Source organism: Verrucomicrobiaceae bacterium, assembly GCA_016713035.1.
GTDB lineage: Bacteria > Verrucomicrobiota > Verrucomicrobiia > Verrucomicrobiales > Verrucomicrobiaceae > Prosthecobacter.
In genome coordinates, this window is the sequence record JADJPW010000001.1 from 519,040 (window position 1) to 575,244 (window position 56,205).

At 59.6% G+C, this 56,205-nt stretch carries 52 protein-coding genes, 1 other RNA gene and 1 pseudogene (2 of these 54 cut by a window edge); 19 read left to right on the top strand and 35 right to left on the bottom strand.

Annotation, left to right across the window (positions count from 1 at the left end):
- Positions 1 to 958 carry the 5' portion of a glycogen synthase gene (glgA, locus tag IPK32_02120; protein ID MBK8090811.1) on the bottom strand. 245 nt of this gene lie to the left of the window's left edge, so 958 of the gene's 1,203 nt are visible here — the first part of the coding sequence; the start codon lies at positions 956 to 958; its stop codon lies beyond the left edge, outside the window.
- Positions 959 to 1,075: 117 nt separating this feature from the next.
- Here glgA and IPK32_02125 point away from each other — a divergent pair, with 117 nt between their 5' ends.
- Positions 1,076 to 2,497, top strand: coding sequence for a DUF1501 domain-containing protein (locus tag IPK32_02125; protein ID MBK8090812.1), 1,422 nt, complete (start codon positions 1,076 to 1,078; stop codon positions 2,495 to 2,497).
- A 10-nt stretch (positions 2,498 to 2,507) separates the two neighbouring features.
- Here the strand turns inward: IPK32_02125 and IPK32_02130 are convergent, their stop codons facing one another.
- Positions 2,508 to 3,122 (bottom strand): TIGR00730 family Rossman fold protein, encoded by a 615-nt coding sequence (locus tag IPK32_02130; protein MBK8090813.1) that lies wholly within the window; start codon positions 3,120 to 3,122, stop codon positions 2,508 to 2,510.
- Positions 3,123 to 3,228: 106 nt separating this feature from the next.
- On the opposite strand from IPK32_02130, the gene IPK32_02135 reads away from it, so the two are divergent.
- From IPK32_02135 to IPK32_02155, 5 genes are all read left to right on the top strand, one after another.
- On the top strand, positions 3,229 to 4,155 hold the full coding sequence (locus IPK32_02135; protein MBK8090814.1) for an amidohydrolase: 927 nt from the start codon (positions 3,229 to 3,231) through the stop codon (positions 4,153 to 4,155).
- 85 nt (positions 4,156 to 4,240) lie between these two features.
- The gene (locus tag IPK32_02140) at positions 4,241 to 4,717 is read left to right on the top strand and encodes a GNAT family N-acetyltransferase (GenBank protein MBK8090815.1); all 477 of its coding nucleotides are present in this window, start codon (positions 4,241 to 4,243) and stop codon (positions 4,715 to 4,717) included.
- A gap of 23 nt (positions 4,718 to 4,740) precedes the next feature.
- A complete protein-coding gene (locus IPK32_02145; protein ID MBK8090816.1) occupies positions 4,741 to 5,079 on the top strand; it encodes a hypothetical protein in 339 nt (112 codons plus the stop codon).
- Positions 5,076 to 6,743 carry a PrsW family intramembrane metalloprotease gene (locus IPK32_02150; GenBank protein MBK8090817.1) on the top strand — a complete coding sequence of 556 codons (1,668 nt, stop codon included), beginning with the start codon at positions 5,076 to 5,078 and terminating at the stop codon, positions 6,741 to 6,743. The genes IPK32_02145 and IPK32_02150 overlap by 4 nt, the downstream gene beginning before the upstream one ends.
- Positions 6,744 to 6,851: 108 nt before the next feature.
- Complete coding sequence (locus IPK32_02155) at positions 6,852 to 7,856, top strand: sugar phosphate isomerase/epimerase (protein ID MBK8090818.1); 1,005 nt, start codon at positions 6,852 to 6,854, stop codon at positions 7,854 to 7,856.
- 348 nt (positions 7,857 to 8,204) lie between these two features.
- Here the strand turns inward: IPK32_02155 and IPK32_02160 are convergent, their stop codons facing one another.
- From IPK32_02160 to lnt, 4 genes are read right to left on the bottom strand one after another with little or no spacing between them, the layout of a single operon-like run.
- The gene (locus IPK32_02160; protein MBK8090819.1) at positions 8,205 to 9,389 is read right to left on the bottom strand and encodes a DUF4038 domain-containing protein; all 1,185 of its coding nucleotides are present in this window, start codon (positions 9,387 to 9,389) and stop codon (positions 8,205 to 8,207) included.
- Positions 9,390 to 9,392: 3 nt separating this feature from the next.
- Complete coding sequence (locus IPK32_02165) at positions 9,393 to 10,955, bottom strand: 2-hydroxyglutaryl-CoA dehydratase (GenBank protein ID MBK8090820.1); 1,563 nt, start codon at positions 10,953 to 10,955, stop codon at positions 9,393 to 9,395.
- Positions 10,919 to 14,608, bottom strand: a complete 3,690-nt coding sequence (locus IPK32_02170; GenBank protein ID MBK8090821.1) for a CoA activase — start codon at positions 14,606 to 14,608, stop codon at positions 10,919 to 10,921. The genes IPK32_02165 and IPK32_02170 overlap by 37 nt, the downstream gene beginning before the upstream one ends.
- Positions 14,609 to 14,617: 9 nt before the next feature.
- Positions 14,618 to 16,135 carry an apolipoprotein N-acyltransferase gene (gene lnt, locus IPK32_02175; protein ID MBK8090822.1) on the bottom strand — a complete coding sequence of 506 codons (1,518 nt, stop codon included), beginning with the start codon at positions 16,133 to 16,135 and terminating at the stop codon, positions 14,618 to 14,620.
- A gap of 412 nt (positions 16,136 to 16,547) precedes the next feature.
- On the opposite strand from lnt, the gene IPK32_02180 reads away from it, so the two are divergent.
- Positions 16,548 to 16,793, top strand: coding sequence for a hypothetical protein (locus tag IPK32_02180; protein ID MBK8090823.1), 246 nt, complete (start codon positions 16,548 to 16,550; stop codon positions 16,791 to 16,793).
- A 152-nt stretch (positions 16,794 to 16,945) separates the two neighbouring features.
- Here IPK32_02180 and IPK32_02185 read toward each other — a convergent pair whose 3' ends face one another.
- The 4 genes from IPK32_02185 to IPK32_02200 form a co-directional block, all read right to left on the bottom strand.
- Entirely contained in the window at positions 16,946 to 17,731 is a 786-nt protein-coding gene (locus IPK32_02185; protein MBK8090824.1) for a prolipoprotein diacylglyceryl transferase, read from the bottom strand.
- Between the two features lie 15 nt (positions 17,732 to 17,746).
- Complete coding sequence (locus IPK32_02190; GenBank protein ID MBK8090825.1) at positions 17,747 to 18,637, bottom strand: hypothetical protein; 891 nt, start codon at positions 18,635 to 18,637, stop codon at positions 17,747 to 17,749.
- A 105-nt stretch (positions 18,638 to 18,742) separates the two neighbouring features.
- Positions 18,743 to 19,654: an HTTM domain-containing protein gene (locus tag IPK32_02195; GenBank protein ID MBK8090826.1), complete on the bottom strand. Its 912-nt coding sequence runs from the start codon at positions 19,652 to 19,654 to the stop codon at positions 18,743 to 18,745.
- Positions 19,651 to 20,307: a hypothetical protein gene (locus tag IPK32_02200; GenBank protein ID MBK8090827.1), complete on the bottom strand. Its 657-nt coding sequence runs from the start codon at positions 20,305 to 20,307 to the stop codon at positions 19,651 to 19,653. Before IPK32_02200 ends, IPK32_02195 begins: the two co-directional genes overlap by 4 nt.
- Before the next feature lie 103 nt (positions 20,308 to 20,410).
- Between IPK32_02200 and IPK32_02205 the strand changes: the two genes are divergently transcribed.
- On the top strand, positions 20,411 to 20,851 hold the full coding sequence (locus tag IPK32_02205; GenBank protein ID MBK8090828.1) for a RidA family protein: 441 nt from the start codon (positions 20,411 to 20,413) through the stop codon (positions 20,849 to 20,851).
- Between the two features lie 11 nt (positions 20,852 to 20,862).
- On the opposite strand, the gene IPK32_02210 is transcribed toward IPK32_02205, so the two are convergent.
- Positions 20,863 to 21,789, bottom strand: coding sequence for a transposase (locus IPK32_02210; protein MBK8090829.1), 927 nt, complete (start codon positions 21,787 to 21,789; stop codon positions 20,863 to 20,865).
- A gap of 37 nt (positions 21,790 to 21,826) precedes the next feature.
- Here IPK32_02210 and IPK32_02215 point away from each other — a divergent pair, with 37 nt between their 5' ends.
- The gene (locus IPK32_02215; GenBank protein MBK8090830.1) at positions 21,827 to 22,015 is read left to right on the top strand and encodes a hypothetical protein; all 189 of its coding nucleotides are present in this window, start codon (positions 21,827 to 21,829) and stop codon (positions 22,013 to 22,015) included.
- On the opposite strand, the gene IPK32_02220 is transcribed toward IPK32_02215, so the two are convergent.
- The 5 genes from IPK32_02220 to IPK32_02240 form a co-directional block, all read right to left on the bottom strand.
- Positions 22,005 to 22,325, bottom strand: a complete 321-nt coding sequence (locus IPK32_02220; GenBank protein MBK8090831.1) for a hypothetical protein — start codon at positions 22,323 to 22,325, stop codon at positions 22,005 to 22,007. The genes IPK32_02215 and IPK32_02220 overlap by 11 nt on opposite strands.
- A 104-nt stretch (positions 22,326 to 22,429) precedes the next feature.
- Positions 22,430 to 22,744, bottom strand: coding sequence for a transposase (locus IPK32_02225; protein MBK8090832.1), 315 nt, complete (start codon positions 22,742 to 22,744; stop codon positions 22,430 to 22,432).
- Positions 22,726 to 23,463, bottom strand: coding sequence for an IS630 family transposase (locus IPK32_02230; protein MBK8090833.1), 738 nt, complete (start codon positions 23,461 to 23,463; stop codon positions 22,726 to 22,728). Before IPK32_02230 ends, IPK32_02225 begins: the two co-directional genes overlap by 19 nt.
- Before the next feature lie 186 nt (positions 23,464 to 23,649).
- Complete coding sequence (locus IPK32_02235; protein ID MBK8090834.1) at positions 23,650 to 25,821, bottom strand: PPC domain-containing protein; 2,172 nt, start codon at positions 25,819 to 25,821, stop codon at positions 23,650 to 23,652.
- A 56-nt stretch (positions 25,822 to 25,877) separates the two neighbouring features.
- Positions 25,878 to 28,472 (bottom strand): c-type cytochrome, encoded by a 2,595-nt coding sequence (locus tag IPK32_02240; protein MBK8090835.1) that lies wholly within the window; start codon positions 28,470 to 28,472, stop codon positions 25,878 to 25,880.
- Between the two features lie 48 nt (positions 28,473 to 28,520).
- Between IPK32_02240 and asnS the strand changes: the two genes are divergently transcribed.
- Positions 28,521 to 29,882, top strand: a complete 1,362-nt coding sequence (gene asnS, locus IPK32_02245; protein MBK8090836.1) for an asparagine--tRNA ligase — start codon at positions 28,521 to 28,523, stop codon at positions 29,880 to 29,882.
- A 184-nt stretch (positions 29,883 to 30,066) separates the two neighbouring features.
- Here asnS and ltrA read toward each other — a convergent pair whose 3' ends face one another.
- From ltrA to IPK32_02265, 4 genes are all read right to left on the bottom strand, one after another.
- Entirely contained in the window at positions 30,067 to 31,419 is a 1,353-nt protein-coding gene (ltrA, locus tag IPK32_02250; GenBank protein ID MBK8090837.1) for a group II intron reverse transcriptase/maturase, read from the bottom strand.
- 830 nt (positions 31,420 to 32,249) lie between these two features.
- Positions 32,250 to 32,828, bottom strand: coding sequence for a hypothetical protein (locus tag IPK32_02255; GenBank protein ID MBK8090838.1), 579 nt, complete (start codon positions 32,826 to 32,828; stop codon positions 32,250 to 32,252).
- On the bottom strand, positions 32,825 to 33,055 hold the full coding sequence (locus IPK32_02260) for a hypothetical protein (protein MBK8090839.1): 231 nt from the start codon (positions 33,053 to 33,055) through the stop codon (positions 32,825 to 32,827). The genes IPK32_02255 and IPK32_02260 overlap by 4 nt, the downstream gene beginning before the upstream one ends.
- A 202-nt stretch (positions 33,056 to 33,257) precedes the next feature.
- On the bottom strand, positions 33,258 to 33,617 hold the full coding sequence (locus tag IPK32_02265) for a winged helix-turn-helix transcriptional regulator (protein ID MBK8090840.1): 360 nt from the start codon (positions 33,615 to 33,617) through the stop codon (positions 33,258 to 33,260).
- A gap of 1,083 nt (positions 33,618 to 34,700) precedes the next feature.
- Between IPK32_02265 and IPK32_02270 the strand changes: the two genes are divergently transcribed.
- The 4 genes from IPK32_02270 to IPK32_02285 all read left to right on the top strand — a co-directional run bounded on the left by IPK32_02270 (position 34,701) and on the right by IPK32_02285 (position 36,001).
- Complete coding sequence (locus IPK32_02270) at positions 34,701 to 34,928, top strand: SPOR domain-containing protein (protein ID MBK8090841.1); 228 nt, start codon at positions 34,701 to 34,703, stop codon at positions 34,926 to 34,928.
- A gap of 22 nt (positions 34,929 to 34,950) precedes the next feature.
- Positions 34,951 to 35,181, top strand: coding sequence for a hypothetical protein (locus IPK32_02275; GenBank protein ID MBK8090842.1), 231 nt, complete (start codon positions 34,951 to 34,953; stop codon positions 35,179 to 35,181).
- A gap of 35 nt (positions 35,182 to 35,216) precedes the next feature.
- Positions 35,217 to 35,591, top strand: a complete 375-nt coding sequence (locus IPK32_02280; protein MBK8090843.1) for a PIN domain-containing protein — start codon at positions 35,217 to 35,219, stop codon at positions 35,589 to 35,591.
- Between the two features lie 65 nt (positions 35,592 to 35,656).
- Entirely contained in the window at positions 35,657 to 36,001 is a 345-nt protein-coding gene (locus IPK32_02285; GenBank protein MBK8090844.1) for a hypothetical protein, read from the top strand.
- A gap of 18 nt (positions 36,002 to 36,019) precedes the next feature.
- Here the strand turns inward: IPK32_02285 and clpB are convergent, their stop codons facing one another.
- The 3 genes from clpB to IPK32_02300 all read right to left on the bottom strand — a co-directional run bounded on the left by clpB (position 36,020) and on the right by IPK32_02300 (position 40,941).
- On the bottom strand, positions 36,020 to 38,602 hold the full coding sequence (clpB, locus tag IPK32_02290; GenBank protein ID MBK8090845.1) for an ATP-dependent chaperone ClpB: 2,583 nt from the start codon (positions 38,600 to 38,602) through the stop codon (positions 36,020 to 36,022).
- A 163-nt stretch (positions 38,603 to 38,765) separates the two neighbouring features.
- A complete protein-coding gene (locus IPK32_02295) occupies positions 38,766 to 39,722 on the bottom strand; it encodes a general secretion pathway protein GspK (protein ID MBK8090846.1) in 957 nt (318 codons plus the stop codon).
- A gap of 73 nt (positions 39,723 to 39,795) precedes the next feature.
- Positions 39,796 to 40,941, bottom strand: coding sequence for a M20 family metallopeptidase (locus IPK32_02300; protein MBK8090847.1), 1,146 nt, complete (start codon positions 40,939 to 40,941; stop codon positions 39,796 to 39,798).
- Between the two features lie 264 nt (positions 40,942 to 41,205).
- Here IPK32_02300 and IPK32_02305 point away from each other — a divergent pair, with 264 nt between their 5' ends.
- Positions 41,206 to 42,906 carry an iron ABC transporter permease gene (locus IPK32_02305; GenBank protein ID MBK8090848.1) on the top strand — a complete coding sequence of 567 codons (1,701 nt, stop codon included), beginning with the start codon at positions 41,206 to 41,208 and terminating at the stop codon, positions 42,904 to 42,906.
- 196 nt (positions 42,907 to 43,102) lie between these two features.
- On the opposite strand, the gene IPK32_02310 is transcribed toward IPK32_02305, so the two are convergent.
- Both IPK32_02310 and IPK32_02315 read right to left on the bottom strand, forming a co-directional pair.
- Positions 43,103 to 43,810, bottom strand: coding sequence for a hypothetical protein (locus tag IPK32_02310; GenBank protein MBK8090849.1), 708 nt, complete (start codon positions 43,808 to 43,810; stop codon positions 43,103 to 43,105).
- Between the two features lie 50 nt (positions 43,811 to 43,860).
- On the bottom strand, positions 43,861 to 44,322 hold the full coding sequence (locus IPK32_02315; protein MBK8090850.1) for an acyl-CoA thioesterase: 462 nt from the start codon (positions 44,320 to 44,322) through the stop codon (positions 43,861 to 43,863).
- Between the two features lie 136 nt (positions 44,323 to 44,458).
- Between IPK32_02315 and IPK32_02320 the strand changes: the two are divergent.
- A pseudogene (locus tag IPK32_02320) lies at positions 44,459 to 46,442 on the top strand (amidophosphoribosyltransferase).
- A 45-nt stretch (positions 46,443 to 46,487) separates the two neighbouring features.
- Here IPK32_02320 and IPK32_02325 read toward each other — a convergent pair.
- The 6 genes from IPK32_02325 to IPK32_02350 all read right to left on the bottom strand — a co-directional run bounded on the left by IPK32_02325 (position 46,488) and on the right by IPK32_02350 (position 50,685).
- Positions 46,488 to 47,195 carry a choice-of-anchor E domain-containing protein gene (locus tag IPK32_02325; protein ID MBK8090851.1) on the bottom strand — a complete coding sequence of 236 codons (708 nt, stop codon included), beginning with the start codon at positions 47,193 to 47,195 and terminating at the stop codon, positions 46,488 to 46,490.
- Positions 47,196 to 47,438: 243 nt separating this feature from the next.
- On the bottom strand, positions 47,439 to 48,002 hold the full coding sequence (locus IPK32_02330; protein MBK8090852.1) for a hypothetical protein: 564 nt from the start codon (positions 48,000 to 48,002) through the stop codon (positions 47,439 to 47,441).
- 14 nt (positions 48,003 to 48,016) lie between these two features.
- Positions 48,017 to 48,211, bottom strand: coding sequence for a hypothetical protein (locus IPK32_02335; GenBank protein MBK8090853.1), 195 nt, complete (start codon positions 48,209 to 48,211; stop codon positions 48,017 to 48,019).
- Positions 48,212 to 48,319: 108 nt separating this feature from the next.
- On the bottom strand, positions 48,320 to 49,765 hold the full coding sequence (locus IPK32_02340; GenBank protein ID MBK8090854.1) for a Gfo/Idh/MocA family oxidoreductase: 1,446 nt from the start codon (positions 49,763 to 49,765) through the stop codon (positions 48,320 to 48,322).
- 58 nt (positions 49,766 to 49,823) lie between these two features.
- Complete coding sequence (locus tag IPK32_02345; GenBank protein MBK8090855.1) at positions 49,824 to 50,324, bottom strand: DoxX family protein; 501 nt, start codon at positions 50,322 to 50,324, stop codon at positions 49,824 to 49,826.
- A gap of 133 nt (positions 50,325 to 50,457) precedes the next feature.
- Positions 50,458 to 50,685 (bottom strand): zinc ribbon domain-containing protein, encoded by a 228-nt coding sequence (locus IPK32_02350; GenBank protein MBK8090856.1) that lies wholly within the window; start codon positions 50,683 to 50,685, stop codon positions 50,458 to 50,460.
- A 189-nt stretch (positions 50,686 to 50,874) separates the two neighbouring features.
- Between IPK32_02350 and IPK32_02355 the strand changes: the two genes are divergently transcribed.
- Positions 50,875 to 51,861, top strand: coding sequence for a hypothetical protein (locus IPK32_02355; GenBank protein MBK8090857.1), 987 nt, complete (start codon positions 50,875 to 50,877; stop codon positions 51,859 to 51,861).
- An 8-nt stretch (positions 51,862 to 51,869) separates the two neighbouring features.
- On the opposite strand, the gene IPK32_02360 is transcribed toward IPK32_02355, so the two are convergent.
- On the bottom strand, positions 51,870 to 52,478 hold the full coding sequence (locus tag IPK32_02360) for a right-handed parallel beta-helix repeat-containing protein (protein MBK8090858.1): 609 nt from the start codon (positions 52,476 to 52,478) through the stop codon (positions 51,870 to 51,872).
- A 117-nt stretch (positions 52,479 to 52,595) separates the two neighbouring features.
- Between IPK32_02360 and IPK32_02365 the strand changes: the two genes are divergently transcribed.
- Positions 52,596 to 53,906 carry a sulfatase-like hydrolase/transferase gene (locus IPK32_02365; protein ID MBK8090859.1) on the top strand — a complete coding sequence of 437 codons (1,311 nt, stop codon included), beginning with the start codon at positions 52,596 to 52,598 and terminating at the stop codon, positions 53,904 to 53,906.
- 162 nt (positions 53,907 to 54,068) lie between these two features.
- On the opposite strand, the gene IPK32_02370 is transcribed toward IPK32_02365, so the two are convergent.
- From IPK32_02370 to rnpB, 3 genes are all read right to left on the bottom strand, one after another.
- Positions 54,069 to 54,800 (bottom strand): 4-hydroxy-tetrahydrodipicolinate reductase, encoded by a 732-nt coding sequence (locus IPK32_02370; GenBank protein MBK8090860.1) that lies wholly within the window; start codon positions 54,798 to 54,800, stop codon positions 54,069 to 54,071.
- Positions 54,801 to 54,831: 31 nt separating this feature from the next.
- Positions 54,832 to 55,125 (bottom strand): DUF971 domain-containing protein, encoded by a 294-nt coding sequence (locus IPK32_02375; protein ID MBK8090861.1) that lies wholly within the window; start codon positions 55,123 to 55,125, stop codon positions 54,832 to 54,834.
- A gap of 129 nt (positions 55,126 to 55,254) precedes the next feature.
- An RNA gene (gene rnpB, locus IPK32_02380) (RNase P RNA component class A) lies at positions 55,255 to 55,681 on the bottom strand.
- 136 nt (positions 55,682 to 55,817) lie between these two features.
- Here rnpB and IPK32_02385 point away from each other — a divergent pair.
- On the top strand, positions 55,818 to 56,205 hold the 5' end (the start) of the coding sequence (locus IPK32_02385; protein ID MBK8090862.1) for a class I SAM-dependent methyltransferase. 482 nt of this gene lie beyond the right edge of the window; only the first 388 of its 870 coding nucleotides appear in the window; it begins with the start codon at positions 55,818 to 55,820; the stop codon falls past the right edge of the window.

Genomic DNA, 56,205 nt, shown 5'->3' on the forward strand with positions numbered 1-56,205 from the left:
CTTTGATGCCACCGACGGCACTGGCCACTACCGCTGTCTCGCAGGCCATCGCTTCGAGATTGATGATGCCAAAGGGCTCGTAAATCGACGGACAGCAGAAAACATCGGCATGCGAGTACATGGCGATTTTTTCCGGCACGGGCAGCATGGCCTGAATCCACACGATGCCGGGCCTTTTGGCACTCACAGCGGCCACGGCGGCTTCCATCTCGGCTTTGATCTCAGGTGTGTCGGGAGCTCCAGCGCAGAGAACGACTTGGAACTCGGGATCGAGATGCTCGATGGCCCGTACGAGGTGGATGATGCCTTTTTGCCGTGTGATTCGGCCCACAAAGAGCACGTAGGGCTTCGCAGGATCGACGCCATGCTTTTGCAGCACATCAGGGGCCTCCACGCGATGGTATTCGTCGAGGTCGATGCCGTTGTGGATGACGTGGATCTTTTGAGGATCGAGCTCAAAGAGCCGGAGCAGATCGACCTTGGTCTCCTCACTCACGGCGATGACGGCATCGGCCATTTTGAGCGCCGTGGCCTCCAGCCAGACGGTAAAGTCATAGCCACCACCGAGCTGCTCGCGCTTCCAGGGCCGCAGTGGCTCCAGAGAATGCACGGTGAGCACCATGGGCACGCCGTAGTTCAGTTTGGCCAAAATGCCGCCGAAGTGCGCATACCAGGTGTGCAGATGCACCAGCGAGGCGTCGATGTTCTTGGTGTTAAAATCGAGGCAGCGCTGCAAAGCGCCAAAAACCGACTTCAAGTGCGCGGGTGACGTCCAATCCGCCGCATCGAGCTGCGTGCCCATCACGCGTAGATTGGGCTGCGTGTCGTCCTGGTCGCCAAAACAGCGCACCTCCACCTCCATGAGCTTCGCCAGCTCTTTGGAGAGGTATTCCACATGCACGCCAGCTCCGCCGTAGATGTAGGGCGGGTATTCATTGGTCAAAAAGAGAGCTTTCATCGAGATGAGCACGCAGCCTGTGGCGAGCACAGGCGCTTTGCCAATGAGGAATCACTTCGTGACCGCAATTCCGCAGAATGAGAGAGACAATGCGCCATTGACGTAAAGTCGCCGCACATGTTTTCCGCCACATCATCCCATCCCTGCACCGGCCCGCTTTCTCGCAGGAGTTTTCTCAGCATCGGCTCTCTGGCTCTCACCGGATGGTCGCTGGCGGATACGCTACGGGCGGAAACGATCGCGAAGGCAGCGGGGCGGAAGCTCAAGGACAAGTCGGTGATCTTTGTGTGGCTGCCGGGTGGGATGTCGCAGCTAGAGAGCTACGACATGAAGCCGAATGCTCCGGTGGAGTATCGCGGCGTGCTGAATCCGATCCGCACAAACGTGACCGGGACACATATCTGTGAGCTCTTCCCACGGCAGGCAAAGATGGCGGACAAGTTCAACATCATCCGCAGCGTGCATCACGAATTCGCAGACCACGGCGGCGGGCACAAGCGCTTCATGACTGGGCGGAATCCGGCTCTGCCAGTGGGTTTTGTGAATGATGCGCCGGCTGTGAGCTCGATCATTCAGCGGAAGCTCCAGCGTGCAGGCGAGGCCATGCCGGTGTGCGTGGCGGGCGTGGATCGTGGGCGCAGCGGGATTGATACGTTTTCGCTGGGATCGGCTTACTTGGGGCCTTCGGCGTCGCCATTCATGGTGGTGGGTGACCCGAGTGCGAAGGACTTCAAGGTGGAAAACATCGGCCTCACGCCAGACATGGAGAGCCGCCTCGATGACCGCGTGCACTTGCTGAAGGGCATGGACAATCTGCGCCGCGAGATGGATCGCGGGGGCCTGATGGAGGCGATGGATAGCTTCAGCCAGCGAGCTGTCGGCATGCTCACGACACCGAAGGTGCGTGAGGCTTTTGATTTGAGCAAAGAAAGCGCCCAAACCCGCGAGCGCTATGGCTACAGCACCTACGGCCAGCGCGGTCTGATGGCGCGGCGACTGGTGGAGGCTGGATGCCGCTTTGTGACGATGGTGTGGGAGAATCCCTTCTCCACGCCGATCCCGAAGAACTGCACCTACAACTGGGATAGCCATGCGGTGAACTGCGACATGTATGCGGATGCTCGCTGGCGCATGCCGGTGTATGATCAGGCTGCATCTGCGCTGATCGAGGACATTCATCAGCGTGGGCTGGATAAGGATGTGCTGGTGATCATCACGGGTGAATTCGGCCGCACGCCGAGGATCAATACGCAGATCGGCACGCAGACGGGCGTGAGCCAGCCGGGGCGTGATCACTGGCCACAGGCGATGTCCTTCATCGTGAGTGGCGGTGGCATGCAGACGGGCCAAGTCATCGGTGCGACGAATCCGCGTGGCGAATTCCCCATCGAGCGGCCTCTGGGCCCGAATGATCTGTGGGCCACGGTTTATCAGCATCTCGGCATCGACCCGAATGACACTTTTGATGACTTCCAGGGCCGTCCGATGCCGATTTTGCCGTTTGGGGAGCCGATTCGTGAGTTGATGCCGCTGGCGTGAGTTTTCGTGCTCAGCGGGCCTTCAGAGCCTCATTTTCGGCGAGGAGCTTTTCGATCCATTTTCCGAGTTTCGGCGGTGTGAAGGCGTACAGAGCCGCTAGGAGCTGTGGGGCTTCTTTTTCGACCAACAGGCAGGCGGCGTGCTCGGGCTTGAGAAAGCCAGCACGGCTCATGTGAGCGATGAAGTCGATCAGGCCATCAAAAAAGCCATCCACATTGAGCAGCCCCACGGGCTTGGAGTGAAATTCGAGCTGGAGCCAGGTCAGCGTCTCAAACAGCTCATCCATGGTGCCAAAGCCACCTGGCAGTGCGATGAAAGCATCACTCAGATCGACCATGAGTGCCTTCCGCTCATGCATGCTGGAGACGACACGCAGCTCCGTGATGCCGCTGTGACCGAGTTCTTTTTCCATGAGGGACCGCGGGATGACGCCGATGACCTCTCCACCGCAGGAGAGGGCTCCATCCGCCACGGCACCCATGAGCCCCACATTCCCACCACCATACACGAGCCCGATGCCCTGCCGGGCGAGGTAGGCCCCTAGATCATGCGCTACTTCGCGGTGATGCTTGTCGAGACCGGGAGTGGAGCCGCAGTAGATGCAGATTCGGCGAAGAGTGGACATGGTGAGAGCGTAGCGGAAAGAAGCTAGAAGATAGCGGGGAGAGGATAGTTGGGTGAGTTTTTTTGACTAACTTCTCGATCCAGCCTCTTATTTCTTTTCACACCCTATGAATGCGACACGCCGCTCCTTCCTCACCACGACTTCCGCCGCTGCCCTGAGCAGTTGCCAGCTTCTGAAATCGAATGCGGCGGCGAAGGGGGACCACATCGATGCGCATGTGCATGTGTGGACGCCGGATGTGGAGAAGTATCCGCTGGCACGCGGATACGCTGTCAGCGACATGCGTCCGGCCAGCTTCACGCCGGAGCAGCTTTTCGCCCATTGCCGGCCGGAGGGCGTGCGGCGTGTGGTGCTGATCCAGATGAGCTACTACCAGTATGACAATAGCTACATGCTCGATGTGATGCGTCAGCACCAGGGCGTCTTCAGCGGCGTGGCCATCGTGAATGAAAACGCCCCTGATGTGGCCACGACGATGACCCAGGCCGTGCAGCAAGGCGTGCGCGGCTTCCGCATCTATGCGGGTGCTCAGAAGAGCCTGAGTGCATGGATCGGTAGCGCGGGGATGGGCCAGCTCTGGAAAACCGCTGGCGAGCTAGGTGCCAGCGTCTGCCCGCTGATCAATCCGGACACGCTGCCCCTCATCGACAAGATGTGCGAGTGGTATCCAGACACCAGCGTGGTGATCGACCACTTCGCCCGCATCGGCATGGGCGGTAAAATGCGTGAGGAAGACATCTCCCATCTACTGCGCCTCGCACGTCATCGCCGCACGCATGTGAAGGCCAGTGCCTTTTACGCCCTAGGGGCCAAAAAAGCACCCTACCTCGACATGGGGCCACTGATCCGCCGTGTGCGGGATGCCTTCGGCCCGCAGCGGGTGATGTGGGCCAGTGATTGCCCTTTTCAGGTCGATCCGGGGCACAATTATCACGATAGCATCGCCCTGATCCGTGACCGGCTAGATTTCCTGAGCGAAAGCGACAAAACCTGGATGCTACGCGGCACAGCAGAGAAGGTCTTTTTCTCATGAGGAGCTCTGCCAACAGCGGATTCATCGCTCCCCTATCGGAATCTACTTTTGCCTTTGGCACTGAACCCGCTACTCTCCGCCTCGCATGACCTCACCTGCCACTGAGCCGCGCATCGAGCCGGCCACTATCGAAGACCTGCCACAGCTCGTGGAGCTGCTGGCAGCGCTATTTGACGAAGAAGAGGACTTTAAGCCCGATCCCGTCAAGCAGGAGCACGGCGTGCGCATGATCCTCCAGCAGCCGAACCGCGGTCGCATCTTTGTCCTGCGCACCGATCACATGGTCATCGGCATGGTGAATCTACTTTTCACCATCAGCACGGCTGAGGGTGGCCTCGTCATCCTGATGGAAGACGTGATCGTGCATCCACAGCACCGCAGGCATGGCTACGGCAGCCTCTTGCTGGAGCATGTGATCGAGTTCGCCCGTGAGAAGCGCTTCCGCCGCATCACGCTGCTCACAGACCGCATCGACGATTGCTCGCAGACCTTCTTCAGTCGCCATGGCTTCCAGCACTCGAAGATGATCCCCATGCGCCTCGTCTTTGATGACCTGGACTGATCCTGTAAATAACGACGCACGGCATGTACACCCACCTGGCATGGATGACCCACCTCGGACGCTCTTTAGAGTCTGGCGGGCATGCCACCGCGATGCAGCCAGCGGCAGAGGGATTTGTGATGTTCACGCTGGCGACGCTGTTTTTTACGTTGGGCTGTTTTGTGACCTGGATGTGGTTCATCTGGCGACGTGGCAGGAATCCGCCGCCTCACATCCGACTCATCATGGAATTAGCAGATGATGAGGAGCGTGAAAAACTAACCGCCGCACGCTCAGGAGCACCGGCAGAGGAAAAACAACCCTGGGAGCGTGATGCAGACTGGTGGCGCAAGACTGGCGACGGAGGACCTCCCAACCCATGAGTGAGCGCAAGCCGCCCCTACACGGCTGGCGCACACGGGTATTTCACCTCACTCGTGATCGCCGCTGGCTACTACGCACCGCTGCGGGCATCGCGGTGAGCGGACTCGCCATCGCGAGCTTCATCGTCCTCTTCACCGGAAGGGATGCCATACGCCCCACCCACTCTGCCAGCCCATCCCCCCCTGAAAAACGCCTCAAAGAAGATGCCACGAAGCTACGCACCGCAGCGGAGGCCTCCCCACGGGATTTTTGTGCTTGGCTGTGCCGACTGGGTGAGTACCTCCGGCATGAGGCTGACGAGGAAGCCATGCCAGAGTCCACCACGCTTGCTCTGCATGCCGATTACATCAAAAACGGCAAACTGGCCGGTTATGAGCTGCATCCATTCATCGAGAAGCATGGCCGGGAGGGTCTTGATAAAGCTGCGGCGGATTACCTCGACGTCACGCTCCTGCAAAATGGCCCGCAGGCTGAAAAAGCGCTCAAAAGCCTCGAATCCGCCGCGCATGCGCAGCCACCCGCGCCTTTCGCCAATGAGCTAATCGGCAGCCTCATGCTCCAGCGGGATGAAGATGGCATGGCGACCGAATTTTTCATCGCAGAGGGGGCCGCATTCCCAGATGCGCAGCGAGCACGGCGGCGGGCGGTGCAGACCGCGATCCACACTGAAAATGCAGACCACATGCGCCTCATCCTGGCCCAGCCCGGTGCCTGGATCGAGACCTGCACGCCCGATGAGCAGTATCAGGCCGGAGCCATCACAGGGGATGTATGGCTCCAGTGGCGCGGATTATTCTGGGATCACTTCACCGACATCCCATGGCTACTCGTGGCCTTCACCATCCTCTCCGGCACGATCTGGTGGTTCATCCTCGTGCAGCATGATGAAAAATCCCCGTGGCGCTGGCTCTGGCCCGTGCTGCCGCTGCTCGCGGGTGTGGCCAGTGTATGGCCCGTGCTCACCGTCTCCGAATGGCAAAAACACACCCTCGGCATGGATCGGGATAGCACCGTCTTTGTCGAGCAGGCACGCTACTTCCTCCTCGGTGTCGGCATGCGAGAGGAGCTATGCAAACTGGCACTTTTCTCCCTCTTTCTGCCATGGCTCCTGCGCACACGCAGCCCCGCACGGGCGCTGCTCTGTGCTGCATTCGTGGGACTGGGTTTCGCCGCTGAGGAGAATGTACAGTATTTCCATCGCTACGGCATCCAGGCCGCCTTTACCCGCCTACTCACGGCGAATTTCATGCACCTCAGCCTCACAGGCATGGCCGGGCACGCACTCTATGCACTCGTGCGCTCTGGATTCCGCGGAGTGGAGCACTTTCTCGGCATCATGGCATTTGTCATCCTCGCACACGGTGCCTACGACCTACTCGCCGTGACCGATGTCATCGACCTCGGCGGCTGGCTCTCCATCGTGCTCTTCCTCGTGATCGCAGACCGCTTCATCGACGAGCTAGCCCGCGAGTCCGTGCAAAAGCGCAGCAACATCTCGCTCCGCGCCGCCTTCACCCTGGGCTGCGCCGTGCTGGTAGCCGCCGTCTTCATCACCGCCGCCATCCAGGGCCGCAGCATGACAGCCGTCGCCCATGCCGGGCAGAGCTGCCTCGCCGTCTTTCCACTCATTTTTCTCTACTGGCGCCGCTTTGAGCATGCCTGAGCACGCCCCCTGGCCACCTACGGAAAAAAATTCATCATTCGGCATTCGACATTCGGCCTTCCTCCGCCTTTTTCTGCTCTCTCCCAACTACCAACCGCCCCACACACCATGCCACGTCCTGTCACCCTCTTTACCGGCCAATGGGCCGACCTGTCTCTCGATACCATGCTCCAGAAAGCCAAGGCCTTCGGTTACGACGGCGTGGAGCTCGCCTGCTGGGGGGACCACTTTGAAGTCGAAAAAGCCGATCAGGCCTACTGCGACGCGAAACGCGCCAAACTCAAAGCCGCTGGCCTCCAATGCCATGCCATCTCCACCCATCTCGTCGGTCAGGCCGTCTGTGACAACATCGACCCACGCCACGCCCAGATCCTCCCGCCCGCCATCTACGGCGATGGCAATCCCGAAGGCGTCCGCCAGCGTGCCGCCGAGTGCCTCATCCAGACCGCCCATGCCGCAAAGCGCTTCGGCGTCAGCGTCGTCAATGGATTCACCGGCAGCAGCATCTGGCACCTCGTTTACTCCTTCCCGCCGAATCTCCCTGGCCAGATCGACGCCGGATACAAAGACTTCGCCAAGCGCTTCAAGCCCATCTTAGACGAATATCAAAAACTCGGCATCCGCTACGCACTCGAAGTGCATCCCACCGAGATCGCCTTCGACATCGCCAGTGCCCAGCGTGCGCTGGAGGCCGTCGATTTCCACCCCGCCTTCGGCTTCAACTACGATCCCAGCCACTTCGGCTACCAGGGCGTCGATTACGTCAAATTCATCTACCAGTTCAAAGACCGCATCTTCCACGTCCACATGAAAGACGTCGCCTGGGGCATCGGTGATGGCACCGCAGGCGTCTTCGGCGGCCACGTCGATTTCCACAAGCCCAGCCGTTATTGGGACTTCAAGTCCGTGGGCCGCGGCAACATCAACTTTGAGCGCATCATCCGCGCCCTCAACGACATCGACTACGGTGGCCCTCTCAGCGTCGAGTGGGAAGACGGCGCGATGGACCGCGAGTTCGGCGCAGCGGAATCTGCCGCCTTCGTGAAGAAAATCGACTTCCCGCCCTCCAAGATCATCTTTGACGCCCAGTTCGCCGAAAACAGCAAAGCCTGATTTCAGAGCCAACCTCCCCGCAGGAGCCCCATTCCCTTCCCTGCCCTCCAAAGCCCGGTGCCCATCCAGCACCGGGCTTTTTTTGCGCCCTACTCACACCGAAGAGAACCATACCTCTACAACATCTCCGAAGAAATCGACCACCTCGCCGAAGTACTCACCTCAGTGCTGAAGTTCTTTGCGTGAGTCAGGATTTAACTCCGCGAATCAGCAAAACCCAGTCACCCTCGTGATCTTTGGGCCGTGAATACACCTCGGCCTTCGCCTGCCTGCCAAAGTGCTCACCGTCAGCGGGATTAAAAATGCCGATGTGCATGCCACCGCCCTCGCCGATCACTTTTCGCTGATCTACACGGATGCTGGACACTCCAGCAGGCACATAAACAACGGCCCAGCCACGTTGCTCCGCCACAGCAGCCATTGGCTGTTTCGAAGGGTCTTTCCGGCCTCCCCGAGCACGAAGTCATCATCCCGCCGCAGTTTCGTCCAGTCGAACTGCTCAAAGAACTTCTTCATCACGCCCATCTGCGCTGCGCCGGGCAGATCGAGCGCTTGTTGCCAGGGCGTGCGTGCGTCCGTCTGCTGCGTGCGTTTTTCCAGGTCGTGAAACTGCCACACACTATGCGTGCCATACACATGCCCGCAGGCACCGCTCAGCAGGCTTCGCCACGCGGCGAGGCGCACATCGTCGTCATCAAACCACTCCGTGGGCTTCTTGTCCTTCATCAGGCCGCGCACGGGATGGTCCTCGTAGCACGGCTCGCCATCCAGCGTCGGCTTGAGCGGCTTCAGAGCTAGGTTCTTGGCGTTCATCTCATAATTCGCCGCCGCGCGATGGTGATGCCCGCTCTGGAACAGATGAAAATCCAGCCACGGCTCATCCGGCCAGTAATCAGATGAGTTTGCGCCGCCCTTCGGGTGGTAGGTGATGAGATGCCGGCCGCCATCACCTTTCTTCAGCCCCGCCGCCATGGCACGGATGATCGCGCGATGCGCATCATTCTCCACCGGACGGTCGCCACCGAGCACCCAGATGACTGGTTTGTCCGCGTAGCGCCGCGCCAGCCATTCGCAGTAAGTCGCCGCATTCTCTGGGGTGAAGATTTCAGGCCCTTTGCCCCATTTTTTGTTCCACTTGTCACCCCAGGTCGGCAGCAGAGCCGTGTAGAGGCCTAGCGAGGCCGCCTTATCGATCACCCAATCGACATGCGCGAAGTAAGCCTCTCGTGGTTTCGCCGGATCGTTGTTTTCGAGCGGCATTTCACCGTAAGCGTTCGGCTTGTGAAACTCATACTCCGCCAGAGCCACGGCAAAGACCGTATTGAAGCCCTGCGCGGCCCGCTTCTTCAAGTACAGCTCTGTCTCCTCCCGCGTCAGACGGTGAATCAGCTCCCAAGCCGTGTCCCCGAGCAAAAAGAACGGCTTTCCCTCCGCCGTGACGAGATGGCGATGGTCTTCCGCCACCTTCAAATCCGGCAAATCGGCATGGAGCGTCAGTGTGAGAATGGAAAAGATGTAGAGCAGAAGTTTCATAACCTAGGTTTGCGCCACCAATCGTGCCGCCGTTCCGGTGAAGTCATGGCTGTGCGGATAAGCGAGCGCGCGATTGTGTTTTTCCGCATTGCCACGTGAGGTGGTCTTGGCAGCTTCGAGTTCGGCTTGGGCGACCTGCTTGGCTTTGAAGAGGTCCATCTGGATGCGGCTCTTGACGTTTGCAGCTCCGTCGCCGGTGGTTTCGATGGCGGAGAAGATGGCCTCGGGATACTTCGCGGTGATCAAAGACTGCACGCCGTCGCTCACGCCGCTGGAGGGCATGCAGCCAAAGGGTTTCACGCTGACGACCATGTGCGCCTTCTTCTTGGTCACGCTCTGAATGAGCTTGCCGATCTCCATGTGGCCTTCGCCGCCGCGCAGATGCACGTCGTAGTGCTGGTGGGAGATGGTGGCGATCTCATCCATGTCAGGCAGCTTGTAGTGACGCAGGCCGAGCAGCCGTGCGAAGACGCCGAAGACGCCGCGCAAGGCTTTGTCCGCAAACCAGAGGGTAATGAGCTTGCGACGCGGATTCTGGCCTTCGAGGCCGCCTTTGGCGTCGTCGGCTTGCGGGAGGGACATGCGCTGTTTCGTGTCCCACTTGCCCTGCCAGAGCATGTAGAGCAGCCAGGCGGTCACGAGCTGCACATCCACCTCCGCGCCTTCGGATTCGAGGAACTGCTGCAGCTTGTAGTTGCCATCGCCCTCGGTCGTCATGGCCCAAAACTCGCCGATGATGCTGACTTTCGGTTTGGCCTGCATGCGGTTCACTGGGATGTCCTTCAAAAGCCTGCGGCAGCGCCAAAGCGCCAGCAAAGTGCTCTTTCGTTGCCGCAGCGAGTCAGCGAGCGTCTTTTTGCACTGCTCCAGCACGCGATTCGTGCTGCCTGGCTCGGTTTCATATGGACGGATGCGGTAACCGATCGCGTTGAGCGCATCACCGGCCATGATCGCCTTCAACATGGCGATGAAGAACGCGGGATTCATTTCGAGTCCGTCGTTCTCGCCCGTAGCTTGTTTTAGGCCGCCTTTTTGTTGGAAGAGCAGCACGCGGAAGCCGTCGAAGCCCGCATCGCGCAACGCCTTGCGATACTCCGTGGCGTAAGTGCCGAAGCGGCATGGTCCGCAGGCACCGGCGGTGAAGAACACGTGCGTCTTCACGATCTCGGCCACGCTCATGCCTTTTTCGTCGCGCAGGTGAATGAGGTGCTTCACGAGATTGCCGACGGTGAAGTAAGTCGGATTGCACTGGCCGCGATTGCCGAATTCCTTGCCCACACGCAGCGCGTCATTGTCCGGCACATCGAGTGGAATGACGCGGTAGCCCACGCCGAGCAAGGCGGCGCTGACGAGCATGTCCTGCGCCTGCGTGAGGCCGCCGCAGAGGATGGTGGTGGAGGAGCGTTCGGCTTTGACGAAGTTTTGCGGATTCTCATCGCGCCAATGACGCTTCGGCGGCTCGTTGAGGCCGAGGCGCTCGCGTTCCTTCGCCTCGAACTCGCGGAGTTCCTTCTCGATGTCGGCGTGCGTTAATGAGCGCAGGTGGGGCAACTGTGCGGTGTGCATGGGGAGCAGGAGGTGGTTTGAGGTTTGACGGGAGCTTCGACGATAAAGCGGTGACCGTTGACGAGGGCGAGCGCGGTTTCATGGCCACCGTGCGGCTGCGTGTCGGCCATGGCTTCAAAGGTGAAGTCGCGGTCCGGTAGCTCAACGGTGATGTCGGCTTCGAGGTAGGCTTGATAAGCCTCGTTCATGAGCTGCTGGTCAGCTTCGAGAGCGAGTTGCTCACGTTGGATCGCCAAAAGCTCGCGGCGTTTTTCAGCGACGCGGGTTTCGAGTTCGCTGCGGTTTGCAGCGGCAGCGCGGAGCTTCTCTTCGTGGAGCTTCAGCGTGTGGGCGTAGGTTTTGACGCGGATGAGGATGCTGCCGCCGGGTTTGTTCACGTCGATGTCGTGCAGATTCATCGCGGGCGTGGCGGTGGCGCTGAGGATGTGATCGATGAGGCCGTAAGTCGGCGCATCGTGACCGCATTTGAAACTGGAGAGGTCCAGAACCACGAGGTTCGGATGCCGTGCGGCGAGTTTCGCGGCCCAGACCTTCTGCACGCTGTTCGCGGAGTAGTTTTCCGGCCACACATCGGAGGTGGAGAGCGGTGAATTGACCATGCCACGGCGCAAATCATCCGCGAAGAAGCGCTCCAGCCATTCCGGCTCCTTCGGGATGGAGCGGATGGAAAGCACGGGGTAACCCAGCGCCTGAAACTCATCCAGCACGCCATGATTGAGGCCTGGGTCGTTGTGATACGGACGACCGAGCATGAGCAAACCTGGACGATTTTCGTCTTCGAGCTGGGCGAGCACTTCGGAGCCTTTGCGCTGCATTTCGGCATCAAATCGCTTCAAAGCTTCAAAACCCTGATTCACGGCAAATTCGCATTCGTCGTGTGTGACGCGGAGTTTTTCGCCCCAGGACTCGAAAAGCTGTTTCACGAGGTAATTTGGCTCGGTGAGCGTCACAGCGGTATCGACATACTCGACGCCCGCTCTCGCAAAAAAGTCCACTTCCTTCGTGAAGGCTGCGCGGATGACTTTCGGTGCTCCGGCGACGATGGGACAAGAAGTCGAGTCCATCACGCCGGAAACAAAGGTCGGGAGATGCGTGCTGCAGGGGAAGAAGAGGTAGTTCAGCTGCTTCTCGCGGCTTTTGTGATGCAGCAGGTGATGGATGTGCGCCTGCGTGACCTTGGAAGGAAAGCAGGGGTCGATGGAGCCGTATTTGCCGCCTTCCGCCCACATTTCCGGCGTGGTGGCATCGGAGAAAACGATGTTCGCGGAAGGAATGCCGAGCGTTTCGAAAAACACACGCCACAGCGGCGCGGTGGAATACAGATTCAGCACTCGCGGAATGCCGATGCGGATGGTTTGGCGATATGCCAAGTCTTCCGCGCTGCTGCGTTGCATGCGGCGGGTGACGCTGACGGTTTTCGGTGTGCCGAGCCAGTTGCGGCGTATTTCGTTTCGCGTGAGCGGTGAACCGGCTTCAGGAAGCGGCGCAGGTTTGTAAAAGCTCTGGAAGGCGAGCTTCGATTCGTAATCGACGAGGTTCGGATACTTCGCTTTGAGCTGTTTGCGGCGCTGGGCGAGTTCCTTGAGTTTTTCCTTCGATTCGACGGTGCCGTTTTCGCATGAGAAGCCGGAGATGTAGCGGCTGGTGCGGCCGCTGGCGGCTTTGGTGTCGATGAAAGTGCGTTTGCAGTGATTCGGGCAGAAGTGGCAGACCGTGTCGGCATCGTTCCGCGAGGTGAAGGCGAGGTCGATGGCCGCATCGAGGCCGATGAAGGTGCTTTTGCCACGCTGAAGCACGACGCGGCGTGCTTCGAGCGCCGCGCCGAATGCGCCAGCCTCGCCGGGATGCGGATGCACGTGGATGATGGCCTCTGGCACGCGTTCCTTGATGTAATCGTGCTGCGCTTTGACGGCGGCGAGGTTGTACTGCGTGCCACCTTGCAAAACGAAGGTGCGGCCGAGCGCGGCCATGCGCGGCACCTGGGCGACGTATTGCCAGACATTCTTCGGCAGCACGAGGGCGAGGCCTGCGAGCAGTTCCTCGCGTGAGAAACCTTCTTTTTGGAAGGTGACGCGGTCGGTATCGAGGAACACGGCGCAGCCGTAGCTGAACTTCGGGCTCAACTTCGCGCCGAAGGCGACGTCGGCGTAGTCTTTGACCGATACGCCGAACTGAGCGGCCATGGCTTGAAGCAGCATGCCATTGCCGGCGCTGCATTGATTCGAAAGGCGGAAGCTGGAGATCTGGCCGTGGGTGACGAAGAGCACCTTGATGTCCTGCCCACCGATGTCGCAGATGACGTCCACCTTGTCGAAGAAGCGTGTGGAGGCCATGCCATGCGCCACGGTCTCGACGATGTTCGCATCGGCGGCGAGAGACTCCTCCAAAACATCCGCCGCGTAACCGGTCGCGCCGAAACCGAGCACGTCGAGCGTGCAGCTTTGCTGAGCGATGTCGTTTTTGAGCAGCGTGAGCAGTTCCTTCGTGTCGACGATGGGATTGCCTTTGGAAAGCATGTACTGCTTGCAGAGGATGTCGCCGTTTTCGTCGATGAGGACCGCTTTCGAGGACGTGGATCCGCCGTCGAGGCCGATGTAGCCACGCACGATGCTGCCGGGAGCAAACGTGGCCGCTTGGAAGGGCGGGATGCGATACTTTTCCGCGAAGGCGGCGAGTTCATCGGCATCGCGCACGAGCGGTGGGCCTGCGGAGGCTCCGAGGCGTGCGGCGCGGCCATGCAGGATGAAGGTTTCGAGGTCAGCGAGCCCGCGATACACGCCGATGTGCGCGGGCTCGTGCATGCCGTAGATCGCCGCGCCAAAGGCGGCGTAGAGATCGGAGTTCGGCGGGACGAAGATGAGCTTCGTGATGTCGTCCTCGGGAAACGTGTGGCCGCGCTCGTTCCACGTCTCGACGATGCGCTGACGCCAGCAGTGTTGGAGGAATTTGAGGTAGGTGTTTGGTCCGCCGAGCAGAACGACGCTGTGCAGGAGTGTGTTGCCACGCGTGAGCACGGAGAGGTTTTGCATCACGATGGCATTGGCGAGCGAGCAGAGTATCTCACGCGAGGGAATGCCGGATTTGACGAGGTTGACGATGTCGGTTTCGGCGAAGACACCGCACTTCGCGGCGACGGGATGCAGCTTCGTGTCGTCCCAGGCCATGCTGCCGATGTCACGCGGATCGAGGCCGAGTTTGACAAGGCATTTGTCGATGGTGGCGCCGGTGCCGGAGGCGCATTTGTCGTTCATCGAGGCGATGGCGCGTTTAGAGCCGTTATCGCCGCTGGCTTTGTAGATGATGATTTTCGCATCCTGGCCGCCGAGTTCGATGACGCTGCCTGCTTCCGGGTGGAGGCGATCCACGGCCATCGTGACCGCATTGACCTCCTGCACAAATTTCGCACCGAGCGGTTGGGTGAGCGGCTCTGCGCCGGAACCGGTCATGAAGATGCGTGCGATGCCTGGAAACGCTGCGGAGGCGGCTTTGAGCTGCTCCATGACCTTCTCAGCCTGCTTCGTCTCATGCCGCTGGTAATCAGACCAAAGAATGCGGTGCGTCTGCGGATCGACGAGCACGGTTTTGACCGTCGTTGAGCCGACATCCACTCCAAGGACGAGGTTTGAAGAGGTGAGAGCAGGCGCGTTCTGCATGAGGCGGCATCAGGGAACAGGATCAGGGAAGGTCAAATGCCGCTTTCTCGCGCGGAACAAACCAGCGAACGTGAACACGACGCAGAGCCAGCCGAACCAGTCGCCGTAGCGCATGTAGAGTGTGGTGGAGCCATCGGCGATGAGGGGGATGGTGCCGATGAGAGTTTCACGAGTGTGTTGGCCGGTTTGGGCGAGGACGCGGCCGGTGGGATCGACGAGGGCGCTGATGCCGGTGGTGGTGGAGCGGATGAGGGCGCGGCGTGTCTCGATGGCGCGGAAGGTGGCGAGGGCGTGGTGGGTGCGTGGCTCATGCGTGTCGCCGAACCAAGCGTCGTTGGTGACGTTGACGAGGGCGTGGGCGGGACCGGCGTGCTGCCAGATTTCGCGAATGCGGGCGGGCTGGATGTCTTCGTAGCAAATGGTGGGGAGGAAGGTGGCTTCGACGGCGTGGAGGTGACCGAGAGATTTCCCGGCGACTAGGTTTCCGGTGCGCGGCAGCCATTGGCGGAGCGAGGGGAACTGTTTTTCAAAGGGGATCATCTCGCCAAAGGCGAGCAGGCTGCGCTTGTCGTAACGGGAGGTGATTTCGCCTGTGGGCGTGATGGCGAGAAGGGAATTGAAGGGCTGGCTGTCGTAGGTGCGGGTGACGGCACCGGCGAGCAGTGGCATGGGCTGGCGCAGTGCCCCTGGCAGGGTGGTGACATCCCTGCGAAGCGGCAGTTTGATGGTGGTTTCCGGCCAGATGACGAGTTCTGGAGGTGGCGCGGCTTTGGTGAGCGCCCAGGTCAAGGCATGATGCTCGCGAAAGGATTCGAAGGCTTTGCCTTGTGTCTGCCGGCTGAGATTGGCCTGGATAAGGGCGACGGTAAGCTGACGTGCGGAGGCGGATCGGCGGTCGATTTGATGGATGCGCAGCATGCCGTAGCCGAGAACGAGCACGAAGGCTGCTAGTGGGATGATCCAGCGGCGGTGGAGGCAGGCACGGCGCTGATAGCGGCTCTCGACGAGCTCATAAACGGCTCCATTGACCAGCGCGATGAGGGCGGTGAGGCCGAGCAGGCCGGTGATCTCCACGATTTGGGTGATGGCGGTGAAGCGATACTGCGAGGCGCCGATGTTGTAGGGGAAGATGTTCGGAAAAAGCAGCTCGATGGCCGGATTGACGAAGGCGAGGCTCCAAACAGGCGCGATGCCGCGTGAGCGGAAAACCTGCGTCAAAGCCATCATGAGGCCGAAAGATAGCCCGAGGCAGGCACAGACGAAAAAGGCCCCGCTCCAGGCGGCGAGGGCCGAAAAACCGCCAAAGATCGAAAACGTATGTCCCAGCCAGTAATAGCCACCGAAGTAGGCGACGGCACCATAGACCATGGCGATCGAAAAGGCCCTGCGCGGCGGCAGATCATGCACCGCGAGCAAAACGGGCACTTTGGCGAACCACGTGAGAGGGAAGAGGCCAAAACCGGTGTAGCCCAAAGGGTCAAGTAAGCCGGAGAGCAGGCTGAGGGCGAGACGCGTGCGGAAGCTCATGCCTGCGGTGAGGGGGATGAATACCGAATAACGAACAAGGAATCTCGAAATCCGAAGTTCAGCAGAGTCGCGAAGCGTCCCGCCTTCGTCATTCGGAAATCCTTGTTCGGTGTTCGATATTCATTCTGAGACTGGCGAGCTTGCTGACACGCTAACAGCGTGAACAAGGCACCCATGCAGACGAGGGCCTCCCGACCTGGAAAACAAACGCTCAGATACAAGGCGGGCAGATGACAGGCGGCGGGGGAAGAGGAGGCGGGGGAAGAGGAGGAGGAGGTGCCGGAGCTGGCGCGGGTGCCGGTGCTGGCGCGGGTGCCGGTGCTGGAGCGGGTGCCGGTGCTGGAGCGGGTGCCGGTGCTGGAGCGGGTGCAGGTGGCGGCGGAGCTGCGCCACCGGGGTCATTGCCAGAGATTTGTTGATTCTGGACCTGAATGAGCTGGTTGATCTGGTCCTTGGTGAGGCCGAGGTCTTCCCTTTGCTCCTCCGTGAGGTTCCTGAGCGTCTCCGTCTTTTCTTCGTCCGTCTGACCTTTCGTGAGCCCCTCGACTTTTTCTGTCTGGGTTGGTGTAAGTATCGGATCACCTTCACCTTCACCTTCACCTCCGCCTCCACCTCTACCTACGTCTCCAATTTTGCCCCGATCCACGGAGGGGATTAACTCACAGCTTGTGAAGGCCGTATTGAAGGAAAAGTACAACACGAATACTAAAGCGAAGAGGACCACTTTGACGAGGTAAGGCGAGCTTTTGGAAGGTTGGGGAACCATAGTTGGGGTGTTTAGCAGTTTCGATGATGGGCTGTCAATCTCTTTTAGGACGCAGCGTTGAGAGCGGATGAGCTACGATTTCGACGAACAAAAAACCGGCAGGCGATCAGCACAAAAACGATGCAGCCATATTGCGCGGGTGTGAGGCCACCGTAGCGCACGTCACAACTCGGCAGGTCGGTGGCGCGGAGAAAGTCGAGGAAGAAACGCGGCACGGCATAGGCGATGAGCATGATGTGGAGCAGGGTGCCGGGAGGGGAGCTGGCGATGCGCTCCTTCCGCCCCAGCCAGTGGACGAGCGGGAGCCACAAGAAGCACAGCAGCCACTCGTACAGCCCCAGGTCATGGCGGGGCGTGTCGGGGAACTTCACCGCCAGCCAGAACTGCGAGGGACAACCCGGATGGTCATGCGCAGTGGTGCAGCCGAGGCGGCCAAAGAACCAGACGTGGAAGAATGTGAAGACGCACACGTCCGCATAAGGCAGGAAGGGCACACGCAACCAGCGAACAAAGATAGCCCCAGCGAGCGCAGAGGTGAACATGCCGCCATAGGACGACATGCCCTGCCAGATCTGAATGAGGCTCCAAGGATCCGCACGGAACACCTCTGGGTGGTACACAAACAAAAAGACCCAGTGGGAACCGAGCAGCCCAAAAAAGGCGCACACGGCGACGAGACTGGAGACGATTTGCGAGTCCAGCCCGACCCGCCGAGCCTGCCAGCGGGCGACGAAATACCCAGTGATGATGCCCACCCATACCAATAGCCCAAATACTCCGAAGGAATGCCCGCCGACCTGGAGGGGCGGCAGGTCGAGGTAGGGCACCATGCGAATTGCGGGGGATCAGAAGTTGTAGTTCAGGCCGAGGGTCGGCGTGAAGTTCCAGGTCTTGTAGTCGTAGATGCCGCCGAAGCGGCCGGTGGTGGTCTCAAAGCCAGCGAGATTGCTGTCATTGCGCATGTAGGTGACGCCGAGGGTGAGCTGGAGCTGCTTGGTAAAGGTGTGCACGAGCTGCAAACTGGCGGTGGTGCGCCAGTCCTGGCGGTCTTGCGGGAACTGGCCCGGTGCGAAGTGCTGGAAGGAGGCGTAGCTCTGCATCACGGAGAGATCGATGCGGTCTTTGCCCGTCACTGGCACGCTGTAGCGCACGGAGAGGCCGGGGGTGATCTGGTCAAAGTCACTCGGCTGCGCCTTGATCCAGTTCAGCGTGGCGGAGACGGTGAGGTTGCCTTTCCCCACGTTTTTCCGCCAGAACGGCACCACGGCGCTCAGCGTGTGGAAATTCAGCCCGCTGCTGTCGTAGGAGCTGTCGTAGAACCAATTGCCGCTGTAGGACAGGTAGTAGGGCACTTTGCCAAAAGCCAGTCCGGCAAGCATGACGCGGGTGCCGAGCATGTTGCGGCTGAGGGTGTCCTGGTTGGCGTAGTCGCTGCGGTTCGCCACGAAGGCCCAGTCGAGATACAAGCTGCTGCCGAGGGTGGTGCGCCAGCCTGCGGAGAGATTGGTGTCCAGCAGCCAGTCTTTCTGCTCACGAAAGTCGGAAAAAGCGTTCGTCGTGTGCGTGTAGGCGGTGGAAAGATTCACATAGTAGGGATCCGGGTCCACCAAGGACGAGAAGGGATTCGAAGAGGAGGCGGTGCTGCGTGTGATACGCTGGGTTTCCACTTCACCCACCTGAGCGCTGGCCTGCTGACCACAGGCATCGGTGACACAAAGCGTCGAGGCGAGAACCATGCTGAAAAAGCCATTCAGCAAGCGAGAAGTAGAGCGTCGGGGGGAAGACATCTGTTAAATATTTGACATTTGTTAAATAAATCAATTTAAATTAAAAAAAGGGGGCTATCGGCTCCTGGAACGCTGCCACGCTCCGGCTGCATGAGCTGCCCAGGTTTGATAAAAGTCGGCTGGCAAAAACAAGGCCGCGCCAGCCACCATGGACAACGTGAAAAGAGTCACGCCCGGAATGGTGAAGGCGATCCCCACATGCAGGGCGACGAGGCAGAGCGTCATTGGCACACGAGTCGCACGAAACCACACTAGGAACGGTGCCAACCCCTCGACGATCACGGTCCCCCAAGTGATGCCACGACGAATCCAACCATCCAAAGCCAGCGTGATCCAGGGCATGCGGCCTTTTTCCCACCACATGTCACTCGCTACGGCCCAGTGCATGGCGTCTCCCGTCCACCAAGCGGGCTCCTGCGCAAATTTGTAAGGCAGGCTGACGGCATAGATGAGCAGGAAATTGACCTGCATCAGTCGCCAGGCCCAAACCAGCGGCAGCGTGGGCAAGGCTTTTGAAGCGTGGCGGCGTGCATCCAAGCTGAGCCGCATGCCCCAGGGAGAAAACATACCGTAAAACAGCAGCATGCGCAGCACCAGATCCTCGCCGTTCACCACCCATGGGCAGCGGTTGATCAACGAGGTCATCAGCAGGAACAGCGAAATCGTCATGAGCCGCGTCCGCCACCCGAGCATCAGCCCCACGCTACACGCGACGCACACATGCCTCCAAAACCCCACCGGCACGACGCCCTCGGTCCAGTACAATAGCGAGTACCAATCCTGGTGCCTACCCGCGTAAAGCTGCTCGTCGTGGAGCTGCAGCATGCCGTCCGCAGCGTAAAAGCGGTCCCAGTTTGGCGTCAGGGCGAGAAACATGGCCAGCAGCAACGCTCCCACACCGATGCGGCACACCGCCATCGGCAGTGGGTCCTGACGGGCAAACCAAAAAGAGTTCCAAGCTTTCATCGGGGAGCCTCCTCCTTGGTAGGGAGTGTGTAGCGACCGAAGTCAATCGTGTGCCAGTCGTCCGACACGAGCTTTTGCCGCCTCACGGCCTCATCCGGCGGTAGGATCATCTGGTAGCGCAGATTCCAGCGAATCTTGGTCAGGGGCATACCCTCGTGCTCTGGATACAAACGGGCCAAGTAGCGCATGCAGGCCTGCCGGGCGAATTCGTCGCGGTAGATGTTCAGATCGAGCTTCCGCTGTCTGAAATCAAAAATGTAGGTTTGGGCCCACGTGCGCTTGCTTTGCCCCGGCAGAGGCAAAAGCACCCATTTCTCGGCCTTGCCACTGCCATACACGCCCCGGATGTCATAGTGCCAGTTGAACTCACTCTGCTTGCCAAACATCTGCCAGACATTGTTCAGACCCGCGAGGTGCGCATACTGCTGCCAGCGCCAATGGACCAAACTCAGCCGGTATTTCGCCATCGGTGCCCAGTCCGCCGTCCATTCCGCATGCTTCCGCGCCGCCCACGCGGGTGGCAGGCTCACATACAGCACCGTGGAGATGTTTAGCACGATGAACAGGCTCAAAACCACGCGCCACCCGCGACCCGGCAGCTTTTCAGCATCGGGGCCCGCCTGCTCGTCTGGGGTGACTTCGGTGTGACTCATGCCGGATGAGTGCTTTACCCGGTGCGTTTGGCAAGTCATGAGAAGTCCCGGCTGGAAAAGTCCGCACGGCCCGTTATCAACACCTCCTCTTCCTCATCTCCCCATGACACCTCAGCAAAAAGCAGAATCCCTCGGCCTCACCTTCGCGAAGCAAGCCCCCGGCTACCTGAACCTCTGCATCCGCAGTGGCAACCAGCTCCTCACCTCCGGCCACGTCAGCGACCTCAAAGGCAAGCTCGGAGCCGACTTGAAGACCGAAGACGGCTACAAGGCTGCCAAGAACTGCGCTGAAAAAGTCCTCCGCTCCGTCTGGGACACTCACGGCACGCTCGATGGCCTCAAAGTCATCAAAGTGCTCGGATGCGTGAACTCCACGCTCGATTACAGCGACCAGCACCTCGTCATCAACGGCTGCTCCGACCTCCTGCACGAAATCTTCGGCAAAGAAGGCGACGGCTACCACGCCCGCAGCGCCCTCGGCTTCGCCCAACTCCCCACCGGCGCCGCCGTCGAGGTCGAAGCCATCTTTGAGATCAAAAGCTAGACCCAATGCCGCTAAGCAAAAGGGTCGATGATGAGATCGTCGCTGGCTTGGAGAGAAGATGCCGAGAGCAGGCGTGGCCATTTGCTCACGGGCTGTCGCACCTTGCGCTGGCAACTACGTCTTCGTCGCGCTGGTAACGCGGCTTGGGCGATTTGCTCTCGCACTCGGCGCACCAGCACTCCTTGTGCCGCCTCGTCCATGAGGCCCTGCGCTGCCTCCAGCACCAGTAGCAGCGCTACGGTGTGCTCCAAACAGTGGCTCATGCTGATGCGCAGCGCTCCTGCCTGCCGGACTTCTTCATCCTCACTGCTCTGTGCGCAGGCTAGTCGCTCCTCAGCCACCAGTGAGCTGGCGATGAGGAGCGCGGCGAGTTCTTGCTGTGCTGTCTCGGTGCGTTGTGCGCTGAGCAAATGCCCTCCGTGAAGCACGAGCTTGAGTTCTTTGTAAAAGACTTCCTGTTCCCAGCGCTTCGCATACAACGCCAACAACTCACGCGCACTGCCCTGCTGCACGCTCAGGCTCGTCCACAGCCGCACCTTCACCCACTCTCCAGCGGCGTTGCGCACTCGCCCCACGATCTCGCGCACTGGCAACTCGCTCTGGCGCATCGGCGGATGTTTGCGCGGGCGGCCCCGCGCTTTGTTCGCCTCGGGTGTCTGCTTCTCGTCAGCTTTGGACGGAGCTGTTGTTGACGAGTCTGCGCATGGGCTCTCACGCTCGCGCAGACTCACCACCACCTCCGCACTGCCATCGGCATGCACGCTTTGCACTCGCACGGAGAGCTTTTGCCGCACTCGGACCAAAAAGTGACTCTGCGTGCGCTGCGAATGTTTTTGCAGTTCTTTGAGCATCGGAGCCTGCCCGTAATAGCGGTCGGCGATGAGCAGGCTGCGAGCCTGGTAGCGCGGCGAGCAGCGGATCGGCCAGCGATTTCTCATTGAGCGCACCCAGTGACATCGATACGGCCAGCGGTGCATGGGTGCCGAGCTCGACCAGCGTGCTCATGGAGAGCTTGGCAAAGGCTGCCTGCGCACGACGACTGCGGCTTTTGGGCACTTGGGCGTTGATCTGCACGGTGTTAAGCAGGTTCCACTGCCCACCGTCGATGCCGACCAAGCGCAGCCCGGCGAAAAAACACGCTGGATGCCGCTGCTCACAGGCTAGCGGCACCAGGGAGTGGCGCATGCAGGCATCGAAAGCTTGGGTGGATATCTTCAAACGACGCTGGCTTAGCGCCGCGGAGCCTGATGCGCACAGCAAAATAACGACCGATGATCTGCTGTAGGCTGCCGCAAGCGTGCAGACTTTGGGCGACCATGCCGGCGATGAGTTGCCAACCGAGAAGTTTGCGTCGCGGCCCTTGGTGCGTTGGCTCTGCCCGCAGTTCCTCGGGCAACTGCTCGACGCCGAGTTTTTTGCGGATGCGTGCAGAGAGATGATGTTCGTATCGCGGTGGGCTGGATGGCTTTACCATCTACCGCTAGTTGACTCAGCTACTCAGTTGTACAGCACTCTTTTCGCCCCTCTTCGCTTTTTTTGCTTAGCGGCATTGTGGCTAGACCGGTTCTCAAAAGAATGTCATAAACGCGTCTTTGGGCGGCACTGGGACTGAAGGATGGATGGCTGGTCGAACAAAGAGCGTAGGGACTCGATGATACGGTCCTGAAGTTGCTCGGAAGTCTTGGCGATCCAGCCGTTGAACCAGTCGGCCTTCATGCGCAGCCACAAGCGTTCGATGGCGTTGAGATCGGGCGAGCGTGGTGGCAGATACTCGGGCTCAAAGTGGTGCCAGTTAAGACTCTTGGTCTTGTGCCATGAGGCGTTGTCGAGCACCAGGATGGCGCGGCGTCCTGCCACGTGCGGATTCTCCTCAGCTAGAGTGTCAAGGAACACCTGAAAGTGACGCTGTCGCACAGGTTGAAGAGCAGTGCGCCGAGACGTCCATCTTTGGGCCGCACTGCGCCAAACACATTGTAGCGGATGTGCTCGCCGAGATAAGGTGAGTGGCGCACCTTGCCGATCTTGGTCCAGGTACGGCGCGGGCGCGGATCGCCTTCAAAGCCGCTTTCGTCGCTGAACCACAAGTCGACGCTCGGATCGGCCACCCAGCGCTGGAGCTTTTGGCAGAAGGCTTGGCGCTTGTCCTCATCCTGGTTGAGCGGCCAGGGGCGCGGAACTTTGAGGCGGTAATCGTGCTCGTGGAGATAGCGCACGGTGGTGCTGTAGCCGAGCTGCGTTTGCAGGTTCTGCTTGATCCAGCCGTGCAACTTCACCGCAGTCCAGTGGCTCTGTCCAGCCAGCGACGGATCTTCGATGAGAGGCAGAATTTTTTCGTTCACTTGTTCCTTGGGCAGGATTCGGCGACGGCCGCTGCTACGCCCAGGAATGAGACCATCAAGGCCGGCGAGATTGAAGGCTTGGATAAAGCGCAAAACCTGCCGCAGGCTGAAGCCTGAGAGGTCAGCGACTTGCTCGCGGCTCTTGCCTTCATAAAGCCAGCGCAGCGCTTGAAGCCGACGAAAGCCCTTCTTCGTGGGTGAGCAATCCATCGCCACGCCGACCTCTTCCAAGGTCGCGTTTTCGAGATTGAGTGTGATGCACGGGCGGGCCACCGCCGCCTATTAATTACCGCAATTCTAAAAAGTACAGCCTCAATATGACATTCTTTTTGAGAACCGGTCTAGCGGCATTGCGGCTAGACATGCAATCATGGTGAGCAATTTCCCAAAGATGCAGGGAGTTCTAAAGTTTGGTTTCAATAGGAGTCTGCGGGCCTCCTTGAATATGGGTATGCGGATCTACTTCGCCGCTGTCGTGGGCGGGGCGGCTTTCACGCTCACGCGGATGGGCTGTGAGATGAGGATCTCGACGGTGTCAGTGGGATTGGCGGCGGTCGTCACGCTCTTCATGCGGCTGGCGGCGGCAGTCAGGGCTGCTTCGGCCTGTTTTTGCTTTTCAGCGGCTTTTTTCGCGGCTGCGGCATCGGTGGCGGCGATCTTTTTGGCCTCGGCGGCAGCGGCGGTGAGTTGTTGCTCGGCTTTCTTTTGCTCCGCTTCTGCCAGCGGCACCGCAGCGGGGTTGTAGCGGTATTTGCAGATGCCCAGGCTTTGCAGGGCAAAGGTGTAATCCCCCGGCGCGATCTTCAATTCCGCGAGATTGAGCGCTAGCTCATGCGTGGCGGCCTTCAGCGGGATGTCGAACTCCTTGATGGCGCTGAAGCCTTCGCCGTAGGCTTTTACTTTGATGGAACTGCCGTTGAATTCATTCCGCCAAGTCAGCTTGAGCGGGATTTTCAGCGTTTCGCCTGCTTTGGCCTCATAGACCTTGTTTTCGGCTACGGTGATGGACAGCGGCGCTTGCTCCGAGTCCGTGACGGAGACGGGAATATCAGCCATGAGGCGTGGGGCGGGGATTTCGCCTTTGGCGTCCTTCACAGACCATTCCATGCTGGCGAGCCGCACGGGCCGTACGACCTCTTTGCCGCCGATGAGGGCTTTTCCGACGATTTTTGCCAAAGCGAAGCCACGCGGGGCTTTTTCATCGGCGGAGAGGATGAGGTGCCCATAGCTTTTGCCTTTGCCGATCTTCAATCCGGCGGCGCTGACGCCTGGAGGCAGGTTTTCCATGTGGATGTCGATTTCGCCATCGAAGCCATCACGGCGCTGCACCACGACTTCAAAGGCGCGGGCATCGCCCTGTCGGAGTGACATGGGCTTGGAAAGGGAGGCGCGGTCTCCATTGCGCAGGGTCATGTGGACGGCCCAGGTGGCGAGGGCGAAATCGGGCGCTGCCTGGCGGACGAGCAGGCGATAGACGTTGTTGGCATCGGAGCGGGTGCCGCCAAAGAGGTCACGCACTTGCAGGCGGTAGGTGCCGTCTTCTTTGACCTCGAATTTGCCGAGCACGTCGGGTGATCCGGCATCGTAGGGCGGGCCGTCGTAGGAGTAGCCGTTGCTGGTGACCTTCATCGGTGGGGCGATGTCGTAGAGCTCGGCCACATCGGTGAATTGGCCTTTTTTGACCTGCTGCACGAGCACAAAGGGATCGGTATTGAGCCCGAGTCGCTCACTGGCGACCTCGACCCACCAGGTCTCGCCTTTTTTCGCGGTGAACTCATAGGTATCGACATCTGCGGCGGGATAAAAGGCCCCTGCGATGTCGCATGGCAGCGTGATCTTTTGGGCGTCTTTGTTGTTCGGCTCCGATTCGGTGGCTGCAGCACTAGCGGCGAGACCGTGCGGAGGCCAGGACATGGCGCTGACCATTTGAGTCTGCGGTTGCGGCTGCGCGGGGCTTTTCTGCAAAGCGAGGCGGTAAAAGTGGCGCTCGCCGCCTTGGTAAGTGAGATCGTTCACTTTGATGATGTAGGTGCCATCGGCGGGCGGGGTGAAGTCAATGATGCCGCCGGTGCGATTCACTTTGAGGTCTGCGCCTTTGCCATCCGCCAGGATGACGACGGGCGTGAGCCGTGAGTCGATGCCGACCGCTGCGCAGTCGATGGAGACGGCCTGGCCCTTCACGCCGGTGAAGGAATAAAAATCCACGGCTCTCCTCGTCATGGTGGCATTGCAGATCGAGCCCACGGGCAGTTTCAGAGCTGTTTCGAGCGAATTGTTCGCTTGGGTGCGGACGATTTCCGGCAGCTTATTGACCGAAAAGGCCCGCGCGGAGGACACGCCGAGCCGTGACATGACACGGGCATCGTAAACACCCACCGGAGCATCGGCGGCGATGCTGACGGTGAATTTGTTCGTGGCACCCGCGACGGGCTTGGCAGTGATCTTCGGTGTGGAGAAGGTCAGCTCGGTCACGTCCTCGGTGTTTTCACCGGTGATCGTGACTTCGACATTTTGGCCCACCTGTCCGCCCATCGGCATCAGCGTGAGCAGACGCGGCAACGGCAGCGTCACCTGCTGGGCGAGCAGCGGAGCAGAAAAAGCAGCGAGGAAGCAAAGAAAGCGCGGAAACATAGCCGCAAACCTACGCCGCAGAATCCGCGTTCTGTTCAAGCCTTTGATTCAGCAGACTACTTCACGAACATCGGGTCTTTGGGATTTCCTTTGCTCAGGAGGTAGGCCATGAGGTCGAGAATGTCGTCTTCTTTGAGCATGAAGAGCAGGCCGGGGGGCATCATGCTGACTTTGCTCTCTTCGGTTTTGGTGACCTGCTTCACATCGACGTTGGTGAAGTTGTTCGGGTCCATCATGTTGGTGCAGACCATCATGGTGTCCTCTTTCATGTTGGCGATACGGCCGGTGACAGTGCTGCCGTCTTTTAAGGTGAAGACGGTGCTGCCGTATTGGTCGCTGATTTCTTTGTTGGGATCGAGGATGTGCTCCAGCAGGTCACGCGGGCTGTATTTTCCGGCCACGCTGGTGAGATCTGGGCCGACGGCACCGCCTTCGTTGTTGAAGCGGTGGCAGGCGTAGCAGGTGGCTGCGCCGAACATGTTGCGCCCGTTGGCAAAGTCGCGATTGCCCTCCAAACCGACGCCGAGGGATTTTTCCAGCTCGGCCATGGTCCATGCTTTGACGAAGCTCATGGGCTTGGCGGTGAAAGCGGGCGCTTTGGGCTCTGCTTTGGCTTCGATGACGTCTTTGAGGGCGGCGAGCTCGGCTTCGGGCACGCCAGCGAGGAAGTCTTTTTTGATTTCGCCGATGAAGAGGTCAAAGGAGGCACCGCCTTTGTAATTCGCGGCACGCAGGAACCAACTCAGGTACTCGCGGCGTAGCTCAGAGGTCCAGCCGCTTTTGGCAAAGCGCAGGATGCGTGCGTAGTCGATCTGCTCTTCCTGCGAGGGGGAGGCATTCACCAGCGGGGCGGCCTTGGCGACGATGCCGGGCTCTCCGAGAAAGACGAGCAGCTCGCAGAGGTCGCGATCCGTGCCGCTATCGCCAGTGGGGAAGTAGGTGAGGAGGCGCAGGGCGGTGTGTTTCCCGGTGTCCTCATCCGGTGCCCCGAGGCGGGTGAAGGCCAGCATATGATCCCGCAGATAGGTGCTGCGGTCGATGCCCTGGAGCTTCATGAAGTCGATTTTTTCCAAAGAGGCGAGGATGGGCTTCAGCAGTGACTTGTCCTCCCCTGCGCAGCGTGCCAGGGCCATGAGCGCGGTGAGTGCGGTGCGTGGATTTTGCTCCTGAAGGGTGCGCTGCTTCCACTGATCGAGCGGCTGATGCTCCAGCACGATGCGTGCGGCGAAGCGGATGTGGCGGTCTTCATGCCCGAGGCCCTGCCAGGCGAGCTCGACGGCTTTGGGGTCTTGCTTGCCGTGAAAGGCCTCCAGCGTGCGGCGGAAATTCGGCGTGGTGACGACGGGTAGGCTTTTCCGCTGCGTGGGCTCCTTGCCTGCATAAGTGACGCGGTAGAGGCCGGACTGCACTTTGCGCCCGCCGACGCTGACATACATCGCGCCGTCTTTTTTCGATACCTCGATGTCGGTGAGCGGCAGTGGGGATGCGCTCATGAATTCCTCCGCGACGCCGGAGTAGCCCGTGCCTTCTTGATTGAGGTGCACGGCGTACATTTTGCCGTAGCTCCAGTCGCAGATATAGAGGGCGTGCTGATACTTCGCAGGAAAGGTAGAGCCGTAGCCGAAGGCGACGCCGGTGGGTGATCCAGGGCCGATATTCACGACGGGGGGCAGGCTGTCCTCCCAGCGGACGGGCCATTTTTTGCTGCATGTGCGCCAGCCATACTCGCCACCGCTCTGCATGAGGCAGACGCGTGTGGGACGATACCACGGCATGCCGGTGTCCCACTCCATGTCGGCATCGAAGCCGAAGATGTCGCCGTTTTGATGAATGGCGATGTCGTAGGTGTTGCGGGTGCCGGTGTTGATGAGCTCCCACTTTTTGCCATCGAGATCGGTCTTGGCCAACCAGCCACCGGGAGCCAGCACGTCCCGCATGAAGCCACGCCCCAGGATCATGGGGAAGAGCTGATCTTCCGCCCAGTTTCGCGGCACGCGGCTGGTTTCGCAGCTAGGCTCCGGCGTTTGATTGCCACACATGATGTAGAGTGATTTGCCATCTGGCGCAGCGACGACGGCGTGCGGTCCATGCTCGCCTGCACGGCCGGGGAAGGCACGCAGCAGCTCCAGCTTATCAAATTGGTCGTCCTTGTCCGTATCGGTGCAGCGGTAGAGGCCCCGGGTATTGTCCTCATCGCTGTCGGCTTTGGCCTTGCCCTTCTTTTTGGCCGCCTTCTCCGGCGTCTGGGCATTGGCGTGGTAGGTGGAGTCATTCACCACGCCGTAGAGGGCACCTTGATGAAAAAGCAGGCCCTGGCAGTGCCCGAAGTCGATTTTGAGCCGCTCCACCTTCGTGTCTGCGGCCTTCCCCTTCAGCGCGGGCGGCGTGATGCGGTAGAGCGCTCCGTATTGATCGCTGCAGATGAGGCGGCCTTTGTCATCCTGCGTCATCGCCACCCAGGAGCCTTCCTGGTCCTTCGGCACGGAGTAGAGCAGCTCCGCCTGGAAGCCCTGTGGCAGCTTGATTTTATCGACCGGGGTGGCCTGACCGGCGATCTGGGCATGCGCAGTGGCCGTGATGGCGAGGAACAGCGGGAGGAGGTGTGATTTCATGGAAGGGAAAAGTTGGAACATCGGGCAAGGAGCATCCATTTCAATGTTCGATCTTGAATGTTCGATGTTCACTGGTGAACGTTCTGCATGCCAGAAACCATTCTCGCCCTCCTGAACTCCGAAACGCCACGCACTGGCATCACCGCACGCGGCTGGGTCCGCACCAAGCGTGACTCGAAATCCTGCTCCTTCCTGGAAATCAATGACGGCAGCGGCTTCAAAGGCCTACAAGCCGTGGTGGACGCCACGCTGCCCACCGCTGGGCTGCTACCGCGCATTCTCACTGGAGCGTCGGTGGAGATTGACGGCGACTTGATCGCCTCACCCGCCGCAGGTCAAAAATGGGAGCTGCAGGCCAAGGAACTGCGCCTCGTCGGCGAGGCCGATGCGACCTACCCACTGCAAAAGAAAGGCCACACGCCCGAGTTCCTCCGCACCATCGCCCACCTGCGGCCCCGCACGAATCTCTTTGGCAGCGTCTTCCGCGTGCGCAGCAAGATGGCCTTCGCCGTGCACCGCTTCTTCCAGGAGCGCGGCTTCTTCTACGTCCACACGCCCATCATCACCAGCAGCGACTGCGAAGGGGCAGGGGAGATGTTCCAAGTCACCACGCTGAAGCCCAACACGCCCACCAAGCCCGAGCAGGACTTTTTTGGCCGCCCCACCTACCTCACCGTCAGCGGCCAGCTCCAGGGCGAGGCCTTTGCCTGTGCCCTCGGCAACATCTACACCTTCGGCCCCACCTTCCGCGCCGAGAACAGCAACACCACCCGCCACGCCGCCGAGTTCTGGATGATCGAGCCCGAAATGGCCTTCTACGACATCTTTGACGACATGACGCTCGCCGAGCAAAACGTGCGCTACCTCGTCCAGGCCATGTTTGACGAGTGCGCCGATGAATTGGAGTTCTTCGGCAAATTCATCGACAAAGAGCTCGTCGCCAGATTGCAGCAAACCCTGGCCAAGCCCTTCGAGCGCATCAGCTACACCGACGCGGTCGATATTTTGCTCAAAAGCGGCCGCAGCTTCGAAAACCCCGTCGTTTGGGGCGAAGGCCTACAAACCGAGCACGAGCGCTTCCTGGCCGAAGAGCACGTCAAAGGCCCCGTCACCATCTACAACTACCCCAAAGCCATCAAACCCTTCTACATGCGCCAAAACGACGACGGCAAAACCGTCGCCGCCATGGATCTACTCGTCCCCGGCATCGGCGAGATCGTCGGTGGCAGCCAGCGTGAAGAGCGACTCGACGTGCTGGAAGCCGCGATGACCAAACAGGGCCTCGATCCCGCCAACTACGCCTGGTACGCCGACCTCCGCCGCTACGGCAGCGTCCCGCACGCCGGCTACGGCCTCGGCTTTGAGCGACTCCTCATGTTCGTCACCGGCGTGCCAAACATCCGCGACGTGATCCCCTTCGCCCGCACACCCGGCCACGCCGATTATTGATCCGCACAACACCGCGATGGCCTGAGCGCTGGATTTTGAATCCGGTAGAGTAGAGAGGGGACGGCAGTGATGCCGTCGCCCTCCCCCTCGTCAAACCGGACGTGCGGATTTCCCGCATCCGGCTTTTGCTCTCCATGTTTCCATGGAGCGGCTTGCGCCGACAGACGACTCTTCTGCAAGGCTTTCATAGTTGGATCAGTCCCTTCCGATTGAGATGTGCATTGGCGCTCTGGTCGCCAGATGGCTTCCAGGCTCTCTGGCTACGACTCTGGAGATGCCAAGTGAGTTTCTTCCTCACGTAGCTATTGAGGTCCCGTTTGGCTTTCCGCGGATGCCCTAGCTCAACGTAGTTCGCCCAGCCGCGTAATGACGCGTTGAGCCTTTCGATGAGTTCCGGCAGTGGCGTATGGCTTTGGTTCCTCCCAAGTATCTCTGCGACTTTCTCCCGCGCCCGCTTTTGCGCTTTGGCGCTGGGTTCCACTCTCAGATACTTCTTCCCCTTTATCCCATACTGTTCATGCGCATGCCTCAGGCTGTAGCCGAGGAAGTCGAGCTTCTCGCCGTCGGCTCTTAGATCGTGGATCACTCGGGTTTTGTCCCGATTGATCTTTAACCCGAGGCGTCTTTCGATTTTCTCTTCCACCCAGGCTTCGATCCTTTCTCCCACATATCGGGCGAGGATGACGAAGTCGTCAGCATACCTTATCAACCGGGCGTTGGCCCCTGCCGCTGGTCCTTCTTTGCCGTGTAAGGCGCGGTCGAACCAATGGAGGTGGATATTGGCTAGTAGGGGACTCAAGACGCCTCCTTGCGGCGTGCCCTGCGTACGTCGTGTCATCCGTGGTTTGCCGCTGCCACCGTTCTTGTCGTCGGGCGTTGGCGGTTCGATCACGGGTGCGTCCAACCATTGCTTGATCAAAGCGAGCACTCGTCCATCGACGACTCGCTGCCGTACTCCGGCGATGAGCTTGTCGTGTGGGATGGTGTCAAAGTAACTCGCCAGGTCGGCGTCATAGACCGCGTTGCGTCCTTCGCGGATGCTTTGCTCGACGCTTTTGATGGCGTCGTGGGCGCTGCGTCCAGGGCGAAAGCCGTGTGAGCAATCGTTGAAGTCTGTTTCAAAGATCGGCTCAAGGATGAGCTCCACTGCGGCCTGTACCACGCGGCCAACCAAGGTTGGTATGCCAAGGGGGCGCAGCTTGCCGTCGGCCTTGGGGATATAGACTCGCCGCACGGGTTGCGCACGGTAGGTCTTCTCTCGCAGGCTTTGCTGGATCGCTGTGACCCATGCCGCTTCGCCTTCTGGCGTCGCGGTGATTTGCTCTATGCTCACTGCGTCCACACCTGGCGCACCGCCATTGCGCCGCACAGTTTCCCATGCAGCCCACAGCGTGTCAGTGCGGCAGACGTGATCGTAGAGACTGTAGAAGCGGAACCGCTTCTCTTCTTTGGCCTTGCGGCCCAGCTTCGCTCTCAACTCCTGGAGTCTCGGCCACTTGTCCAGCGGCACCGTTTTACGGCACTCGGCGGCTTGCATGGCTTGTTCTGTCATAGGTCGATGGTTCATCTCCCAATCAGCTCCCTGAGGTTCTGAGTCAGCTTGTCTGTAGCCAAGGCTCCTTCGCTCCACCAGCATTGCTTCGCGCCGCCCCACGGCGCTCACCCTTCCGCTGCGCTACAGGGCCAGCCTAGCGGCTGGCTGTCTCGCACAGCTCGGCTCACCGGCCTCATCACTACGATGAGCCTCTCCGACTTCCCCTCGGCGACCTGCCAGCTTATGGCTTCGCTGGCTGACCCGCTGCGCACGGCTGACACCGCCCGCGCCGTGTGGAGTATCCCAAGTTCCCAACACCTCTTTGCTGCCGCGCTGCCCCTCTCTACCCCGGAGAACCCATCGCAGCCTTGCGGTTGCTTGCGGCGATGATGCTGGCTTCATGCAATCAGAGACACTGGCCGTTCTCAAGTTAGCGTTTCGAGGCTTCAGATGAGGATTCGCTCGCGCTGCGGCTCGGCAGCTCGCCTCGACAGGCTTCGACACAGGGAATCGCTCCCCTGCACCGCTGTCTCGGCTACATGGCTTCAACCTTTTTCCATGACTGATTCCTTTCATTCAGTGAGAGTTGTTGGACTGTGCTTGGCGCACCTGACATGACGCTGACCAAACGCTGATGGGGGTCAGATTCAGAGCATGAGCGTCCTATCAGCGTCACATGAGCGGTTCAAACCCTGCTACCGAAATGAAGCATCGCGCCTCTCAAACTCCACCTTCCCGTCCTGCAACTGGGCGGTGATGTGAGCGCCGTCTTTGAAGCCGTCTCCGAGGACGGCGAGGCGGTCGATGACACGTTGGATCGGCTTCCTTATCCATCACAACTCGCTCTGCGCGACCTCTTGACGGAGCTTTTCGAGCTGAGTGAGAATTTCGGGGGCTTCTTTGATCTCGCACAGCGGCGTCAACTGACGATGGATGTAGGACCAGTCGAGCTTTCGTGTTCCCTGGCGGACGAGGATACCCCGAACATCATTCCAGTCGAGCGGACGGCTGGCGAAGGCCTTCATAACGAGGAGGTCTTCGGCGGTGCAGAGCCGCAGACTGGCTCCGGGTTCCATTTCGATCTTCACAGCCCTCTTTACAGCCTGATCTTCAAAAGGCAGCGCACCGAGGGCGATATCGATGCCGATGCCTTGAGAAGAACGAAGAAGCATCACGCGGTTTTGGAGGGCAAATGCACGAGCCTCGCTTACGCGGGCCTCGTAAGCGATGAGGAAGTCGTCCACAAAACGCTCCTCACTGCCAAAACCGGTGAGAAGTGTGATGTCCACATCCTTGGTGAAGCGAGGTTCGCCCCAATGCTGCACGGCCATGCCGCCAATGATGCAAAAAGACCAATTTCGCTTTTCACAGAAGCTCTGGAGTTCAAGAGCGAGTTTGGTGAGTTCGTTCATGAGGTCAGGGCGGCTTTGGCAAACCATCGCTGCTGCTCCACGAGCCCAGACCATGCCGCTGCGGGCCTATGCTTTACCGCCCAAGCGGCGGAGCCGGTAAAGACCTGCATAGATTCAGCCGTGTCTGCTGCGCGGATGTCCGCATCTCGCACTTTTTGCAGTTCGGGAGCAGCTTTGGCCCAGGTATCCATCCAGCGTTTGGTGAGTTCGCGTTCGGTTTCTGTCATGGCTGTAGCTTAGGGAGCGGAGTTCGATTGCCAATCGAATCTACGAGCCCCTAACGCAGGCGGAGGTCGCACACATTCTCACCTCTTCTCAATCACCGGCTTCCGGTGCTTCTTCACGGTTGTGATGACATCCCCACCATTTGAAGTCGCCTCCGAGGACGGCTAGACAACAGCAGATCGAAGTCGGCATCGGCCAGAAGCTTCATGGCGCCCGGTTTTCCATCCGCAACACCGCGCAGCCGAAGTCCATCTCCCGCTGGCCGTTTTCCGAAGTCCGCACCACGGTTTCTGGTCGCAGCGTGTAGCGCTGACGGCGTGCATCGGAGGGATCAGGCGTGCTCGCCACCACGGCGGCATCCCGCAGGGCCACGAGGTGCTTCAGGGCTGCATCCAGCCGTTTGCCCACCGCCTTTGCGCAAGTCGAGGCCGTGTGCGGCTGACCATCCGCGAGCAGTTCGAGGATGCGCCGCCGCACCGGATCAGCCAACAGCGCAAACACCACATCCCGCCGCGCCACGGCGGGATCGCTCATACCAGCAGGAAGACGGCTGCGCTTGGCCATATTGGGCGTTTTATCATGAATCCCCCTCCGGCGACAAGAACCGAATCGCTGCCCGCCGCCACGCAGCCATCCGCTCCTCGCCACCCAAGGCCAAACATCTGGCCCCAGCCTCGATTCCGTCACCGGCGCTGGTTTGCGACACCTAGTTTCGTTCCTCACCCCTTTTTTGAATGGGTTCCGCTCCCTCCGCAGCCTCCGAACTGGTGCCATGGATCAGCAATCCTCATTCCCCAGCCTCCGCAACGTCAGGACGCATTGGCTTTCAATACTTCCCAGCCTGCCAAGTGGCGCTATGGATCAGCAATCGGCGTTCCCCAGCCTCGGCAACGTCAGTCCGCATTGGTTTTCAACACCACCAAGCCTGCCAAGTGGCGCTATGGAGCAGCATTCGGCATTCCCCAGCCACGGCAACGTCAGGCCGCATTGGCTTTCACCACCTTCAAACTTGTCAGGTGGCGCAATGGATCAGCAATCGGCGTTCCCGAGGTTCGGCAACATCAGTCCGCATTGGTTCCCACCACCTTCAAGCAAGCCAAGTGGCGCAATGGATCAGCAATCGGCGTTCCCCAGCCACGACAACGTCAGTCCGCATTGGTTCTCACCACCTTCAACCTTGTCAGGTGGCGCAATGGATCAGCAATCGGCGTTCCCCAGCCACGACAACGTCAGTCCGCATTGGCTGGCATCGTTCCCGAGTCACCAGGAGGGTGCCATGAATCAGGAATCCTCGCCTCTGCCGAAACCCCGCAACGGCCCCGAATGCTTTCCGACCCCGCGCAGCACTCCGCCTGGCAGAAACACTTGCTGCCTGCCGCATAACTGCGGGACTTGGCAAAATTCATTCCGTGTGATTGCATGCTCATCATGTCCAACCACGGCCCCTTTCATCGACGCGGCGCTCCCGGAGGACCGGGGTGCGAGGTTTCAGTGCTTCCCATCTCAGGCCGCCGCCCCGGCAGTGGCGAGGTGATCGAGGCTTGTCTGCTCGATGCGGGGGAAAAGGCCTCGGAACTCGAACTGCTGCGCACCGTGGTCTCCGGTCTCGGTGTCGTGTGGGGTCGCGATGACCTCGGTGCCTGGGCCATGGTGCCAAATGAGCCACGATCCGCCTTCGCCGCTCCATCTGCCTCCGAACCAGCCCTCCCCCACGCCCTCTACCGCGAAGACGACAACGGAGCCCGTTTCCTCATCGCCCGTTTCGCCACCCAAGCCGCAGCCGAGGCCAAAGCCGCTGAGCTGGCGCGGGGAGGGCACAAGCAGGCGTATTTTGTGGAGCCTCTTGGCCATAATGATGAAGGTTGCTCTTGCTAAAGTATCCCCTAAAATGCTCCACATGACCGCCACTTTGGAGTCCAGCCGCCAGCTCACGCTTTCTGAAGACGTCTTTGCTCAAGGACGGCTCACCAGCGGCATGCAATTTCAGGTCAGCCTGACGCCGTCGGGTTCGCTCATTCTTCGTCCCGCTCATGCGAGGCAAAAGTCACTCGTCGAGCACCTCCGCGGCCTTCAGGGCCTCGAACTTTCTCCGAATCGCGAACCGCTCGGCGCACCGATTGACCTGTGACCTACCTCGTGGACACCAACGTGCTTTCAGAAGGCATGCGCCCCCAGCCTGATCCGATGGTCATCGCTTGGTTGGATCAGCATCAGGAAGAATTGGCCATCAGTGCGCTTTCCCTGGCTGAACTCGCAAGCGGAGCGGAGGCCGTGGCAGATGGAAAGCGCAAGAACGAGCTGCTGAAACGGCTTCGCTTCCTTCAAGAAGACTTCGCGGATGCCATTTTGCCCTTTGATGATTCCGCTGCCTGGGAATGGGCACGTTATTGCAAGCGACTCCACTCAGAAGGCCGTTCGGTCCCCGTGATCGATAGCCTCATTGCCGCCACGGCCCTCGCGTATGGCCTCACCGTGGTCACACGCAACACCTCCGACTTTCCGGGTGTCACGGTGAAGAATCCGTTTTGGGCTGTTTAAGGATGTTGGAGTCTACTCCGACCAAGGAGCGATTAGCTTTCGCATCCCCGCCATAGAGCATAAAAATGAATCAATCAAAAACACCCGACATAATAAGCGAGCTTGAATTCAGAGAACTGAATCCAGTCCAGGGCTTGACTGACTTGCTAAATCTTTGGTCCAAACTGGCCGAACGCTGCAAAATGCTCGCTTCAGTTAATGCAAGATCTGAAGACTACAGTGCAGCAGCAGAGAATCAGTGGCTTGCAGTTGGAATTGAAAGTTGCATCGAAGATTTGCGCAAACTGACAAATGAAGGGCTTTTGCCACCTGAAGTTAGTTTGACTTTGGAACAGCGGCAAAAGCTAATGCAGTTAGCTGGTGACCAAGGCGTGGACGCCTTCGTGAAGAGCCAACTTGGATTGTCTTAATGATGGCCAGATTTTAAGTCACTTCTTCTCAAACACCGGCTTCCCGGCCTTCATCACGGCGGTGATGTGGTCTCCTTCTTTGAAGTGGCCTTCGAGGACGGCGAGGCTGAGCGGGTCGAGGAGGTGTTTTTGGATGGCGCGTTTGAGGGGGCGGGCGCCAAAGACGGGGTCGAAGCCGGCGTCGGCGAGGTGGCGGGTGGTGTCGTCGGTGACGGTGAGGTGGATGTTCTGCTTCGCGAGGCGGTCGATGACGCGTTGGAGCTGGATTTTGACGATTTGATCAAGCTGCGAGGCATCGAGGCGGTCGAAGATGACGATTTCGTCGATGCGGTTGAGGAACTCGGGGCGGAAGAATTGCTTCAGGCTGTCGCGCACCATGGCCTCGCGCTGCTCGGCGTTTTTCACGTCCTGGATGGCGGCGCTGCCGATGTTGCTGGTCATGATGAGGACGGTGTTCTTGAAATCGACCGTGCGGCCCTGGCCGTCGGTGATGCGTCCGTCGTCGAGCACCTGGAGGAGGGTGTTGAAGACATCTGGGTGCGCTTTTTCGACCTCGTCGAACAAGACGACGCTGTAGGGGCGGCGGCGCACGGCCTCGGTGAGCTGGCCGCCTTCCTCGTAGCCGACGTAGCCGGGAGGTGCGCCGATGAGGCGGCTGACGCTGTGTTTCTCCATGTACTCGCTCATGTCGATGCGGGTCATGGCGCTGTCATCGTCGAAGAGGAACTCGGCGAGGGCTTTGCACAGTTCGGTCTTGCCGACACCGGTGGGACCGAGGAAGAGGAAGCTGCCGATGGGGCGATTTTCATCCTGGATGCCTGCGCGGGCACGGCGCACGGCATTGCTGACGGCGGTGATGGCGTCCTTTTGGCCGATGACACGTTTGGCGAGGCGTTCCTCCATTTTGATGAGCTTCGAGCGCTCGCCCTCTTGCAGGCGTGAGACGGGAATGCCGGTCCAGTTCGCGACGACGCGAGCGATGTCTTCTTCGGTGACTTCTTCGCGCAAAAGCGTGTTCGCAGTTCTCGGCTCGTGGTTCTCGGTTGGGGCGGATTGGAGTTTTTTCTCCAAATCGGGGATGAGGCCGTATTGGATCTCACCGGCGCGGCCGAAGTCGCCTCGGCGCTGGGCTTGTTCGAGTTCGGTGCGGAGGCGGTCGATTTCTTCCTTCACTTTGCGTCCAGCATCGACGGATTCCTTTTCCTTCATCCACTGGGCTTTCAGTGCGGAGGATTTTTCTTTGAGATCGGCGATCTCGCGCTCGAGTTTTTCGAGGCGGGCTTTGGAGGCGGCGTCTTTTTCCTTTTTGAGGGCCTGACGCTCCATTTCGTCCTGCATGATCTCGCGCTCGATGACGTCGATTTCGGTCGGCATGGAGTCGAGTTCGATCTTGATGCGGCTGGCGGCTTCATCGACGAGGTCGATGGCCTTGTCCGGCAGGAAGCGGTCGGTGATGTAGCGATTGCTCAGTGTGGCGGCGGCAATGATGGCATTGTCTTGAATGCGCACGCCGTGGTGGACCTCGTAGCGCTCCTTCAGGCCGCGCAGGATGGCGATGGTGTCCTCCACACTGGGCTCGCCGACTTTCACGGGCTGGAAGCGACGCTCCAGCGCGGGGTCTTTTTCGATGTGCTTGCGGTATTCATCGAGCGTGGTGGCACCGATGCAGCGCAGCTCACCACGGGCGAGTTGGGGCTTGAGCAGATTGCCTGCATCCATCGCGCCTTCAGCTTTGCCGGCACCGACGATGGTGTGGAGTTCGTCGATGAAGAGGATGATCTCGCCCTCGCTGGAGGTGACTTCCTTCAAGAAGGCCTTCAGGCGCTCCTCGAACTCGCCACGGAATTTCGCGCCAGCCATCATGCCACCGAGGTCCATGCTGATGAGGCGTTTGTTCTTGAGCGATTCCGGCACGTCGCCAGCGACGATGCGGCGGGCGAGGCCCTCGGCGATGGCGGTCTTGCCGACGCCGGGTTCGCCGATGAGGACGGGGTTGTTCTTCGTGCGGCGACTGAGCACCTGCATGACGCGGCGGATTTCTTCATCGCGGCCGATGACGGGGTCGATCTTGCCTGCTTTGGCGCGGGCGGTGAGATCGGTGCCGTATTTTTCGAGGGTTTGGTATTTGCCTTCAGGGTCCTGATCGACCACGCGCTGGCTGCCACGCACGGCAGTGAGGGCCTTGGAGACGGCTTCGTAGGTCAAACCGGCCTGCTTGATGAGGTCGCTGATTTCCGTCTTTGTTTTGAAAAGGGCGAGCAGCATGTGCTCGACGCTGAGGAACTCATCTTTGAGCTTCTTTTGCTCATCTTCGGCCTTGGTGACGAGCTCGCGGAATTCGTTGGAGAGATAGAGGCCGCTGGAGCCGCCGCTGACCTTGGGCTGACGCTCAAGGTGGTTTGAGATTTGGGATTTGAGATTGGAAATAGCTCCTGAGGCACTGGCTTTCTCAAAGAGTGGCGTGGCGATGCCGCCTTCCTGCTCAAGCATGGCGCTGAGGAGGTGCGCGGCTTTGAGTTCTTGCTGCCCGTGGCGAGTAGCGACGGATTGGGCGGCGTTGAAGGCTTCCTGAAGCTTGTGGGTGAATTTTTCGGGGTTCATGATGGTAGGATCTATTGCCAGAAGCGTGCCATGAGAGTGACTGCGGCTACAAGCCTTGATTTATCGAGGAAAGGCCGTTTTTCGCACTGGGGGAGTGCTGCGCGGTTCTGGCACTGATATGGCCGATGTGGCACATGAGTGCCGCAAAGTGCCTAGCGGAGGCTTATTCCTCCATCCGCCCGAGATAGGTCAGTGCGCCGGTTTCTGCGTTGCGGCGGGTGACGACGATGATCTTGGCCCGCTTGGTGCCTACCCACCCGACGCTGGTGATGCGGCGGAGGCTGGTGTCGTCATCGTTGACGATGGTGCGCAGCTCCTCCAAACGGTCCCCACTGAGGCCGAGGAGCTGATAGGCCTCTTCATCCCGGATGCGGCGGTCATCTTCCGTGCCTGGGATGCCATCTGCGCCATCTCGCTCACGGATGAAGCGGTCCACGTCGTTCTCGGAGCTACCGGTGATGGCGAGGAGCACATCTTTGAAGACGGTGCGCAGGTCGATCTGTCCTTCGCCATAGACGCTGAAGTATTCACGCCAGTCGGGCTTCATGCGGTCCACGGCGTCCATGCCGCGCACGAGGATCATTTCGTCCACACGCAGAAAGCCCTGATTACGAGGTGCATCGTAGATGCCGAGTCGTTCGTAGTGATCTTTCTCCGCCCCATTGGCGCGGGGATCGCTATCATTGTCGATCCAATCCGCTAGCGAGTCTGCCGCGATACCAGCCTCCTCGGCATTGAGCTGCCAGTAGATGAACAGATTGTAGATCGCGAGGCGCAGGCGGTCATCGGAGGCATAGTTGATGGGGATGCGAGCACCTTCGTAGTTAATGACCACGTCAAAGCCGCTATCCGTGCCGATTTTCTGTTTCAGCACTTTGTCACCGCGACGCGTATTCGGGTGTGTGCCCACGGCGATGCCACTTTCCGCCAGATGCAGAGCACGAAAGTGGTAGGCATCTTCTTTGCCCTGGTCTGCGCTGTAACGCACATACTCCACCACACCGATGACGGTGATCGACATGATCATGATGGCCCACATCATCAGCATGAGCGCAGAGCCCCCCTGCCAGGAGCGGCGTGGAGTGGCGCTGGAGCGCAGGGATGGGTGCAGATGGATCACGAGTAGGGATGAATGCGTTGAGCGGCCTGGAGTTGCGTGCGTTTTTGCCAGAACGGGGATTCTGGCATGGGCATTACTTCCGAAGGCCACGCAGGTAACGTGTGAAAAAGGCTGCTCCAGCTTCTAAATCCGCCACGGTGATGAATTCGTCCTTTGTATGAGCCTGCGCGATGCTGCCTGGGCCGATGGCGACGGCGGGGGTGCCCGCAGCCGCGAGGAAGGCGGCATCACAGAACCACGGGGCACCCGTGAGCGTGCCCCCGGTGTCGATCAGATGCTGGATGTACGTATTCGCCGGATCGGTATCGAGATGAAAGGCCTGACTGGCCACTGTGACCTGCGCGGTGGGGTCGATGGCGGTGACAAAGTCCGTGAGCAGCCGCAGGGCACCACCAGCGCGGTCGAGGCCCGGTGTGGTGCGTAGATCGACCCGCAGGCGACATGCATCCGCGACGATGTTGCTGCGCGTGCCGCCGTGGATCATGCCGAGATTGATGGTGTTCACGCCCAGCCACTCATCGGCACCGCCTTTTTCCACCAGGAGCTCGCGGAAGTCGGTATCGAGCGCCTGCACGATGCGGCTCATTTTGACGATGGCATTGATGCCTAGCTCGGGGGTGGCTCCATGCACGGCGAGGCCGGTGGTGTGAATGTCTGCCCATAGGCAGCCTTTGTGCCGAAAGACGGTCTTTAGAGAGGTGGGCTCGCCAATGATGGCTAGGTCATAGCGGCCATGATGCGCCGCAAAGTGCCGTGAGCCATGCTGCGCACTCTCCTCGGACATGAATCCGGCGAAATGCACCTCCACGGGCAGTTCATGCAGCTCATGGCGTGTTTCATACAGAGCCCAGAGCATGGCTGCCATGGGCCCCTTGGTGTCTGAGGCACCTCGGCCCCAGATTTTGCCCTCGCTCAGTTCCGCCGCGAAAGGGTCGATGCTCATGCCTCCGACGCTCACGGTATCGGTATGTGGCGCGAAGAGGATCTTCGGCTTGGACTTACCGATGGAGGTGGGGAATCGCCCGATGACATTCGGCCGACCGGGCTCGACCTCCTCCAAAACAGCCACGGCACCACAGTAGGCGAGAAAATCCGCCACATAGGCCGCGCAGGCCGCCTCGCCGGTCTGTGAGGTGCCAGGATCACCATCTGGATTCACCGAAGGAATGCGGATCAGCGCCTGGAGTAGCTCAATGACATTCTGGGGCGGGTTTTGCATGATCGGCCCTTAGCTCGCTCGCCGAGTGGTTGCAACCTGGGGCAAAACGAATGCCGCTTTTCCACCGAGGTAGCCGCGCTTTCCGGTCTATTCGGCCCTTTAGTTTGAGAACCCTTCGAGGTAGGTGTGGGTGTTTGGCCATGAATGAAAAAGGCCATGTGGGGCTCCTCCCGTTGCAGCATTTTCTTCTGAGGACTGAGAATGCATTGACGAAAGGCCAGCCCATGGCGCATAGCTGCGGACAAAGCCCATCCCTGCCCCACCATGTCACGCAAGCTCTCCCACATCGTCTTTGCCCTGATGGCGGTGTTTTTTGCGTGTTTCTTTGTCTATCCGGTTTGGGCAGCGTTGCGAGAGGCCTTCATCGAGCCTGGGCCACAGGGGCGTTTCACCCTGGAGTTCGTCGGGGAGGTGTTTCTGAATGCGATCTACCGTGAGGGGCTGATCAATTCCTTCCTCATCGCCTTTTGGACCACCCTGGGCAGTCTCATCGTCGCGGTGCCGCTGGCGATGGCGTATGTGCGCTACAGTTTCCCAGGCCGCACTTTGCTGAACTCACTGGTGCTGCTGCCGATGATTCTGCCGCCTTTTGTGGGTGCGATCGGGGTGAAGGCCATGCTCGGTCAAGCTGGTGCAGTCAATAGCCTGCTCATCGCTCTAGGGCTGATGGATGCCGCGCAGCCGGTGAATTGGCTGGGGGAAGGCCGCATGGCAGGAGTCGTCCTCATGGAGGTGCTGCATCTCTACCCTGTGATCTATCTGAATGCCGCTGCCGCGCTCGCCAGCCTCGATCCTGCGCTGGAGGAGGCTGCTGCGAATCTGGGCTGCACGGGCTGGAGGCGCTTTCAGCGCATCACGTTGCCGCTGATCCTGCCGGGAGTCTTTGCGGGGGGCACGATCGTCTTTGTGTGGGCTTTCACGGAGATGGGTGTGCCACTGGTGTTTGATTTCGAGCGGGTCACGGCTGTGCAGATCTTCCGTGGGGTCAATGACCTCAGCGGCAATCCTTTCCCGTATGCGCTGGTGGCGGTGATGTTGGCCTTCAGCACGCTTTTTTATGGGGCGGGGAAATATTTCTTTAGCGGTGGCACGGCCACAGGCGGCGGACGAGCCACCACGGGCCGTGAAACGATCCATCTATCCAAATACGCCGGATGGGCCGTCACGGCGATCTTTGGCCTAGTGACCTTTCTGGCCGTGGTCCCGCATCTTGGCGTGATTTTGCTCTCCTTTTCACGGGACTGGTATCAGACCGTGCTACCAGCCACGCTCACGCTTTCCCACTACCATGATGCACTCGGTCATGAGCTGACGCTGTCCTCCATTACCAACAGCCTCAAGTACTCCTGCTTTGCCGTGCTGGTGGCTCTGATCCTGGGCACAGGAGTGGCCTACGTCAGTGTGCGCACCCAGATCTGGGGCCGCCGTGCGCTGGATGCGATGGCGATGCTGCCGCTGGCGGTGCCAGGCATTGTGATGGCCTTTGGCTACTTAGCCATGACGCGGCCTGGGCAGCCCTTTGACTGGATCATGCTGGGGGAGGACCCTGTGCTGCTGCTGGTCATCGCCTACGCGGTGCGGCGACTGCCGTATATCGTGCGCAGTGCGGCGGCTGGTTTTCAGCAAGTCAGTCCGACGCTGGAAGAAGCCGCCGAAAACCTCGGAGCCAGTCCAGAGCGTGCCCTCTGGCGTGTGACACTGCCGCTCATCGCGCCGAACTTGCTCGCCGGAGCCCTGCTAGCCTTTTCCTTTGCCATGCTGGAGGTCAGTGACTCGATGATTCTGGCGCAGCAGACGAGGCACTTCCCCATTACCAAAGCCATCTATTCACTCATCCTCGGCCTCGGCAACGGCCCGAACATCGCCAGTGCCCTCGGAGTCTGGGCCATGGCCTTCCTAGGCGTCACCATCCTCGCTGCGGGCATCATTTTGGGAAAGAAGCTGGGAGCGCTGTTTCGAGCGTGAGGCCACAGAGCGCTTTTTTCGTCGTTAGCGCAGGTCGGGGCGGGACGCTGATATGCACCGAGTCATGATGTTTTGTGAATTCGCGGTAGCGGACTGGCAACAGAATGAAGACAACAGAATGCGGTTATTCTGTTGTCTTCATTCTGTTGCCAATAATCACAAATCATGGAGGCGAGAGATAGATGCCACCCGGTCTCTAGCGGTATTGCTCAGGGCGGTCGATGGGGAGGAGACCGAGCGGGGCCACCTGACCAGGGCGTAATCTCTGACCACTGAGGCTAGGGGCATCACGGGCCAGCCACGCGGCGACCTGGATGAGCCCCGTGGCTCCCTGGGGAGAGGTGGCGTAGAGTGCCTGGGCACTTAAAATCGATCGGAAAAGGAGCGGCGCGGCCTCGGAATCGAGCGCGGGCAGGGTGAGAGTTTGCTTGCCCGCAATGCGTAGCGTGGAGCGGCTCCAACTGGCGGTAGCACCTGTCATGAGGTCTTTCCCATCGATGCTGATCGCGAGATCGAGCGGCTGAGGGGTGAGATTCCGCACCATGAGGCGGTAGGACTGCCCTGCCGTGCCCGCGACGAGGACCTGCCCACCACATTGATGTGTTTCGAGCCACTTGCCTGTTTTGGCATCTTGGAGGCCGAGGGCGAGCGTGCCGTCCCCCATGGTGACAAGGCCCTGGACTCTCTCCGCATTGTCCCCCTGGATAGCGATGAGGTGCTCCAGCAGCTCAGGGGCGGCATAGCAGGCCCGTGCGACGAGGTGCGGCGTGGCAGACTGCTGTGCGATGCGGAACGGCGTGCCGTGGTAATCGAGCCCACTGTCCTGCTGCCAAGAGGGGAGCAAGGTGGAGTGCGAGCAGGAGCAGAGCGTCAGAATGGGAGCGAGAAAGAGGACACGAAACATGCGGGGCAGGCATATACGGCCTGAGCGCGGCTTCTTCCATCAAAAGGGCCTCAGACATGGCGCTCGGGCCGCTTCAGCAGCTCATGCGGAGCGGGCTCGATCTTTTCGCGGAAGCGAGTGGGGATCTCGATCGCCTTCATTTTGCCCGTGGCGGGATCTCGGCGCACACAGGCAGCGGTGACGCGGCCTTCTGCGGCGAGCACGCCATCCTTTTTCCAAAAACGCACGAGGTGGCGGATCACCTTGGAGCGGACTTCCTCGACGAGCAGCTCGCACTCGAACTCCTCCTCGAAATGCAGTGGAGCCATGTAGTCGCAAGAGGCATGAACACGGGGCCACCCGACACGCTCCTCCCCCATGTGGGCAGGATCGACAATGGAAAAGCCCAGGCTCCGAAAGAAGGCATGCTCGACACGCTCCATATAGCGAAAGAAGTTCGAGAAATGCACAATCCCCGCCAAATCGGTGTCGGAAAACTGAACGCGCTCGGAGCAGGTGAAGCGGTGGGCCATGATGGTGACGAATGGAGGGCGGAAAGCCGCCCCGCGCAAGCATTCCGGTCAAAAACTCCGCGCCATCTCTTGCATGCCTCTCCGCACTCTCCATGGATGGGCACTCCCCTTCCCTTTTCCTTTATTTTTCCACTGAATGAGCGACCCGATCCGGCATGAGTGCGGCATAGCCGTCGTGCGGCTGAAAAAGCCGCTTGGCTACTATCATACCAAATACGGCAACGCCCTGTACGGCCTGGATGCCCTCCAGGCGCTGATGCAAAAGGAGCGCAATCGCGGCCAGGACGGCTTCGGCATCGGCTGCTGCAAACTGGGCATGCCCGCAGGCCTACCTTATATGTTCCGAGAGCGCAGCACCGATAGCGTGGAGCGGATCGGCCAGGCCTTTGATGAGCTGCGCAAGGAAATGAAGCGCATCGCACGCCGCATCGACAAACAGCGCAAAGACGAACGCGACCAGGAAGGGCGTGAATTCATCCCCTTCGAAGAAGATCCCGCCGCCATCAAACGCGAGTTCGAGATGGCAGGGGAAATCTATATCGGACACCTGCGCTACGGCACCACCGGCGATTTTGGCAAAGGAGCACTGCACCCCTATGTGCGCCGCAGCACCTGGCCCACCCGCAGCCTCATGGTGATGGGAAACTTTAACCTCACCAACACCAACGAGCTGAACCAAATCATGCTCAAGCGTGGTCAGCACCCCGTCTTCGGCACCGACACACAGAGCGTGCTCGAAGAAATAGGCTTCCAGCTCGATGAGGCACACACCGAGCTCTACCACACCATCCGAGACAGCGGCGTGCTAGGCACCGAGATACCAGACCTCATCAGCGAGCGGCTCGATGTGGGGCAAATCATCAAAACCTCCGCCAAAAACTGGGACGGCGGCTACGCCATCGTCGGCGTCGTGGGAAATGGCGACCTCTTCGCCATGCGTGACCCCAGCGGCATACGGCCCTGCTTTTATTACGAGAACGACGAGATCTTCGTCATGGCCAGTGAGCGTGTCGCGCTCATGTCCGTCTTTGGTATCGAGGAGGGGGACATCCATGAGCTCCCCCCTGCCCATGTCATGGTCATCAAGGCAGATGGGACACAGAGCCTCCAGCCCTTCACCCCCGCCAGGGACTTCAAGCCCTGCTCGTTCGAGCGCATCTACTTCTCCCGCGGCAACGACTCCGCCATCTACCGCCAGCGGAAGGCACTCGGGGAAGAACTCGTCCCCCAAGTCGTCGAATCCATCGACAATGACTTCGAGCACACCGTGCTCAGTTTCATCCCGAATACGGCCGAGACGGCCTACTTCGGCTTCCTCGATGGCCTGCGAAAAGCACGCCGCTCCGTGGTGCGTGACGCCTTGGTCGAAATGCTCAAAGACGGTAAATTCGATGCCGAGGACGAAAGGAAACTCGATGATCTCGTCCTGCGGAATTGGCCCCGCGCCGAAAAAATCGCCCTCAAAGACATCAAAATGCGCACCTTCATCGCCCAGGAGACAGGGCGTGATGCGCTCGTCTCCGGCAGCTACGACATCACCTACGGTGTCGTCACGGAGAAGGACAACCTCGTCGTCATCGACGACTCCATCGTGCGCGGCACCACCCTGAAGAAAAGCCTCCTGCGCATCCTCGCCCGCACCAATCCACGGCGCATCATCGTCTGCTCCACCGCGCCGCAGATTCGCTACCCAGACTGCTATGGCATCGACATGGCCGAGCTTGGCAAATTCATCGCCTTCCAGGCTGCTGTGTCTCTCCTACGCGAGCGCGGTCAGAGCCACGTCATCGGCGAGACCTACGATGCCTGCAAAGCCGAGCTCAGAAAGCCCAAGGACCAAATGCGCAATGCCGTGAAGGCCATCTACGCCCCCTTCAGCGACGAAGAAATCAGCCACAAAGTCGCCCAAATGATCAGCCCCGAGGAGACCCCTTGGCACGGCGAAGTGAAAGTCATCTACCAGACCATCCCAGGCCTCCACAACGCCCTTGGAGCCGAATTCGGAGATTGGTACTTCAGCGGCGACTACCCCCACCCCAGGTGGATATGCCACTGTGAACAACAGCTTCATCCTCTACTGCGAAGCAAAAAGTGGCCGCGCCCACGAAGCACTGCTTTAAGGCAGTTTAGCCTCTCCAATCCAAACTAGAGACCGACTTTGTGTTTCACAAAGTCTTTCCACGACGCCTGCGGAGCAGTGCGAGGCTAGAGACACCGAGCAGAATCGCAGAGCCCGGCTCTGGCACCGGTGTGTAATGGTACTTCACCTCCCACAGACTGGACCAATCGTAGTTGTGACCTTCAAGCGCCACAGCCTCAGCGGGAGTCGAAATATAGCTAATAAGAGCATCCGCAGTAAATGTGGCAGAAGCCGTGCCCGTGCCGATGAAGAGAGAGGTATTCGGCAGGTTATACACCGTCGAGTCCGACCATGCAAAGGAGGGGCCATTCGTGGGCGACATAATGCTGAAAGGAGTGGTGACGTTCAAGACCGTGACAGAGTCTGCAATGTCATAATTGTCGATCACCGGCACAAACCCAGCAGTCAACCAAGCGCTCCCCCCATCCACATTGATGGTTTGCCCACCGAACATCGTAATATCGAGTTGCGGAGGCGTTGAGCCTGGCCCGAATTCTGCCGACCAGTCCCCGGTTCCCTCCGTTACAAGGCAGAACTCCACGCTGTTCAGGGTTCCTAGATTCGAATCGAAAAGGTTATAGGTAAAGCTGTTGGTATAGTTCGACCCGGTTGCATTCGCCCAAAGGGCGCTGAAGGTACCACTACCGCCAGAAACCGTATCCGCCTTAGAAGACGCAGAAAATGCCAAAATTAGCAGAATTGTGGCTAGCGATGTTTTTAGCTGTTTCTTCATATTAGAATTACATAGTTCTAACTATTTTATAATATATATCAAATTAAATTTACACTTTTGCCATATATTTAATAATTTAAGACTGCTAGGAAATCTTTACAAACAGCTCCAAGAGGGCTGCTGAATGGCTGTAGAACGGTATAGCCATTGATGGCGAGTAGGCATGGAAGGCATTCGCGACACAAAAAAGCCGCCGCACTGTTTTCACAGCGCGGCGGCTTAGAGCGTGGCTCAAATCACGAATTACTTCGCGGGGACGGCATAGACCTGCACTTCGCAGTAGTGGTTCATGTCGCTGGCGGTGTTGCCAGCGCTCCAGAGGCGGACATAGCGGCCTTTGGCTCCTTTGCCGTCGATGACACGGCCGTGGTTGGTTTCAATGTAGGCTGGGTCAGCGCCTTTGCCCATCTTCTGCGTTTCGTCGTGGTCGCTGTTGAAGATGGTGGTGACGCCGTTTTTGAACTCGGCATCGTCAGATACCTGAACAATGACGTCGATGTAGGCCTGCGCCTGCTTGTGGTAGTGCCACATGGCGACTTTGCCGATGTCGTGGCTCTTTTCGAGGTCGATCTGCACCCACTGGAGGCCGGGCATGAGCTCGACAAAGGAGCCGTCTGCACCGTCAGGATCGCCGTCGGTGACGAGGGTGAGGTCGCCGATGATGGGGGCGGTGTCAGAGGACGTGACTTTCTTGCCCTGGGCGACGTTCACAGTGCCTTTGGCGGCCATGAAGGTCTTGATGACTTTGGAAGGATCTGGCTTTTCGAGGTTGGGCAGCTCGGTCGGCGTGGGGGTGCCGATGAACATGGCGGTGGGGAATTTCAGGACGACTTCTTCCTGCTCGCCAACAGGGGCGGCAGCGGCGGCGGTGCGGCGGCGGGTGCGGCGGCGGCAGCAGGAGCAGCAGCCGGTGCACTACCAGCGGCGGCAGGTGCGGCGGAGTCGGACTTCTTACCGCAGGCGGCAAGGGTGAGGGCGAGCGCAAGGCTGCCAAGGGTCAGTGTGGTGCGTTTCATGTGTTTTTTGGGGGAGATGGATTTCTGATTTTAGATTCCTGACTCCTGATTCAGCTTCCGTGTCGCGAGGGGCGAATCAGGAATCATGAATCCAGAATCAGGATTGACTCAGATGGCGAAGTCCTCGGGCTTGAAGATGTATTTGGAGCCGGTTTTGGCGGCTTCGTAGGCTTTGAGGACGGTGACGCAGGAGCGGTAGGCCATATCGACCGGGCAGGTGACATGGGCGGGGTTTTTGGCCTGCACGGCTTCGATGAAGTTGTTGATGTGATGGCCGTGGGATTTGAACTTCATCTTTCCAGCGAGTTCCCACTGGGAGAGTGCCTTGCTCTCGCGGGCGTCGGCGAGGCTGACGGCACCGTAGGACGGGGGCTTGGGCTTTTCCCAGTCACGTGGGTGCTCCCAGAATTTGTTTTTGGCCTTTTCCTGCGCTTTGAAGATGGGCGCATCGGCCTGAAGGGCGATGTCGTCCAAGTTGGCACCGGGTTCGGCGTAGAGCTGGTTGCCGTTGGTTTCGAGTTCGGAGATGATGGCGGTGCCCTGGATACCCATGTGCTTTTCATAGGCCCCCTGGGAGCCGGTGGTGGTCAGCACCTGGTAGTAGGCGCGGAGGAGGCCCATTTTGGTCTGGAACTCATAGAGGCACATCATGTTGTCCGGCAGTTCGTACTGCGGGCGGCCATCCTTGCCGTCGTAGTAGTCCACACCGCCAGTGGCGATGACGGAGACGGGGGTGGCTTCGTACATCCAGTTGAACATGTCGATCTGGTGGGCTCCGAGGTCGGAGAGAGGGCCTCCGCCGTATTTGGCGAAGAAGCGCCAGTTACGGTACTCAAAGAAGTTGTTGTAACCGTGCTTGCTGAGCACGCCCTGGTCGATGTCGTAGTTTTTGACCGGGGCGAGGGGTGTGGAGCCGGAGACGCCGCGGTTCCACTGGGCGTAGCAGTGAGTGACACGACCGAGGAGGCCCTTTTTGATGATGTTTTCCCGCAGATTGATGTAGCGGGGGCTGCTGTGGCGCTGGTGGCCGATCTGGAAGACCTGACCGCCGAATTCTTTGCCTGCTTTGGCCATGTCGAGTGCGCCTTCGATGCTGTTGGACATCATTTTCTCGCAATAGACCTGTTTGCCTTTGGAGAGGCAGAGGCGGGAGATGGGCGCGTGCAGGAAGTCCGGCGTGGCGATGAAAACAGCCTCGATGTCGGTCTGCTTGGTGAGCATTTCCTCGACGTCTTCGTAGATCTGGATCTGCCCATCGACCTGATGTTTGTTTTCGGTGAGGAAGCCACCGCGAGTTTGGGCGATGGAGTACTTCCAAATGTCGCACATGGCGACCCACTGGATGCCGGGGACGTCTTTGGAGGCGATTCGCAGCGCCTTACCTTGAGCTCCGCAGCCGATGAGGGCGCACTTGATGGTGCGGCCTGCGGCGGTCTGCTGGGCGATGGCGGTCTTGCTGGTGACGAGATGGACGGCGCTGCCTGTGAGCGCGGCGGTGCGGATGAAGCCGCGGCGATCAAGGTAGCGGGAAAGGGGGGCGGGCGTGGTATTCATGCTTGTGAGGGTCACGAGAGAATGGGCGGGCGAAAAAAGGGTGACAGCGAAGGGCGGATTACTCCGCGCATGCTGCTTTCTTCTTGCCGCGTAGGATGCCGTCGAGGGAGAATTTCTTGGCGTGGGCCGTCATGAGCGCCAAAGCGGTCAGACCGATGGAAAGGCCGATGTTGGTGACCATTTCATTGTCATCTGGCAGTGCGGAGAGACCAAAGCCCAGCATGAGGAAGACCAGACCAGCAGCGAGGAGACCCAGCTCGGCGAAAAGGCCGACGATGACCCACAGGCCGACGGGCAGGAGGATGTAGCCGATCACGGAGGCAAAGGATTGGCACATGGACTCCGGGAGGAAGGAGTTTTCAGTCATCAGCTTGGCGATGGGGGCGGACTTTTTCTCGTAGTTTTCCAGCGCAAAGGTGGTCGTCGGGCCGTTGCCCCAGCGGAACTTGTCCAGTCCAGCCATGAAAAGACGCAGACCGACCCAGAGACGCAGCAGGAGGTGGGCGTAAGCTGGAGCGAGATTGGAGCAGCATTTGTGAGCGTGGGAGCCTTCAGACATGATGGTGGACGGGGTTAGGTGAGGTTGGGGGCCGAAATGAACGGGCGAGGGGCGCGGATTCTGGCGGGTGATAGGGGGGAAATCCAGCAGAAAGTCGTAAGTTGGCAGGGGCTTCCTTTCCTATCTTTTCAGATTAATGGCACCCGCAGCCACTACCGCAGCCACCACCACCACGTGGGGCGGGTGAGCTGCTAGTCCCACCGCCCATCATACCCGTGCCACCAATGGGGACACGGCGGACGGGGGTGCCATTGTCCGGGTGGTGCGTGAAGGGGGCGTCTTTCATGCTCTGACGCACTTCGAAGCGCTTGGGGGCTTCGCCTTCAGTTTGGGGGATGGTTTCGTAGATGTAGGTTGGCATTGGAGTGGATGATGTCGGATTTACTGATTGTAAGAACGGTTTTCGTCAATGCGGTAGATGCATGCTGGCTTGGGATCTTTCTCCATGTCCGGTGCCTGATATGGCTCTTGCGGCATGGCGGGTTTGTCGGTATGCGGTGCGGCCTCTTCCACTATGAAATCCTCCTGGACTCTACGACTCGTTCGGGCCGTGTTTTTTTCTCTCTCGGTCTTTGTCGGCATGGCCGCGACACTGAGTTTTGGGCAACCAGCTTGGCTAGGTGCACTGTTGGGAGTCGGGTATTGGGGGGTGCTGCTCACTCTAGATCATGTGCTGAATCGCTCCACACTGCGGGAGTTCTCCAATGCCACCATCGGGCTGGCCATCGGGTTGCTCTGCGCTTGGTTGGTCACTCGTGTGGATATTTTCGAGCTCGATTACATCAAGAGCCAGGAATACTCCGTAGCTACGCGCAGCATCTTCGGCTTCTGTATTTATGGAGTCCTCTCTTATCTAGGCATCACCTTTGCCCTGCGCAGTGACCGGGAGAATTTCGCCTTTCTGATCCCTTTTGTGCGCTTTCGCCGTGAGGCCTCCGAGGGCGAGCCGGTGGTGCTGGATGTCGGCACCTCGTATGATTCACGGGTGCCGCGTCTGTTTGAGACGGGTTTTCTGAATGGCACGGCCGTGGTGCCGCGCTTCGTGCTGGATGAGCTCCAGCGCATGGCGGACTCCACGGACGCCGCGCTCGCTGCACGGGGCAAACGCGGCCTGGAGCAAATGGAGAAGCTCCGTGGCATCAAGGACATGCGCGTGACCATCCATGAGGACGCGGGTGATGCCAAAATGAGTGCCGATGCACGGCTCGTCGCCCTCACCCGCGAGGTGAATGCCCGGCTACTCACGCATGATGAGAGTCTGGCACGCGTGGCACGCCTGCGCGGCATCACTGTGCTGAGCCTGCCCGAGCTAGCATCCGCACTCGTCGTCGAGACTGCGGCGGGCGATGAATTCAGCATCACCCTGACGAAGCCGGGCAAAGAAAAGCATCAAGCCATCGGCTACCTGGAAAATGGCACCATGATCGTGGTGAATCACTCTGCGCAGCTCATCGGCCAAACGGTCGCGGTCATCGTCTGCGGTGCCCACATGACTAGCGCGGGCAAATTGGTCTTTGCAGAGCTCAAGCAGGCCTGAAGCGGCCATCACCGCGATTCATTGTCCGCCACGCGGTGTCCGCCTAGTTGACCGATCACAGCTTCGGCGCAGCTCAGGAAGTCATTTTGCTCCACACGGCAGTTTTTGGAGTCTTTGAGCTGCACCGCCGCCTGCATCCGAGCGATGAAGAGATGCCGCACCTGCACCTCACGGCATTTTTCCAGCAGGATGCCGCTGCTGCCACCGCCATCACGCAGCGTGCAGTCCTGGATCTGGGACTCCGCAGCGTTCTTCAGTGTGATGCAGGCGGCGCTTTGATTCGGAAAAAAGCAGCGCTCCACACGCAGTCCGGTCACATCATCCGCCACCAGAGCGGTGGTGCCGCCCTCGATGGTCAATTTACGGATGAGCACGGACTCACACTTCCCGTGCAGCTCAAAGGCGGTGGTTTTGGGCAAGAGGATGGTGGTATCGGCATCCAGTCCGGCGATGAGCAGCTTATGCGCATCACGGATCACCAGCGGCTTCTCCAATTCATGCCGCCCAGGCGGGATCACCACCTCACTGCCCTTTTCGGACTTCAACGCCTCATCCAGAAAGCGCTGAAGCTCCGCCGAGCTCAGCGCATGCGCCGAGCTCAGAGCGAAAAGGGACATCAATAGGCAACGCAGCATCATCCGTGGCAGATACATGGAAAAACAGCCCACGACCAGCCGCTCTTCCATCCCAGTGAAAAGAAACTGCCCTGCCCTTCCGTTCACGCCATCACCTTTATGAAGTCCATTCTCCTGCTCCTCGCACTCACACTCACCGCGACGCTCCTACCGGCTGCGGATGCACCGCCCAACATCGTCATGGTCATCTCTGACGATCATCTATGGAGCGATTACGGCTTCATGGGGCATCCCACGGTGCAGACGCCACACCTGGACCGACTCGCCGCCGAGAGCCTGACCTTCAAGCGTGGCTACGTCACGAGCAGCCTTTGCTGCCCCAGCCTCGCCACCATCATCACTGGCCAGTATCCGCATCAGCACCTCGTCACTAGCAACGATCCGCCGCTGGTGCCCGGAGAGGGCAAGGGCAAAGCGAAGAAGAAAAAAGGCCCGCAAGCCGCCAATCCCGCCTTTGAGGCCGGACGGGAAAAAATGAGCCAATTCCTCGAAGCCGCAGGCACCCTGCCCTCCCAGCTCAAAGAAAAAGGCTACCTCAGCCTCCAGACAGGCAAATGGTGGCAAAAGCACTACTCACGCGGTGGCTTCACCCACGGCATGACCGAGGGCGGACGCCATGGAGACAAGGGACTCGACATCGGCCGCAAGACCATGCAGCCCATCTATGACTTCATCGGCGAGGCAAAGAAGCAGCAAAAGCCCTTCCTCGTCTGGTATGCGCCCATGATGCCGCATGATCCACACACGCCACCAGACCGCCTGCTCGCGAAATACAAAGACAAAGTCCCCAACCTCCACGTCGCTAAATACTACGCCATGGTCGAGTGGTTTGATGAAACCTGCGGCGAGCTCGTGAAGCACATCGACGACCAGGGCCTCAAAGAGAACACCATCATCGTCTATGTCACCGACAACGGCTGGATCACCAATCCACAGACAGGCCGCTACGCCGATAAATCCAAGCAAAGCCAATACGACGGCGGCCTGCGCACCCCCATCATGATCCGCTGGCCCAGCAAAGTGAAGCCCCGCATGCACGATGGCCTCGCTCAGAGCATCGACCTCGCCCCCACGCTGCTCAAAGCCGCCGGACTCGCTCCTACAGCTAAAATGCACGGCATCGACCTCCTCGATGACGCGGCGGTCACAGGTCGCCGCGCCATTTTCGGCGAGTGCTTCACGCACAACTACATCAGCATGGAAAACCCCGCCCAGAGCAGCCTACGCTGGCGCTGGATCATCGACGGCCATGACAAGCTGATCATCCCAAACATCGCCAACCAGCCCAAAGACATCCCCGAGCTCTACGACCTCAACGCCGATCCCACCGAGGAAAAAAACCTCGCTCAAGAGCAGCGTGATAAAGTACTGCGCCTCGCCGAAAAGCTCGACGCATGGTGGACGCCATAGTTTGTCAGGAGCAACCGAACTTGGCTGCTGTAAGGACGCGAAAGTAACCTCAAGGTTGTATCCACAGATTACGCAGATTTCACAGATGAAATCCCATCTGCGTAATCTGAGAAATCTGTGGATAAAAATTCAAGTCAGCCAGGAGCTTGGGTGCCACGGCACTCACTTCAGCCCCAGCACGTCCTGCATGCTGTAGAGGCCTGGTTTTTGCCCATCCAGCCACACAGCCGCACGCACGGCACCATTGGCAAAGGTATCGCGTGAGCTGGCTTTGTGCGTCAGCTCCACTCGCTCGCCTGTATTGGCAAAAATCACGGTGTGATCACCCACCACGTCCCCGCCACGGATGGCGTGCACGCCGATTTCCTTCGGTGTACGGGCTCCCACATCGCCGAATCGGCCATGGCGGCAGTCTTCATCATATTGCAGGCCACGCACATCCATCAGCACCTCCACCAGCGTCCGCGCGGTGCCACTGGGAGAGTCCTTTTTCATGCGGTGATGCATCTCCACCACTTCCAGGTCAAAATCCGGCCCCAGCAGCTCACAGGCCTTCCGCGTGAGCCAGAAGAGCGTGTTTACACCCACGCTGTAATTCGATGCGAAGACGATGGGCAGCTTTGCCGATGCCTCACGGATCGCTGCGAGCTGCGCATTCGTATGGCCCGTGGTGCCGATGACCAGGCGCTTATTCTGCCGCAGGCACTCGCCCAGCAGCTCATCACAAAAATGGTGGGAGGTGAAGTCGATCACCGTATCGCATTTCGCCAAGGCATCTGGCAACGAATCCCCGAGGTCGATCGCGGCATTCACAGGGACATTTTGAGAATCAGCCGCGCGGATCAGCGCCTGACCCATGCGGCCATTGCAGCCAGTGATGAGGAGTGTGGGCATAGTAGTAGAAGAATGAGGAGTGAAAAAACGATCAGGTCAAAGCACGCAAGTAATCGAAGGTGTAGAGCCCCGTATTATGCCCATCGCTGAAATCGAACTGAATGGCATAGCCACCGATCATGCGCCAATCACGCACCATGACGCCGGGGAAGTGCTTCTGATCCGTGCCACCGATCTGGCGACCCAGCAGATCACGCTCCCCCGTATTCTCTGCACTCGGGGAGGCCGCACGGAGGCTCTCCATCGGGATGAACTGCTCTGCGCCATCGCTCCAAGCGAGAGCGACTTCAGAGCCGATGAGTTCGATGCGTGTAGGTGCCAACATAAAAGAGGGGGCGGATAGGAAACCAGAATGCAGCATTGCGCAATGATCCCCTGCTCCCAGCAGCGCTAAATCATGCCGGGATGAACCAAAAAAGAGAGGGCACCGGGGTATCTCCCCCCGGTGCCCTCATTGGCGGACCAGCCCTCATAAGCCGGATTCTGTATCGCGGGGCCTCGCGGCACCGCGCTATGATCATTTATCTGTCAGACCGGTTGCCCGGCCCGCCCCGCCTCACGGCGACAGCGCGACTAGTACCCGGAGCTATCCATCCCTTGCGGGATTTACGGCCAGGCGGGCCATTTCTCCTGTTCTGTCTTGCACCGCATGAGGTTTGTCGTGCCCCCTTCCTCGCGGTCGGGGCGGTGGGCTCTTACCCGCCTTTTCACCCTTACCCCCACTTGCGCGGGAGGCGGTCTATTTTCTGTGACACTGTCTGTGAACGAGGCTTGCGCCGCGCCCCCCATGCTTGCGCATGGCATGCTGCCTTGTGGTGTCCGGACTTTCCTCTCGCCCCACATCTCGCGATGCAGGACCAGCGATCACTCCGGCTGATCCGCCACCAGACTAGGCCCCCAAGCGCATGCTGGCAACACCTCTTCCCCACTCCCCCGAATGTTTCCTCGGCATTCGGTCTTCGACATTCCGCCAGCATTCGGCATGGATGCGCCTCGTCTATCCTGGTCCGCCCCTACATGCCCTCCACTCCTACCTCATCTGCCTCCTATGCCCTGCTCGATAGCGGCGGCTTTCAGAAACTCGAGCGCTTCGGCCCCGTGGTGCTCTCACGCCCCTGTGCGCAGGCCGTCTGGCAGCCCACCCTGCCAAAGCATGAGTGGCAGCAGGCCACCGCCACCTTTTTCCGCGATGGCGGCAATCAATGGCGCGGGCGAGATCGCCTGCCGGAATCCTGGAGCATCGACGTCGATGGCAGCCGCTTTCAGCTCAGCAGCACCGACTTCGGCCACCTGGGCATCTTCCCAGAGCAGCGTGATCAGTGGCTACGCATCCGCGAGGTCTGCACCGCCTACTCCAAGAAGCACGCCCGCCCTGCCCGCGTGCTCAATCTCTTCGCCTACTCCG

Excerpts from the sequence above, each read along its gene's own strand:
- IPK32_02125 (MBK8090812.1), top strand. The coding sequence starts at position 1,076 with ATGTTTTCCGCCACATCATCCCATCCCTGCACCGGCCCGCTTTCTCGC.
- IPK32_02130 (MBK8090813.1), bottom strand. The coding sequence starts at position 3,122 with ATGTCCACTCTTCGCCGAATCTGCATCTACTGCGGCTCCACTCCCGGT.
- IPK32_02135 (MBK8090814.1), top strand. The coding sequence starts at position 3,229 with ATGAATGCGACACGCCGCTCCTTCCTCACCACGACTTCCGCCGCTGCC.
- IPK32_02140 (MBK8090815.1), top strand. The coding sequence starts at position 4,241 with ATGACCTCACCTGCCACTGAGCCGCGCATCGAGCCGGCCACTATCGAA.
- IPK32_02145 (MBK8090816.1), top strand. The coding sequence starts at position 4,741 with ATGTACACCCACCTGGCATGGATGACCCACCTCGGACGCTCTTTAGAG.
- IPK32_02150 (MBK8090817.1), top strand. The coding sequence starts at position 5,076 with ATGAGTGAGCGCAAGCCGCCCCTACACGGCTGGCGCACACGGGTATTT.
- IPK32_02155 (MBK8090818.1), top strand. The coding sequence starts at position 6,852 with ATGCCACGTCCTGTCACCCTCTTTACCGGCCAATGGGCCGACCTGTCT.
- IPK32_02160 (MBK8090819.1), bottom strand. The coding sequence starts at position 9,389 with ATGAAACTTCTGCTCTACATCTTTTCCATTCTCACACTGACGCTCCAT.
- IPK32_02165 (MBK8090820.1), bottom strand. The coding sequence starts at position 10,955 with ATGCACACCGCACAGTTGCCCCACCTGCGCTCATTAACGCACGCCGAC.
- IPK32_02170 (MBK8090821.1), bottom strand. The coding sequence starts at position 14,608 with ATGCAGAACGCGCCTGCTCTCACCTCTTCAAACCTCGTCCTTGGAGTG.
- lnt (MBK8090822.1), bottom strand. The coding sequence starts at position 16,135 with ATGAGCTTCCGCACGCGTCTCGCCCTCAGCCTGCTCTCCGGCTTACTT.
- IPK32_02185 (MBK8090824.1), bottom strand. The coding sequence starts at position 17,731 with ATGGTGCCCTACCTCGACCTGCCGCCCCTCCAGGTCGGCGGGCATTCC.
- IPK32_02190 (MBK8090825.1), bottom strand. The coding sequence starts at position 18,637 with ATGGTTCTCGCCTCGACGCTTTGTGTCACCGATGCCTGTGGTCAGCAG.
- IPK32_02195 (MBK8090826.1), bottom strand. The coding sequence starts at position 19,654 with ATGAAAGCTTGGAACTCTTTTTGGTTTGCCCGTCAGGACCCACTGCCG.
- IPK32_02200 (MBK8090827.1), bottom strand. The coding sequence starts at position 20,307 with ATGAGTCACACCGAAGTCACCCCAGACGAGCAGGCGGGCCCCGATGCT.
- IPK32_02205 (MBK8090828.1), top strand. The coding sequence starts at position 20,411 with ATGACACCTCAGCAAAAAGCAGAATCCCTCGGCCTCACCTTCGCGAAG.
- IPK32_02210 (MBK8090829.1), bottom strand. The coding sequence starts at position 21,789 with ATGAGAAATCGCTGGCCGATCCGCTGCTCGCCGCGCTACCAGGCTCGC.
- IPK32_02215 (MBK8090830.1), top strand. The coding sequence starts at position 21,827 with ATGGGTGCCGAGCTCGACCAGCGTGCTCATGGAGAGCTTGGCAAAGGC.
- IPK32_02220 (MBK8090831.1), bottom strand. The coding sequence starts at position 22,325 with ATGGTAAAGCCATCCAGCCCACCGCGATACGAACATCATCTCTCTGCA.
- IPK32_02235 (MBK8090834.1), bottom strand. The coding sequence starts at position 25,821 with ATGTTTCCGCGCTTTCTTTGCTTCCTCGCTGCTTTTTCTGCTCCGCTG.
- IPK32_02240 (MBK8090835.1), bottom strand. The coding sequence starts at position 28,472 with ATGGATGCTCCTTGCCCGATGTTCCAACTTTTCCCTTCCATGAAATCA.
- asnS (MBK8090836.1), top strand. The coding sequence starts at position 28,521 with ATGCCAGAAACCATTCTCGCCCTCCTGAACTCCGAAACGCCACGCACT.
- ltrA (MBK8090837.1), bottom strand. The coding sequence starts at position 31,419 with ATGCAAGCCGCCGAGTGCCGTAAAACGGTGCCGCTGGACAAGTGGCCG.
- IPK32_02255 (MBK8090838.1), bottom strand. The coding sequence starts at position 32,828 with ATGAACGAACTCACCAAACTCGCTCTTGAACTCCAGAGCTTCTGTGAA.
- IPK32_02260 (MBK8090839.1), bottom strand. The coding sequence starts at position 33,055 with ATGACAGAAACCGAACGCGAACTCACCAAACGCTGGATGGATACCTGG.
- IPK32_02265 (MBK8090840.1), bottom strand. The coding sequence starts at position 33,617 with ATGGCCAAGCGCAGCCGTCTTCCTGCTGGTATGAGCGATCCCGCCGTG.
- IPK32_02270 (MBK8090841.1), top strand. The coding sequence starts at position 34,701 with ATGGTGCCAAATGAGCCACGATCCGCCTTCGCCGCTCCATCTGCCTCC.
- IPK32_02275 (MBK8090842.1), top strand. The coding sequence starts at position 34,951 with ATGACCGCCACTTTGGAGTCCAGCCGCCAGCTCACGCTTTCTGAAGAC.
- IPK32_02280 (MBK8090843.1), top strand. The coding sequence starts at position 35,217 with ATGCGCCCCCAGCCTGATCCGATGGTCATCGCTTGGTTGGATCAGCAT.
- IPK32_02285 (MBK8090844.1), top strand. The coding sequence starts at position 35,657 with ATGAATCAATCAAAAACACCCGACATAATAAGCGAGCTTGAATTCAGA.
- clpB (MBK8090845.1), bottom strand. The coding sequence starts at position 38,602 with ATGAACCCCGAAAAATTCACCCACAAGCTTCAGGAAGCCTTCAACGCC.
- IPK32_02300 (MBK8090847.1), bottom strand. The coding sequence starts at position 40,941 with ATGCAAAACCCGCCCCAGAATGTCATTGAGCTACTCCAGGCGCTGATC.
- IPK32_02305 (MBK8090848.1), top strand. The coding sequence starts at position 41,206 with ATGTCACGCAAGCTCTCCCACATCGTCTTTGCCCTGATGGCGGTGTTT.
- IPK32_02310 (MBK8090849.1), bottom strand. The coding sequence starts at position 43,810 with ATGTTTCGTGTCCTCTTTCTCGCTCCCATTCTGACGCTCTGCTCCTGC.
- IPK32_02315 (MBK8090850.1), bottom strand. The coding sequence starts at position 44,322 with ATGGCCCACCGCTTCACCTGCTCCGAGCGCGTTCAGTTTTCCGACACC.
- IPK32_02325 (MBK8090851.1), bottom strand. The coding sequence starts at position 47,195 with ATGAAGAAACAGCTAAAAACATCGCTAGCCACAATTCTGCTAATTTTG.
- IPK32_02330 (MBK8090852.1), bottom strand. The coding sequence starts at position 48,002 with ATGTTCATCGGCACCCCCACGCCGACCGAGCTGCCCAACCTCGAAAAG.
- IPK32_02335 (MBK8090853.1), bottom strand. The coding sequence starts at position 48,211 with ATGAAACGCACCACACTGACCCTTGGCAGCCTTGCGCTCGCCCTCACC.
- IPK32_02340 (MBK8090854.1), bottom strand. The coding sequence starts at position 49,765 with ATGAATACCACGCCCGCCCCCCTTTCCCGCTACCTTGATCGCCGCGGC.
- IPK32_02345 (MBK8090855.1), bottom strand. The coding sequence starts at position 50,324 with ATGTCTGAAGGCTCCCACGCTCACAAATGCTGCTCCAATCTCGCTCCA.
- IPK32_02350 (MBK8090856.1), bottom strand. The coding sequence starts at position 50,685 with ATGCCAACCTACATCTACGAAACCATCCCCCAAACTGAAGGCGAAGCC.
- IPK32_02360 (MBK8090858.1), bottom strand. The coding sequence starts at position 52,478 with ATGTCCCTTTTCGCTCTGAGCTCGGCGCATGCGCTGAGCTCGGCGGAG.
- IPK32_02365 (MBK8090859.1), top strand. The coding sequence starts at position 52,596 with ATGAAGTCCATTCTCCTGCTCCTCGCACTCACACTCACCGCGACGCTC.
- IPK32_02370 (MBK8090860.1), bottom strand. The coding sequence starts at position 54,800 with ATGCCCACACTCCTCATCACTGGCTGCAATGGCCGCATGGGTCAGGCG.
- IPK32_02375 (MBK8090861.1), bottom strand. The coding sequence starts at position 55,125 with ATGTTGGCACCTACACGCATCGAACTCATCGGCTCTGAAGTCGCTCTC.